This is a genomic window from Lactobacillus xujianguonis, from assembly GCF_004009905.1.
GTDB classification, from domain to species: Bacteria; Bacillota; Bacilli; order Lactobacillales; family Lactobacillaceae; genus Lactobacillus; species Lactobacillus xujianguonis.
Genome location: NZ_ML136871.1, coordinates 115344 through 162686, shown reverse-complemented (window position 1 = coordinate 162686; position 47343 = coordinate 115344). Strand labels below are relative to the sequence as shown.

Sequence of the window (47343 nt, the reverse complement as noted above, 5' to 3'; positions counted from 1 at the left end):
CCTTAGACCGTAAGAAATTACAAGCCGCAGCTAGAGATAGTTTGAGAACCCGTCACGAAATCCATACCGGTATTCAACACGGAGTCTTAACAGCAGCAGTAGTTGGTGGCAGCTATTTAAGTAAATTCAATCGGATGTTAAACCACATAAATTATTAAGAAATTAAGGTCAGACTAATGGTTTTTGAGTAACCGCAAAAACTTTGACACTTACTACCGCAAAAGCATTGACAATTACTATGTTGTCTTTTTTTTTTTTTTATATAATAAAGGTGTTAACGGAATGAGTACATTTGTATATTTCAAGTTTCAAAGAAAGGTGAATAAATTTGGTTTCAAAAAATAATATTAAACTTAAAAATGAAAAAGCTGCTGAAAGAGGAGAACAGCACTTTGGATTTCGTAAGTTAACAACCGGTGCGATTGCATCTGTTTTGTTGGGCACCGCTTTGTATATGGGTACAACAGTATCCAATGCTAAAGCAGCAACTACCGATTCTGATGATGGCAATGGTAAAACTGAAGTTATTGAGCATGAGCAACCTAATGTTGTGAGTGAGTCAAAGAAAACTAATGAGCTTGTCCTTAAAAAAGCAGATTCAGCAGCGAAAGAAGATGCTCAATCTAGTTTAGCGGACAACAAAGACAGTGTTGCAAAAACTGCAACAGCTGATTCTGATGGTAGTAATAGTAAGACTGAAAGTATAGACTCTAAACAGCCTAATGTTGCGAGTGACGCAAAAACAAAAGATGAGCTTGTCCTTAAAAAGGTAGATTCAAAAGAGGCTGATCAGACTAAAGCTAGTTTATCAGACAGTAAATTGGCGGTTGCGAATGATGCAACTACTAACTCAGGAAGCAGTGATACTTCAGCAGCAGACTCCGCAAATCCATTTCCACCTGATAATACCCAATCTAGTACTTTCCATGGTGAACATAATGAAGCTACGGGTGAGACGACATGGAATGAAAACAGTCATACTTTTAACAAGGTTAAAACACCAGTTGTTCCAGGATACTTTGCAAATAAAGAATGGGCTGGAGGGTTAACAGCTACGCCAGATCATCCACAAGTTCAAGAGACGGTTTATTTTAACCCGTTAGGTTATATTGTTCCAGTTGATGAAAATGGCAAGCAAATTGATGCTGATGGTACTAAGAACGTTACGCTGGGAAAGTATGGTGAAAATGGAACTTGGATTCATGGCCAAGGCTACGACACAGTGACTGTACCTAAAGATAGTGTTCAATACAAGAATGACCCAGATAATGCAACTAAAGCAGCAGCTACTAATGTGCCAATATTAGCTGGCTGGACTGTAGCAACAACTGGGCAAGCTGCAGGCGTTAACGTTGATCCTAGTGATCCAAACAAGAGTACGGTAACCCCTGTAAACCCAGGTGAGAATACGCTAGTTAAGTATGTTAGAGATAAAGCAAGTGCTCAAGTAAACTTCATTGATGATACAGACCCATCAAACAAGTTACCAAGTGTTGCTTTAAACGGTAAGGTAGGAGAGGACATCAACTTCGCTCCAGCCAAAGCAGCGTTAACTAACTACGAAAACAATGGTTACGAGTTAGTAAGTGACGGTATTCCAACAACTGCAACTCCATTCGATGATGTCAAGGATGAAGCAGGTCATATAAGTCAAGTCTTCGATGTCCACTTGAAGCATGGAACTACGACAGTAGATGGAAATGATCCAAAGCACCCAACTGATGGAACACCAATTAATCCAAATGGAAATCCAAATGGACCAAAATATACTGGAGACGAAACTAACGTCGAAGCTGATCATACCTTTACAGTAAACTACACTGGATCAGACAATAATCCAAAAGACAATGTAGAAAAAACACATTGGACAAGAAGCGTTACTGTTGACAAGGTAACAGGTAAAGAATTATCATCAACGCCTTGGGTAACAAAAGATAGTTACACTCCAGTAAATACGCCAGTAGTAACTGGCTATGTAGCAGATAAGAAGCAAGCAACAATTGAGCAAGCTGCTGGCTACAATGGCAAGGTAGAACCAAAGGACTACACGGAAACAGTCACTTACAGTAAGGTAGGTAACTTCGTACCAGTAGATCCATCAGGAAAGACCATACCAGGAACCACGCCACAACCATATAAGAATGATCCAGATGATCCAACCAAGGTAACGCCAAATGAAGACACACCAGTTGTGCCAGGTTACCACACGGATACACCGAAGTTGACACCAAAGGATCCAACCAAGGATACACCGGTTGTTTATAGCCATGACACCCCAGGTAGACCATCTCCAAATAATCCATCTACAAGTGTACCAACTACTCCAGCAGAACAAACCCCAGTACCGGGAAGTGAGCCAACTCCAGCTCCTGAGGAAACTCCGAATAAACCGGAAACTAAAAATCCAGGAGTACATAAGGTTACTAGAACTAAACATGGATATGTAACTAAATATAGAACTGTTTTAGATACTAAAGATATCTACGGAACTCGAGCAAAAGAATTACCATCAAGAGTAGATAAAGCTAGTGAGCATGAATTGCCACAAACGGGTGAAAATGATACTAATGCAGCTTCTCTACTTGGATTAGCAGCAGTTTCAATGGCAGGATTATTTGGAATTGGTTTAAGAAAGAAGCGTAAGGAATAATTCACAGTAGTGCACTTGTAAGTGAGAATATGTCCTAGGAAGGGGTAGTGATAATGTTTAAATATATATTGCTCATTGGCGCTGTGGGCTACATTGCTTTACTTATATCTACAATGTGGCAAATAAAAAATCACGGTAAAGCTAGTGTCTCTTTCATCAGGATTATAGGCAATTACTTAGTAATTGGCATGATACTTGTAGGTGCAGGTGGATGGATTGTTGACTCTGTTAGTGGACATGGATCTAAAAATACTGCGAAGAGTAATCAAGCTGAAGTTGTTTCGACAATATCGAATAAAAGTAATTCGAAATTGAAGACTAATAAAAATGTTTCGCATAATAAGAAGTCAAAATTCAATTTAACTGATAGTAGTCTCCAGCAAACTACCAAATCAGACAAAACTCAAGATAATTTAGTAGAAAGTGTCAAAAGTGAGCAAAGTAAAGTATCTGATGGTAAACAAAATACTTCAGTTAAAGATGACTTGAATAATAGTGAGCAAGCAAAAGTATCTAGTTCTAGAGAAGCCGTAACTACTTCAGTTAAAGATAACTTGAATAATAGTGAGCAGGCAAATGTATCTGGTTCTAGAGAAGCCGTAAATACTTCAACAAGTAGGAGTTCGACTAGAGCTTACTCGCCAAGCAATTCAGCTACTGAACGGTATTTGATTGGCAGGCACGTTAGTTCTCATGTTGAGAAGTATCAATCTCCGACAGAATCAACGGAAACGGTAGAAGTTCCAAATTCTCAGGAGTCACAATCTAGTCAACAATAATGATAGATCTTTGAAAAATAATTCTTAAACCAAAATAAGAACGATGATTTTCATTTTGAGAATCATCGTTTTTTACGCTTACAAATTAACTAGTAGATTTTGCTAAATGGGTTGCTTTTCGGTACAATTTAAATTAATCAGATTTTAAGTTAAATGGGGCAGATATATGTTACAAAATGATGCAGAATTCAATCAACTAGGTCAAAAGTTATTTATGCAAGGTGTTTTGCAAGACTTTGAGAAAAAGCATGGCGCAATAAAGGGCCGGATGATGGTGACCGAGGGAAAAATTCCACCAGAATTGTTAGTTAAACTGCAACCGGAGTTAGTTAAGAATCCTAAATGGATTGTGGTTGAGGGAAGCTTTGATTTTTCTAACTACACAATTGGAATGGTTGTTGGCTTGAATCCAGTTAAAGCCTTAAGTGAAGGTTGGTTAAAGCCACAGATGACCACAGCTGGTCCTAAGCCAAGTAAAGAATGGCAAGAATTCTTTATGGAAAAAGTTCTCAAAGCAATTGATGATAAGGGACATCTTGACTTGCCAATGTACACTTGGATTTCTGATAAAAGCGATTTGACCAAAACCGGTAAAGATTTATAAAACGTTAAAACGGGAGGATTCCTCGCACATAAAGTGAAAGGAACCTTCCCGTTTTTAGATATATTTGTCAACTGCACGGTTAAAATCATGTAAAGAGCGATTAAATTTTCGTCGTTGTGATGAAGTGAGTTGGGTATTCGTCAGTAATTTGACGTTATTCAATAAATTAGCGATTGTCTTTTGGTAATGCTTAGTATCAACCTTTTTGCTTAAACTAGTAATGAAATTTTGACCTGAAAAATCATAATGAAGTGCAATTTTCTTTAAGTGCTTATTGAGGGTTTTCAATAAAACTACTATTTCTACTCTTTGTGAATTATCATCTACAAAATTTAGTTGCTGGAGATTATTGATAGTATTTGGCTTGGCAGCTAACTTCTTGGGATGCTTAAAGCTTTTAAGAAAGTTTAATAAGCTGTTTAGCGGATGCCAGTGCTTTTTGACCGGAATATTCTTGTCTTTTATCTGCGGCGCTTTAAATGTAACAGGGTCAATATTAGGTAATTGTTCAAAAGTTAGTTCACCAAAGACTTTTAAGAAATCAGGATTATCTTTGAGACTAGGCTTGAGCTTCATGTTTTCATAAGTAAACGGAATTAGATTAGTCTCAGAATCACTATCTTGATACAGGCGCTCTTTACGATAGGCCCCAGCTAACATATCCGCTGCCTGAATACCATAATTAGTTTTACTGTCAGCGGTCTGGTAGGTGATTTCAAATTGCAAATTAGGAACAGTAATTTCTCGAATCATTTTTTGGAGAAACTTTTCGTTTAAGCCGCGACAAGGATCAATGTTATTTTGCGAAGTGCGATCAATCACAACATCAACAAGCATTTTAGGTGCAGCGGTTTGCTCTTTAAGTTTCTCTAGAATTTGCTTAATAGGCAGAATGTAAGAAACTAATTCTAGCGTCAGATACATGTTCTTTTTCCATTCACCGAATTGACTGTAGTCGTAGGCGTTTCTTTCGCAAATCAACGCGTTAGTCATGAATTGCCCAGCAATTTTTAATGCCTTTTGATTAACTCTGTCTGAAACTAGATTACTTTTTTTCTCTTTTAGGCCAGAAGAGGGATAGAGTTGTTTTTGATAGAGATGGTTAAAAGGAGCTAATTTACTGTTCTCGATCACATAGAAAGCAGTAATAAATCTGTGAGCTCGCATTTTTTCTTCGTATTGCTGATACGAAATACTTTCATCAATGTAAATAATGAAATGGCGTAAATCTTGTAACAGTAATGGTTGTTGGTAATTTGTCTCAAGATAATAAGCTGTGTTTTTCATTACAATCCCTCATTTCTAAACATCTGTTTGGATATTAATAATATACCAAACAAGTGTTTAAAATGGAAGCATAAATTTGAAAAATGTTTTTGAGATAAGACTATAATAAAACTGAGAAGATTATCAGAATGGGAGTATTGATATGAAAACACAAAAGAAAAATACCAATTCAATTGGTGTCATTGGAGCAACTGCCATTGGCGTTGGTGGAATGATGGGTGCTGGACTTTATACGTTACTGGGTTTAGCTGCTAAAAGTGCTGGTGTCTGGCTACCATTATCGTTTTTAATTGGAGGATTAGTTGCGGCTTTCTCAGTTTATTCATATTCAAAATTAGGGATGAAATATCCCGATCGTGGAGGCGCTGCGAAATTTTTGTTAAAAGGATTTGGTGATGGTCTATTAGCTGGAGGATTAAACGTCTTTCAGTACTTAGGCTGGGTAGTCGCGATGGCTTTATATGCAACGGGTTTTTCAGAATACGTTTGTCAATTTGCTCATCAGAATAGCAATAGCTGGTTCGGTAAAGCAGTTAGTGTTGCAATCGTTATTGTGGTTGTTTTTATTAATATTTTAGGTTCTAAGCAAGTTGCACGTGCGCAAACAACTATCATTACTTTTGAACTAATTATTTTGATAGCTTTTATTGCGATTGGTTTGACTGAGGCACATGTTCCTACAATTAATAGTAGTAATGCTGGTAGTGGAATCGTTGGTATTTTATCTGCTGCTGGATTATTGTATGTAACTTATGAAGGCTTTGGAGTAGTTACCAATGCAGCGGGGAATATGAAGAATCCCAAGAAACAATTACCTTTAGCTTTATTTTTGTCTTTAGGAATTGTCATGATGATTTATATCATTGCTAGTTTTGTCGTAATTAGTACAATTGGTGTAAAAGCAGCAGTTGCTAACCAAGGACATGTTTTAGCAGCAGCTGGGCAAGCTGTCTTTGGTCAAATAGGGATGATCTTAATTGGAATTGCTGCCTTAGTTGCGACTGCTTCAGCCGTTAACTCTACCATGTTTGGTGATGAAAACTTGGGTTTAAGAATTGCTAAAGTTGATGAAATACCGCCTAAATTTGGCTCAATGACTCATTTTGGTGGCACTTGGGGCTTATTCTTTACTAGTTTTTTAGTTTGCCTCTTTGTCATTATTTTCCCATTATCATCAGTCGGAGAAATGGCCAGTCTATCATTTTTGCTAGTTTATGCCATGGTAAACGTAGGACACTTGCGTTTAGTTAAAGAAACTTGTGCCAAAAAGAGTATTTTGATTATCGCAGTGATTCTTAATCTGGCATTGTTTGCCTTGTTATTTGCACAAACAATTATGAATGGTGAAACCTTAACTTGGATTGCTGTGATTTTCCCCCTAGTGATTAGTTTTGTCATTGAATTCGTTTGGCGGAAGAAAAACAAACAGAATCTGAATTGGTTAGGAAAATGATATTAGAAGTGGAGTGAAAGCCCCACTTTTTTTGGTGAATCAAATGGAATTAGAAGAATTAAAAGTTAAATTTGGACAAAAAGTTAATCTACTGCAAGCCAAACAATTAGCTTCTTATATGCGTAATCAATTTTCTTTTTATGGGTTACATACTCCAGAAAGGCGATTGATATATCATGATTTTTTACTCGCGGAAAAGAAAAGCAAGCAGATAAATTGGCAATTATTGAATGAAGCTTGGCAAGAGCCGGAGCGGGAAATGCAATACTTTGTTTGTGATTATTTAATTGCCATGAAAAAGTACTTTACTTTTGAAGAAATGGCTCGAATTGAATCTTTTGTGCGTACTAAGCAGTGGTGGGATACAATTGATAGTTTGATTAAGCCAATTGGCGATTTAGGATTAAGAGATAAACGCGTTGATGGTCTCATGCTTAAATGGTCAGTGGATCCTGATATTTGGGTAAGAAGAGTAGCAATTGAGCATCAGTTATTGCGTAAAGAAAAGATGAATACAGATCTTTTAAAGAAAATCCTCAAGAATAATTTAAATAGTCAAGAGTTTTTCATTAATAAGGCTATCGGTTGGGCATTAAGAGATTATTCTAAAACAAATCCTGATTGGGTAAGGGATTTTATTGCAGAAAATTGTGATGAAATGGCTAAGCTGTCGATTACTGAAGGATCGAAGTATTTGTAAGCATAAATGATGTCCCAAAAATAGAAAATAGGTATAATTCTCTAAAAAGAAACTGTTGAGATAGAAGAGGTATTACATGAAATGTAGCATAAGTAAAAAGCAGGCTATCCTGACGGCAATCGTTTTAATGACCATTAGCTCGATCTATTTCTATCGCAGGGATAAGGAAAGAGGTAAATTTTCGAAATAAGAAAAAGCAAGACGAAAAACGTCTTGCTTTTTACATAATTTAAATTATTTGCTATTAGCTAAGTTGATCATTGAGAGAAATCATTTCAAGCAAACTTTGGGCAGTAGAAGAACCTTCATTGCCAGCCTTTAAACCTGCTCGTTGCAGAGCTTGATCAATATTTTCGGTAGTTAAGATACCAAATGTAACTGGAATTTTTGCTTGCAGGTTAATTTGCATAATGGCACTAGTAATATTTTGAATAATCATGGCATAATGATCAGTTTCACCCTTAATAACGGCACCCAAAGTCATAATACCTGCATACTGATTACTATTGACCAGTTTTTGAGTAGTAAAGCCAATTTCAAAAGCTCCCGGCACCCAAACAACATCAATTTCATCGTCGTGAATTCCAAATTGGTGGAGAGTTTCTTTAGCACCACGCACTAGGTTCTTAGTGACGATTTCATTAAATTTGGCGACGACAATCGCAATCTTGCCGTGAGTATTAGTAAAGTTTCCGGTGAATTCAGTCATTATTCAGCCTCCTTGAGTTCTAGTAGATGATGGAATCTCTTTTTCTTAGTTTGTAGGTAGAAGAGATCAATGTCATTAGGTTGGATTTCTAAAGGGATGCGCTTATTAATTTTGATGCCGTCATCATTTAATTGGTCAATTTTATCAGGATTATTGGTTAAGAGATTAATGCTTTTTATTTTTAGATCCTTAAAAATTTGTGCAGCAACATCATAGTCACGTTCGTCAGGTGCAAAGCCAAGTAGTTCATTAGCTTCATAAGTATCATGTCCTTGATCTTGCAAAGCGTAAGCGCGTAATTTATTGGTTAAGCCAATTCCACGACCTTCTTGATTTAGATAAATAATTAAACCAGAACCATGTTTTTCAATTTCTTGCATTGCTTTGTGAAGTTGAGGCCCGCAATCACAACGTTTAGAACCAAAAGTGTCTCCAGTTAAACATTTAGAATGCACACGAGTTAAAACGGGGTGTGAAGGATCAATTTTACCTTTAATCAAAGCCACATTACCGTGCCCGTAGCTTTTGATCTTGAAATTACCGTATTCAGTTGGGAGATTTACAAATTCTGAGCGACTACTCGCTTCTCTGTTAATGTATTCTTGAAGTTCGGCAATGGTTAAGAATGGTAAATGATATTCTTTAGCTACTTCTTTTAATTGTGGGCGCCGAGCCATATGACCGTCGCTCTTCATGACCTCACAAATATAAGCTACTTTTGGTTCTCCAGCTAAGTGAGCTAAGGCAATTGAGGCCTCGGTATGACCATTTCTTTGTTTAATTTCATCATCTAAAGCAACAAGTGGGAAGCAGTGTCCAGGTCTGAAGAAATCTTCTGGTTTACTGTTAGGGTCAGTGATTGCCTTAATCGTTGCTGCACGATCATATGCGGAGATTCCGGTAGTGGTAGTCTTATAATCAACACTGATCGTAAAGGCGGTACCGTATGGGTCAGTATTATCTTGTTCCATTTGATGCAAATTTAATTTTTGCGCAATTTCTTTACTTACAGGTGTACAAAGTAATCCGCGAGCATGCTTAGTCATAAAGTTGACATTTTCTGGTGTTACTTTTGAGCCTAAACCGATCATGTCACCCTCGGATTCACGATCTTCATCATCGGCAACGATGACTAAACCACCATTTTTCATCCATTCGATTGCATTTTGAATTTTCTTAACATCCATTTTTAAACTCTCTTTTCTAAATTCTTAGCAACGTACTTGCCTAAAATATCGGTTTCAATGTTGACTTTTGAGCCAACTTTTAGTTGGACAAGATTGGTTTCGTCCTGAGTGTGGGGGATTAAGCCAACGGAAAAATTGTTTTCCTTAGTGTCCATGACTGTTAATGACACACCGTTAATTGCGATGCTGCCTTGAGGGACGATTTGCTTTTCTAGTCGAGTAGGAAAGTTAAACCAAATTTCGATGGCATTTTCATTTTGATTTACTGTCTTAACTTGAGCAATATCATCGATATGCCCGGTAACAATGTGTCCTTCCAACCGTTGACCAACTTGTAAAGATCTTTCAACGTTAAGTTGATCACCAACTTTTAAATCTTTAAAGATCGTCTTTTTATAAGTTTGAGGCATCATTGTGACTGTGAAAGTATCATTAGTAAAACTTTCGGCGGTCAAACAAGTCCCATTAATGGCAATTGAGTCGCCAATTTTCAGATCTTTAATAAAATCAAGCGCACACTTGACTGTTAAAGTAATTGTTTCTTTATCTTGGTTAATTTGAGCGATGTGTGCATCCCCACGTACTAAACCACTAAACATTAATTTCACCTGCAATTCGTAAATTATCTGCTAGTTGCTCAATTTGAACATTCTTTAAAGTGACGGGATGATTGGCTAGTAATCCTAAGTCACCATTTTTTCCTAATAAGTTTGGACTTAAGTATTCAATTAAGTAATTAGCTAAGTGCTCATTAACAAAGGTCTTGGCGACAGTTGGACCGCCTTCAACATAAACGGATTGAATACCTTCTTGGGTTAAAGTTCCCATAACTTCGGCTAGTTGATTAGTTCTCATTGGAAAGATTCTGACATTCTTTGGCGTTGACATTTTAATTAATTCAGGAGATTGAGTAAAAATCCAAGTGGGAGCTTGTTGATCTGTCAACAGCTTTAGTTCTTGCTGGTTAAAAAGACGGCCACGGCGATCGAGAATTATTCTGATGGGTGGGTAATCAGTTTTAACACTTGTTAGTAAAGAAGGGTTATCAACCAGTGCAGTATTCGAGCCGATCAAGATAGCCTGATAATCGGCTCGCTCTTGATGGACACGGTCATAAACAGTTTGATTAGTAATTGCTGTGCAGGTTTGAGACTGACAATTGACCCGATAATCCAAACTCACAGCTTGCTTAACTGTGATCCAGGGACGGTTATTTTGATAAAAGAAGCTATAAAACTGATTTAGTTCTTCAGCTTCTTTTTCTAAAATTCCCGTGTTAACTTCAATTCCATGTGCTCGCAACTTAGCAATCCCTTTGCCGGTAACGAGCTTATGTGGATCCACTTGAGCAATAACAACGCGTTTGAGCTTACTTTGAATAATTAAATCAGAGCAGGGAGGCTGTTTTCCGTAGTGGTTACATGGTTCAAGTGTGACGTAAAGGGTTGAATTAAATAATTGTTCTGGAGTTAATTTAGAAATGGCATCACGCTCCGCATGGCTTTTACCATAGTGGATGTGGTGACCGGTCGCCAGGATGTGATCGTCTTTGACGACTACAGCGCCAACCATAGGATTTTTCCAAGTTTGGTAGCGACCTTTTTTAGCTTCTTGCAAAGCTAAATTCATGTAATATTGGTCTTTTTCCATTTAAAATCACTTCCTAACAGAACAAAAAAGAACCTCGAAGAGTTTACTTCGAGGTTCAGCATTATTATCCAAGTTAAAAATAATTTAAAGTACGCCAAATAAGCGTAGATTAAAATTATTCTTCTTCCATCTAGACTGTAACTATCGGTACCCAAAAGGGTTCCACCGCTTACGCGGGTTGCGGACTTTACCGCCGGTCGGGAATTTCACCCTGCCTCGAAGAACATTTATTTAATTCTCTTCCAGAATAAAACCGTTTCCAATTTTTGTCAAATTTATTTTTTAAATTTTGTTAATGAAAAGTGATATAAATTTGAATATAACAGTACTTTAGCCTAATAAAGAATATTTTTAATACTAGTAAAATTCTATTGCTAGAATTTAGAGTGATATTTATCAGTTTTTAAATCTTTTAACCGGTAATCCTTTAAAAATGAAGCACTAAATTGTTGTGGTAGTTTATATTTCTGTCCAAACATATCAATCATGGCGTGAAAATTTTGATAATTGCGCAAGGTGAAATTAGTCAAATTAGCTTCAATCAATTTTTTAGTTTTCTCATAGGAAGGTAAATCAGGCCAACCTAAACAAGAAAATAATTTTCTTGAATATTGATCAACTACGAATTCACCCTTGCGTAAGCCATACATCAGAATCACATCTGCAGTTTCTGGCCCGATACCTTTGATTGCTAAAATTTCTTGACGCAAGTTTTGTTTATTCTGCTGTTGGGCTAATTCAAGATCATAGTTAAAGCGATCTTTAAAATATTGGGCCAAATTCTTAATTGTTTGTGCTTTACGAGTGTATGAGCCGGCTGAGCTAATTACTTGTTGCAGTTCTTCATCACTCATCTGCAAGATATTCGCAGGTAAAAAGTCGGTTGCGTGGTATAGAGACACGAGTACCTTATCAACATTTTTCCAATTAGTATTTTGGATTAAAACCGTTGACCAAATTACTTGCCAATCAGAACGTCCAGGCCACCAGCCGTTTGGATCTAAATGATCATACATGATGTCATAAAGTTGATTTAAAGTGATTTTTTTCATTTAAAAATTCCTTTTCTTATCTTCAATAATTGTATTTTATAATAAAAAAGGGTGATTACATGAAAATTGGATTTATTGGTACTGGTGTAATGGGTACCGGAATAATAAATAATTTGTTGAAAAACAACTATGACGCGACAGTTTATAACCGTACAAAAGCTCATGCTCAAACTGTAATAGATAATGGCGCTAAATGGGCAGATAATCCAGCTGCATTAACTAAGCAGGTAGATGTGTTATTCACGATGGTCGGCTTTCCGCAAGACGTAGAAAATATCTACTTTGGCAAAAATGGCATTTTTGAAACTGCTCATTCTGGACAATACCTAATTGATATGACTACAAGTAAACCTAGTTTAGCGCAAAAGATTGGTCAAGCAGGTGAAGAAAAGGGAGTTCACATTCTTGATGCACCTGTTTCTGGTGGTGATATTGGTGCTAAAAACGGTACCTTAACAGTTATGATTGGTGGTCACAAGGAAGATCTTGACTACTTACAAGATATTTTTATGGTCTTCTCAAGTAAATTAAATTTCTTTGGCCCATATGGTAGCGGACAGCATGCTAAAATGGCTAACCAGATTATGATTGCTGGTACAATGACAGGGATGACGGAAATGCTAGTTTATGCAAAGGCGGCAGGACTAAATTTAGAACAAGTTTGTCAGACTTTGCAGTCAGGTGCTGCCGAAAACTTTAGTCTAGGATCATATGGTCCACGTATTTTAAAAGGTGATTATACTCCTGGCTTTTTTGCAAAACACTTTTTAAAAGATTTGCGCATTGCACTTGAAGAAGCCGATAAAATGGAACTTGACCTACCAGCAACAAAAGAAGCTAAAAAGTTGTATGAAGTATTAGTTGATGATCGAAAGCTAGGAAATGATGGTACGCAAGCTCTAATTAAGTTGTGGTGGAAATAATGCCATTTAAAACACCATTAGCTGATCAAATGCGGCCAAAAACATTAACAGAAGTAGTTGGTCAGCAAGATTTATTAGGTGAAGGGATGCCGCTACGCCGTATTATCGATCAGAAGGTAGCAATCTCCCTCATTCTTTGGGGACCACCAGGTACAGGGAAATCAAGCTTAGCACAAATTATTGCTAATAAATTTGATTATCCTTTGGCTAAGTTTAATGCTTCCATCGATAATAAGGCTAAGTTAGAGCAATTTATTAAAACCTACCCTTATCAACCTTTTGTCTTATTAATTGATGAAATTCACCGAATGACTAAGAACTTGCAGGATTTTCTTTTACCATATTTAGAAAATGGTCATATTCTATTAGTTGGCGCAACTACAGAAAATCCGATTATGTCGCTTGTTCCAGCAGTTAGATCACGGTGTCAAATTTTTGAATTTAAAGCTTTAGAAGATGCCGATATTGAACTAGTTTTAAAAAGGGCTACAGATAAAATCTTTAAATTATCATCCAATCAGGTTGAAGATAAGAGCTTAGCTATGATTGCAAGTGCCGCTGATGGCGATTTAAGAGTAGCCTTAAATATTTTAGAAACAGTCCATGCCATTAATCCACATGAAATTTCAGTTAACGATGTTAAAAGCTTTATCAGAGGCCAACATTTTAGTTATGATAAAAAAGCCACTAAACATTATGATTATTTAGCGGCTTACTCAGATTCGATGGCTGGGTCAGATACAGATGCAGCTTTGTATTATTTAGCAGTTTTACTCAAAAATGGCGACTTGCCTTCAGTGGTTCGTCGGCTAAGAGAGATTCCATATACTTACATTGGCTTAGCTAATCCACAACAGGTAACGCAGATTGTGGTTGCAGCTAATCAAGCAGAAAAAATTGGCATGCCTAAAGCAAAATACCCTTTAATGTTTGCAACCATGTTGATGTGTATTTCACCTAAGTCAGGTGTATTTGATGAAATCTGGGAAAGATTGGATCACGATACGGAGCATCCTAGTCAACATCCGATGCCGCGCGGTTTACGAGATATGCATTATCGTCACTCAGAGGAAATCACTGGCGGTGGTTTGATAGATAATCCATTTACATCACCACATCAGATTGCTAGTCAGAATTACATGCCACAGGGGTTGACTGGGAAGCAATATTATTTTCCCAAGGATAATGCCAATGAGCGCAAATTATTTGAACAATATTTGAAATTACATCGTTACATATACGGTGAGGATTATCAGAAGTAGAGGTAGATAATGACAGCATTAACAGAGAAAATGTTTACGATTTTTGATCGTGATGAGTTTTCATTTAAGAAATTAAAAGAAAAGTATTCAGAAGAAGAATTAGCTCAGATTAAGGCGAATTTTAAAGATGTTTGGCAAATTTGGAAGCAAGTAAATTTGAATGTTGCTGAAAAATTGCCTGAAGCATACAATAAACTGTTAAAAGATCTTCCTGATTGGGCAAAGAAGATTAACAGCGACCACTGGTACTTATGGGATAAGAATGAAATGGAGTTTGCCGACCATTTATCACTGGCCACTTATTTAGCTGATCAAGAAAAGCAAGAAAACTTTGATCAAGAAGCCTTAAAGAGTAGTTTTTTATTAGGTAAGTTTGCTTTTCGTGAACAGGATAAAGTAGATGATATGGAAGAATTTATCATTAGCACCATCGACAATTTATTGCCGTTATATCGTGAATTGTTAAATAAATAAAATTATGTTAAGTAAATTACAATAAATAAAAAGCTTGACCTTTTATTACTAAAGGCCAAGCTTTTTTGTTCTAATTAAAGTTTTTATTTCAAACTTGAATATTTACTCTTATCCTTGTGTGAATGAGCGGTGATCGTTGGGATAATTGCTGCAAAGAGGATACCAAAGACAACGCCAATAATTAAGGCTTCTACTGGGTTAAAAGTACTTTGAGTTAAAGGAGCAGCAATAAAACCAACTACCATCATATAGATGACGCTCCAAATAATTGTAATGATATAACGACCCATGATTATTCCTTCTTTCAATACAGGATTTTATCAAAATTAAAGCAGTTTTTCAAACTTAGAATTACTGATTTGGTATACTTTATTTAGCATAGAAAGGGTGGCAGAAATGAAAATTGCAACCATACAAAATTTAAGCTCGTTTACTTTGCTAGAAAGTCCAACTAAAATTAGAGATCTTTTATCTGCTGCCAAGAATAAAGGCTATGAGGCAGTTGCTTTAACTGATATTAATGTAACTTATGGTCTAGTGAATTTCTTTGAACTTGCTAAAGAAATAGGGATCAAGCCATTACTAGGGATGCAGATTAGACTAAATGGTTTAATTGACAGTACTAAAAAGTATGACTTAATTACTATTGCCAAAGATAATGACGGATATCGCAATTTATTACGGTTATCAAGCGCAATTAATTTGTTAACTGACAATGGTCAGAATAAAAAAGTTTTAACTTTAACAGAATTGAAAAAATACTTAGAGAGGTTAGTTATTATTGTCCCGGCTAATCTTCATAGTGAGTTATTAATGCTGTCTGAGCAAAATGAAGCATTGGGTAGTGAATATTTACGCGATTTAAAGGGGTTAATTCCTACTAATAGCTCATTATTTTTAGGTGTTTATGCTACTAAGCCGCAAGAAAATTACGTAAATTATGTCCAGGCCTTAGCAAAACAATTTAATTTGCCGTTGGTAGCAACTGAAGATAATCAGTACCTTGAACCACAGGATCATTTTTTACGTAAAACTCTTTTGGCAATTAAAGAAGGAAAAAAGCTGCAAGATTTGCTTCCTTTAGCAAGGCAAAAAGGATCGCACTATCTTGTACCGGTGCAAGAGTTAATTAGTCGATATCACGATTTTTACTTGGATGAAGCAGTTAATAATACTTGGAAAATCGCTGAGATGTGCCAAGCTGAAGTGGTTTTTCAAAAGCCAGTTTTGCCCGAATATCATCAAAATAAGTTTCCGACGGCCAAAGAATATTTGCATTATTTAGCCCAAACAGGTCTTAAAGCTCGATTTGCAAATGGCATAATTCCTGCTTCTTATCAGAAGAGATTGGACTATGAATTGCAAGTTATCAATCAGATGGGGTTTGATAACTATTTCTTAATCGTTTGGGATGTAATTAATTACTGTCATCGCGTTAAGATTACTACCGGCCCTGGGAGAGGATCGGCTTGTGGGTCATTAGTTTCATATGCGTTGAAGATTACTGAAGTTGATCCGCTAGAATACAACTTGTTGTTTGAAAGATTCTTAAATCCTGCTCGTCACGAAATGCCGGATATCGACTTAGATATTCCAGATAATCGGCGAGATGACGTTATCAAGTACATGTTTGAAAAGTACGGCATGGATCATGCGGCCCAAATTTTGACTTTTGGTACTTTAGCAGCTAAGCAGGCCTTGAGAGATACAGGTAAGGTATTTGGGTTAACTTTAGTCGAAGTAAATAAATGGGCAAATGCAATTCCTTATGCTAAAGGTAAAATCACCTTAAATGAAGCCTATGAACAATCAAGAGAATTACGTTTATTAGTTAATGCCACTAAAGAAAACACCTTGCTTTTTCAAACTGCCCGTGCCTTAGAAGGATTACCACGGCATTATTCTATTCATGCTGCAGGACTGGTAATTAGCGATGAATCAATTGCAGGAATTTCTGGTTTACAAGCCGGTCAATTAGGAATTCCAGTAACCCAACAAACAAAGAAATATGTTGAAGCGTTAGGGTTATTAAAGATTGACTTTTTGGGACTAAGAAATTTAACCATTTTAGGCAATACTTTAGCTTTAATTCGTAGTCAAGGAATAGAAATTGATCCGAATAAAATTCCTTTAAATGATGCTAAAACATTAGCTCTTTTTCGAGCTGGTCAAACTGATGCTGTTTTTCAGTTTGAGTCAGAAGGTATTAGAAGAGTTCTACGACAATTAAAGCCTGATAATTTTGAAGATTTAGTAGCGGTAAATGCCCTTTATCGTCCCGGTCCAATGCAGAATATTTCGACCTTTATTGCACGTAAACATGGTCAAGAAGCGGTCAGGTATCCAGATCCAAGTTTAAAGAGAATTTTGGCACCGACTTATGGAATTTTGGTTTATCAAGAGCAAGTTATGCAAACAGCGCAAATTTTGGCAGGCTTTTCATTAGGAGAAGCCGACCTTTTGCGGCGTGCGATGTCAAAGAAGAATCAAGCAATCATTGATCAAGAGCGAGAGAAGTTTATCGCAGGAACGGTTAAGAATGGTCATAGTAAAGCGGTAGGAGAGAAGGTCTACAATTATATTGAGCAGTTTGCTAATTATGGTTTTAATCGTTCCCATGCTGTTGCTTATACAAAAATTGCTTTTTGGTTAGCCTATTTAAAGGTTCATTTTCCAGCTGCCTTTTATACTGCCTTATTGAATTCAACTGGTGCTAGCAAGTTGAAAGCTCAAACTTACATTATGCAAGCACAGGAAGCTGGGATTAATATTTTAACGCCAGATATAAATCAGAGTCAGATTGATTTCACTTTAAAAAATAGGCAAATCTTAGTAGGCTTAAAAGCGATTAAGGGCTTAAGAGTTGATTTCGTGCGGCAGATTGTAAGTCTAAAGAGACCGTTTAAATCTTTGAGCGATTTTTTGCGAAAAACTGATCCTAAATTTTTGCAGGTAGATGCGATTAAAAGTTTAATCATGGCGGGATGTTTTGATCAGCTTAATCATAACCGGAATGAATTATTGCAAAATTGTCAGGATTTAATTGAAAATGTTCAGTTAACCGGACAAAACTTGTCATTGTCTGAAAGTTTAGGTGGAGTACCGATGAAAGAGGTGGCTGCCCCAACAAAAAATGAAAAAGCAGCAATGGAAGAAAAGGTCTTAGGTTTTGCTACGACCACGACGCCATTAATTGCTGTGCAGAAGTATGCACGTAAATTTGACGCTAAACCATTGAATCAATTTGAAATTAATGACTCAGGCATCAGCGTTGGTAAATTAATGAAGTTAAAACAAATTAACACTAAAAAGGGCCAAACAATGGCTTTTACTAGTTTTGCTGATTCAAGTAGTCAACAAGAAATTACTATTTTTCCTGGTATTTATGAAAAAATTCATTCCATCTTAAAAGAAGGAGATATTTATCTACTTGGAATCCGCGTCCAAAATGAGCGCTATGATCCAAATAAAAAGCAATATTTATTGACAAACATCCGAAAAGTCAATTTCAAAGAATAATTTAAGGATTAGTTTGTGATTAGGTCAACAATGAAAGCGCTAATATTCAAAAAGGCGATAAATTAAGCAAAATAAAGCATTTTTTATGAGATTTTTGCACGAAAAAATGTTAATATTTACTTGATGTGAGAAATTACACAAATTATCATGATGAGGTGAATTCATGAAACGGATTGGTATTTTAACCAGTGGCGGCGACGCTCCTGGTATGAATGCAGCAATTAGAGCTGTCACAAAAACTGCGATCTCTAATGGTCTAGAAGTTTTTGGTATTCGTTATGGTTTTGCCGGTTTGGTTGCAGGCGACTTCGTTGCCCTTACAGCAGAAGACGTTGACCATAAGATCAGTCAAGGTGGTACATTCTTGTACTCAGCTCGTTATCCAGAATTTGCACAAGAAGAAGTGCAAAAGAAGGGTGCAGAGCAATTAAGAAGCCACGGTATTGATGCTGTTATCGTTATTGGCGGTGATGGATCTTACCACGGTGCTTTAGCTTTGACTCGCTTGGGGATCAACTCAATCGGTTTACCAGGAACTATCGATAACGATATTCCATATACGGATTACACTATCGGCTTTAGTTCTGCTTGTCGTACCGCAATGGATGCAATTGACAAGATTCGTGATACTGCTGCTTCTCACCACCGCGTGTTCATTGTTAATGTAATGGGCCGTGAGTGTGGTGATATTGCTATGCGTGTTGGTGTTGCTACCGGTGCAGATGCAATTGTTATTCCTGAACGTCCATATGACATTAAGGAAATTGCAGAAACACTTAAGCGTCACTTTGCGGATGGTAAAGATAATGGTATCATTGTACTTGCTGAAGGTGTTATGAGCGCTGATAAGTTTAAGGATGAATTACTTAAATACGGCGACTTTGATGCCCGTGCAAATGTCCTTGCGCATATGCAACGTGGTGGCTCACCAACGGTTACAGATAGAGTTAATGCTACTAAGATGGGTAATTATGCTGTTAAGTTACTTCTTGATGGTAAGGGCGGTTTAGCTGTCGGCATTGAGAATAGTAAACTTGCTACCCACGACATTCTTGATCTGTTCGATGGTAAGCACCAAGGTGACTATGCATTGTTGGATATTAATAAAGAAATGAATAAGTAATACTTATTTAGATTTTTTTGAGAGGATTTTTTTATAATGAAGAAAACTAAGATTGTTAGTACTTTAGGGCCAGCTTCAAACGATATTGAAACTATTACTGCTTTGGCAAAAGCTGGTGCAAACGTATTCCGTTTCAACTTCTCACACGGTGACCACCCAGAACACCTTGCTCGTATGAAGATGGTTCGTCAAGTGGAAAAGGATACTGGTATGCTTCTTGGTATCGACCTTGATACTAAGGGTGCAGAAATCAGAACCACTGAACAAGAAGGTGGCAAGTTCACTATTAACACTGGTGACGAAATCCGTGTATCAATGGACGCTACTAAGAAGGGTAACAAGGACATGATCCACGTTACCTACGATGGTTTGTACGATGATACCCACGTTGGTGGTCACGTATTAATCGATGATGGTTTAGTTGACCTTTTGATCAAGGAAAAGGACGACTCAAAGAGAGAACTTGTTTGTGAAGCTCAAAACACTGGTGTTATCGGCTCAAAGAAGGGTGTTAACGCTCCAGGTGTTGAAATTCGCCTCCCAGGTATCACTGAAAAGGATACTGACGACATTAAGTTTGGTTTGAAGTTTGGTATTAACTTCATTACTGCTTCATTTGCTCGTAAAGCTCAAGATATCTTAGACATCCGTAAGCTTTGTGAAGAAGCAGGTGCTGACTACGTAAAGATCTTCCCTAAGATTGAATCTCAAGAAGGTATCGACAACGCTGACGAAATTTTACAAGTTTCTGATGGTTTAATGGTTGCTCGTGGTGACATGGGTGTTGAAATTCCATTCATGGAAGTTCCATTTGTACAAAAGGACTTAATCAGAAGAGCTAACGCACTTGGTAAGCCAGTTATTACTGCTACTCAAATGCTTGACTCAATGCAAGAAAACCCACGTCCAACTCGTGCCGAAGTTTCTGACGTTGCTAACGCAGTTCTTGATGGTACTGACGCAACTATGCTTTCAGGTGAATCAGCAAACGGTTTGTACCCAGTTAAGGCTGTTAAGGCTATGGCTGAAATCGATGAACGTACTGAAAAGCAAATGCTTAAGCGTAACACTTTAGCACTTCAAAGATTTGAAGCTTACAAGGGTTCAAACGTAACTGAAGCTATCGGTGAATCAGTTGTACGTACTGCTCAAGAATTAGGCGTTAAGACTATTATTGCAGCTACTAAGTCAGGTTACACTGCACGTATGATTTCTAAGTACCGTCCAAACGCTGACATCGTTGCTATGACTTTTGATGAAAAGATCCAACACTCATTGGGTATTGTTTGGGGTGTAACTCCAGTCTTAACTGAAAAGCCTAAGTCAACTGATGACATGTTTGAAAAGGCTGCTGAAGTAGCTAAGGAAAAGGGCCTTGTTAAGGATGGCGACCTTGTAATCATCGTTGCTGGTGTTCCAGTTGGTGAATCAGGTACTACTAACGTTATGAAGTTACAAATTATCGGTAACAAGCTTGCACAAGGCTTAGGCGTTGGTAACGGCTCAGTTGTTGGTAAGGCTGTTGTAGCTAACTCAGCAGAAGAAGCTAACAGCAAGGTTAAGGAAGGCGACATCTTAGTTTCTAAGGTAACCGACTCTGACTACATGCCAGCAATCAAGAAGGCTTCAGGCTTAGTTGTTGAAGCTTCAGGTTTGACTTCACACGCTGCAGTTGTAGGTTTGTCATTAGGTATCCCAGTTGTTGTTGGTACTACTGATGCAACTGAAAAGATCTCTGATGGTACTACTATCACTGTTGACGCTCGTCGTGGTGCTATTTACCAAGGCGAAATGTCAAATCTTTAATTCAAAGATTTAACTTAATATAAAAAGATAAAATAGTCAGCTGACGAGCTGGCTATTTTATTTTGCTCAAATTTTGCGTATACTGGTAAACAGAGATATGTAAAGTAGGAGAATATTATGCTTGGAACAATTCAAACTGGTAAAATTATTGATCAAAATGAGAATGCTTATTATGTTCAAATTGATGGCTTAACTTATGAACTTAAGCGCCATGAAGCAACCCAAGAAGAAACCCCTCATCTTGGAGATGAAATTACTGGTTTTATTTATGATAATCAACAACATCAACGAGAGATGACACAATTCTTACCGTTTGCCCAATCAGATCAATATGGTTGGGGTAAGGTGACTGCTGTTAGAATTGGCTTAGGTGTTTTTGTTGATATTGGGCTGCCTGATAAAGATGTTGTAATTTCGATGGATGACTTGCCATTTGATAAAAATCGCTGGCCTCGAAAAGATGACCGCTTATTAGTACGGCTTGAAACTGATGAAAAAGATCGTATCTGGGCTAAATTGGCTGATGAAAACATTTTTGAACAGTTATCAGCTCATTTCCCTAATAATATGAAAAATAAAAATGTTTTTGCTACCGTTTATGCAAGTCGTGATATTGGTTGTTTTGTCTTAACCACTGATTATTACCTAGGATTTGTTCACGAGTCGCAAATGGCTCGTCCTTTACGTTTAGGTGAACAATTCAAGGGGAGAGTTATCGGCATTAGTCAGTATGGACGTTTAAACTTAAGTAGTTTACCACGTGCCTTTGAGGAAATTGATGATGATGCTCAAATGATTTTAATGAGCTTAAGACGTAAAGCATCAAAAACTTTGCCTTTTTATGATAAATCTGACGCGCAAGAGATTAAGGCATACTTTGGTATTTCTAAATCTGCTTTTAAACGCGCATTAGGTCATTTGTTGAAAGCTAAAATTATCACAGAAGATAAGGATGCTGGTACTATTACTCTAATTAGCGATCCGGAAGATGAAAGCAATGAGTAAATTAGATAGTCAAATAGAAGATTACCTTCGTTTTAGTCAAGTTGAACGGGGTTTGAGCAATAATACAATTACTGCCTATCGTCAAGATTTGACGGAATTTTTAGATTTCTTAAATGAAGAAGACTTCAATACTTGGCCTACAGAGGCCACTGATATTGACGCGTTTTTAGCGAGACAAAAAGATTTAAATAAGGCTACTAGCTCAATTAGCCGGATGATTTCTAGTCTACGCAAGTTCTATCAGTGGCTAGCTCGGCAGAATATTCAAAAGCTTAATCCCATGATTGAGATTGATCCACCGAAAAAAGAAAAAAGACTGCCTGTAGCTTTGACTCAAGATGAAGTTGAACGCTTGTTAACTCAACCAGACACTAGTAAAAAGTTAGGTTTAAGAGATCGTGCGATTCTTGAAACGCTTTATGCAACTGGTATGCGGGTGAGTGAGTTGATTAATTTAACACAGAGTAATCTGCACAGTGATTTACGGTTGGTCAAAGTCTTAGGTAAGGGTTCTAAAGAGCGCTTGATCCCGATTAGTCCAATCGCTCTAGACTGGATTAATAAGTACGAACAAGAAGTACGAGATCCGTTGGTCTTAGAGAAGAATAAATATGTTGAATATATATTCTTAAATAGTCGTGGTAATATTCTGACTAGACAAGCAATTTGGCAAATAATTAAGCGCTATTGTCAGCTAGCAGGGATCAATAAAGATGTGACTCCACACACCTTACGACATACTTTTGCGACGCATTTGTTGGAAAATGGGGCAGACTTACGGGTAGTACAAGAAATTTTAGGTCACTCAGATATCAGTACTACCCAAATTTACACTAACTTAACGCAAAAGCACATTTTGCAGGTTTATAATGAAACACATCCGCGAGTTTAGGTGGTTTAGTAATAATGTTAATTCAATATAAAAAAGACTATGAAAAAACAGCAATGGGGCTATTATCTTACTTGCCAGATTTTAAAAATTTAGCAAACTTAAAAGATGAGATGCACCTTAATCAAGAGGACAATAGCTTTCAATTGTATCTATTTCGTGATAGTGATGCCAATATTATTGGGGTAATTGGAACGCAAAAAGAAAATCACTTTATTATTATTCGCTACTTATCTTTAGCACCAGGATATCGCGAAAAGAAATATCAAAGACAGATTTTAGAAGAATTAATTCAAAATAATCCACAGTACAAAATCTCAGCGGTGCCTGAGTACACTTATATACTAAAATTATTAAAAAGATAATCATGACTAGTAATAATTTAACTTTAGAATTACCCAATTTTGAAGGTCCCTTAGACCTATTACTCCATTTGATTCGTTCACAAAAAATAGACATTTATGATATTCCGATTTCGCAGATCACTAGCCAGTATTTAGATTATTTGACTAAAATGCAAAAATTGAATTTGCAAATTGCTGGAGAATACTTTGTAATGTCTTCAACTCTTTTACGGATCAAGTCACAATATTTGTTACCAAAGAACGATTTTGTTGAGGATTCTGTGCAAGAAGATCCAAGAGAGGAATTAGTTGAACAATTAGTGCAGTATTCTGTTTTTAAAAGAGTATCATCGTATTTTAAAGAACGAAATGAAGAAGTACCAATTACAATTGCAAAAGAACCCAGTGCTTCTACAAAAAAAGTACATCCTTTACCAATGGGAAAAATTTCAGCCGAAGAATTAGCTGATACATTTTCGTTAATTTTAAAAAAATTAAAACTCAAGCATCCCGAAGCGATGGCAATAAAAGCTAAAGAACGCCCATTATCGGAAATGAGCAGCTTTTTACGTACAGAAATTAAAAAGCAGAAAAAAATAAGCTTCTTTGCGTGTGCGACCAAGTTAAATAATTTGTCTGATGTGATCGGCTTGTTTTTGGCAATGCTGGAATTATGTAAAAAACACGAAATTAGTATTAAACAGAAGCGGAGCTTTGGCGATCTTGAATTAGAAGGAGTAGTAGCCCATGGCAAATAAAATGGCAGAATTAGAAGCTTTGCTGTATGTTGCAGGTGATGATGGAATTGAAGAACAAAATTTGTTAGATTTATTAAGAATAAGTCTAGTCGAATTGCAAACATTAGTTACTAAATCCAAAAATAAATATCAACAAGACAGCTCCGGACTGCAATTAATCAAAATTAATCAGACTTACAAGCTTACTACATCACCCAAAGTAAGTAAAACAATTGAAAAATACTTTGCCAAGGACTTAACCAAAACCTTAAGTCAATCAGCATTGGAAATTTTATCAATTATTGCTTATCGCCAACCGATTACTAGAGTGGAAATTGATGAAATTCGAGGTGTCAATTCATCAGGTGCGTTGCAAACTTTGATTTGGCGAGGGTTGGTTAAAGCAAAGGGTAAAAAAGAAGCACCTGGTAATCCTAATTTGTATGTGACAACGGATTACTTTTTACAATATTTTGACTTTAATAGTTTAGCCGATTTACCTTTAATTGAAGATTTTGAAAACGAAAGTATGGATATTGAAGATCAGGAAGGAAATGAATAATGGCTCTAGAAAGATTACAAAAGGTCATTGCTGAAGCCGGAATTGCTTCACGAAGAAAAGCTGAGAAGATGATTACTGCTGGCCGTGTGCGAGTGGATGGCAAAGTAGTGACACAATTGGGGACCAAAGTTGATACTTTTAGTAACGTAACGGTTGATGGTCAACCAATTGAACGCGAAAGCTTACATACATATGTATTCTATAAACCACGTGGTGTTGTTTCTACTGCCAAGGATGAAAAAGGTAGAAAGACAGTAGTGGATTTCTTTGAAGATTTGCCATATCGGTTATATCCAATTGGTCGATTAGACTATGATACTTCAGGCTTATTATTGATGACCAATGATGGAAAATTAGCTAATTTATTGATGCACCCTAAGAATGAAGTACCAAAGGTGTATGTTGCCAAAATTAAGGGTAAATTATCACCGGAGGAAATCACCACTTTGAAAAAAGGGGTAAAATTCGATGGCCATAAAAGTTCACCAGCAAAAGTAAAAATTTTAAAGACTAATCCTAAAAAAGATACCCAGATTGTTCAATTAACGATTCATGAAGGACATTATCATCAAGTTAAGCGAATGTTTAAGGCAGTGGGGCATCTAGTTGAAAAATTATCACGTGAACGTTATGCCTTTTTGACACTTGATGGCTTAGTTTCTGGGAAATATCGTGAATTAACACGCGAAGAAGTTGACAAGTTAAAGCATATTGATTAAAATTACTGCTGTAAACGTTAACAAAGTTTATTGTCTTCAGGGCAGGGTGAAAGTCCCGACCGGCGGTAAAGTCCGCGACCCACGAAAGTGGTCGAATCCTTAAATAGGTACCGATAGTATAGTCTAGATGGAAGAAGACAGACTTACGAAAAATGATACTTACTTTTTGAGGTCTGTTGCTGAAGCAATAGACCTTTTGTTATAGATTGGAGAAGTAAGTATTATGCAAAGAACAAAAAGTAATACAGGTAATTTAGCTAATATTATTGCTTATGCCTTAATTGGGGCAATAGCTTTTGTAGTAATGAAGTTTGAGTTTCCGATTATGCCTGGGGTAGGCTTTTTAAAGTTTGACTTTTCAGACGTAGTCATTACTATTGGAACTTTTATTTTTGGTGCAGGTCCAGGCATTTTCATTGCTTTTATTAGAATGCTCATCAGTTTGATTTTCAGTGGTTTTGCCTTACCAAGTATTGTAGGTCAGGTTGCAGCATTTGTTGCCAGTTTGTCATTTGCCTTGCCATTTTATTATGTGTCAAGAGGTATTGATGAATCTAAGCGTAAAACTTTAAAAGGACACTTATTGCCAATCCTTGGCTTGATAATTGGTATCTTGGCTATGACTTTAGTTTTATCTGTGACTAATGCCTTTATCTTGACACCAGTTTATGCCATTACTTCAGTTCCAAATGTTCCTAGTTTAAATGGTTATGGTGCCATATATAACTTTACAGTTAAAGTATATTTAGGCCAATTATTACATTTACCATCCATGGGTGCCTATATCTTTGGAATTATTGTTCCCTTTAACTTATTAAAGGGTGCAATTAATGCAGTTGTTGTTTACATTCTGTTTGAGGCTGTTTTAAAGAGTATTAAGCCATTTGTAAGACGCAAATTTAACCTTTAATTTAAAACAAAAAAGTTATTGTAGAAAAAGTCAATGTTGATAAAAAACATTGACTTTTTTATTCATTCGTAATTGATCTATGCTAAAATTTACTTTAGTCAAGAATGGGAGGGATTCTGCATGGATAATAATCCAAAGGGGCCGTATAAACACTATGAACGACCTGAAAAACCCAGAAGTACGCAAAGGCCACCATCTCATGGACATTGGGGTATTGTAATAGCTATTTTAATCATCATTTTAGTTGTTTTAATTCCAGTAGTTCATCATCTTGCAGTGGCTAATAATAGTGACCAGGTTAAGGAAGTAGAAACAGTTAAGCACAAGTCTTCTTCTAAAACTAAATCATCAGTCAGCTCTAAAAAGCAAAGCTCAAAGAAAAAGTCTAGCAGCAAAACGACTTCTAATAAAAAAGCAAGTCAAGCCAGCTCTAGTTCTAGTTCAGAAGAAACAACTTATGTTGTAAAAACTGGTGATACTTTATCTGGTATTGCACAACAGCATAACATGACAGTTGATGAATTAGCTAAATTGAATGGCTTAACATCTTCTTCAAATGTTGATGCTGGACAAACACTTAAATTAAAGTAGAAAGGATATAGAAGCCGAAGGTTTCTAAACTAGTTGAATGCAAGTAGCAATTGATGGACCTGCATCTGCAGGAAAAAGTACAGTCGCTAAAATTATTGCGCAGAAATTGTCATTTGTGTATATTGATACCGGTGCGATGTACCGTGCTTGTACAGTTATTGCACGTAATCATCATCTTGATTATGGCGATGAAGAAGGTATCTTGAAGGCAATCGATGAAGATGGAATTGAATTACGCAGCGAAGATGGAAAACAGAAGGTCTATTCTGCTGGAAAAGATATTTCTTTAGAAATCAGAACTCCAGAAATTTCAGCTAACGTCTCACAAGTTTCTGCATTACCAAGGGTTCGTGAAAAGATGGTCAGCCTGCAACGAAAAATGGCAGGTGAAATGAACGTTATTATGGACGGACGTGATATTGGTACTACAGTATTACCAAATGCGGAAGTCAAAATCTTTTTGGTAGCTTCACCACGTTCAAGAGCTGAAAGACGGCTGTTAGATTTTAAAGAACGTGGGATTGAAACAAATCAAACAGTTGAAGAAATTGAAGCTGATATTGCTGCAAGAGATTATAAAGATTCCCATCGAAAGGTTTCACCTTTGAAAAAGGCTGCGGACGCTACGGAAATCGACACTACACACTTATCAATTGATCAAGTTGTAGAGCAAATTTTAGCCGAAATCAAAAAAAGTGAAAAAAAGTTTTAAAAAAGCGCACAAAATAGTAGAAAAAATTTCAACTTTCCTTTAAAATGGGACATGATATTGGGAGGTACATATGTCAGAAAACAGTAATCAATTTTTAGACGCATTAAAGCAAATGCAAGGAGTTGAGGTCGGAGATATTGTCGATGTCGAAGTATTAGACGTTGAAGACGGCCAAATTGATGTCGGTGTTGAAAACGCTGGTGTCGAAGGTGTTATTACTCATCGTGAATACACTTCAGATCGTAACGCAGACTTACGTGAATTAGTTAAGCCTGGTGACAAGTTTAAGGCCTTAGTATTAAGAAGAGCCGGTGGCGATAAGGAAAATGGTGAATTCTTCTTCTCAGTTACCCGCTTGAAGGAAAGAGAAGCTTACGACAAGTTACAAAAAGACTTCGAAGAAGGCAATCCAATTGAAGGTACTGTAACTTCATCAGTACGTGGTGGTTTGCTTGTTGATGTTGGTACTCGTGGTTTCTTGCCAGCTTCATTAATTTCAAATCGTTATGTTTCAGATCTTAAGCCATACATTGGTAAGACTATGAAACTTAAGATCACCGAAATTGATCCTAACAAGAATCGTTTGATTCTTTCACACAAGGATTTAGTTGAAGAAGAACGTGAAGAAGCCTTTGACAAGGTTGCATCACAATTAGTTGTTGGTGATGTAATTGAAGGTAAAGTTTCTCGTTTAACTAACTTCGGTGCCTTTATTGATGTTGGTGGTGTGGATGGTTTAGTTCACATCTCAGAAATTTCTTACAAGCATATTGATAAGCCAAGTGATGTTTTAAAGGCTGGTCAAGATGTTAAAGTTAAGGTCATTGGCATTGACAATGACAGACATCGTATCTCCTTGTCAATCAAGCAAACTGAACCTTCACCATTTGAACAAGCAACTGCTAACTTAAATGAAGGTGATGTTTTTGACGGTGAAGTTAAGTCATTAACTAACTTTGGTGCTTTTGTTGAAGTTGCTGATGGTATTCAAGGTTTGGTACACGTTTCAGAAATCTCAAACAAGCACGTTGACAAGCCAAGTGATGTTTTGAAGGTTGGCCAAACTGTTAAGGTTAAGGTTTTGAACATTGACCCTAGTGAAAGAAGAATTTCACTTTCAATCAAGGCTGCAGACTCAAACGCTTCTTCAAATGAAGGCTCTCGTCCACGTCGTTCACGTAACGATAACTCAGTAAACAAGAAGTACATGGGTAACGATGATAACGGCTTTGCATTAGGTGATATTATCGGTGACCAATTAAAAGACCGTAAATAATCGTAAAAAACTAAAGCCGACTTATGTCGGCTTTTTTTATTGGAAGAAAGAGGTGGAAAAATGGTTTTACCAGTAGTAGCAATCGTAGGACGCCCCAATGTTGGAAAATCAACTTTATTTAATCGGATTATTAATCAAAGATTAGCTATTGTTGAAGATCAACCCGGTGTTACCCGTGATCGGAACTATGCTCCAGCTGAATGGATGGGACATAAATTTGACTTAATTGATACTGGTGGGATTACATGGGAAGATGGCAAGATAGAAGAAGAAATTCGTGCTCAAGCTGAAATTGCCATTGAAGAAGCAGATGTCCTCGTCATGTTAACCAGTGTTGTAAATGGGGTAACAGATCTCGATGAAAGAATTGCACGTTTATTGTACAGTTCGAAAAAACCAGTAATTTTAGCTGTTAATAAGGCAGATAATCCTGAACAACGTGCCAATGTTTACGATTTTTATAGCTTAGGACTTGGCGATCCGATTCCAGTTTCTGGTAGTCACGGAACAGGAATTGGTGATTTATTAGATGACATTATTAGCAAGTTCCCACAAAAAGATGATCGGGCTGATGATGACACAATCTCATTTAGTGTGATTGGTCGTCCGAATGTGGGAAAGTCATCAATAGTTAATAAATTATTAGGTGAAGATCGAGTAATTGTCGCTAACGAAGAAGGAACGACTCGAGATGCAATTGACACCCCATTTACAGATCAAGATGGCGACAAGTTTAGATTAATTGATACTGCGGGAATTAGAAGACGTGGCAAAGTCTACGAAAAGACCGAGAAGTATTCTGTAATGCGCGCAATGAGTGCTATTGAGCGTTCAGATGTGGTTTGCTTAGTGCTTGATGCAAGTACAGGCATTAGAGAACAAGACAAGCACGTGGCCGGATATGCGCATGAAGCAGGGAGAGGCTTAATCATTTTAGTCAACAAATGGGATCTTCCTAAAAAGAATAGTGGCAGCGCGAAAGATTTTGAAAACGTTATTCGTCAAGAATTCCAATATTTGGATTATGCTCCAATTCTATTTGTTTCTGCCAAAACAGGGCAAAGATTAGATCAAATTCCAAAGATGGTTAAGCAAGTCTACGAAAATCAAAACCAGCGTATTCAATCTAGTGTCTTAAATGAGTTGCTTTTAGAGGCAAGTAAACTAGTGCCAACGCCTTTAGTTAAGGGTAAACGTTTGCGCGTTTATTACATGACGCAAGTTGCTACTAACCCCCCGACATTTGTTGTCTTTGTCAACGATCCAGAACTAATGCATTTTTCTTATCAACGATTCCTGATTAACCAATTAAGAGAAAATTTTGATTTTACAGGGACACCAATTAAAATTATTGCAAGAAAAAGAAAATAAATCCTAAGAGAGCTTGTTGTAATAAGACTTTTGTGATATTTTAGTTTCTAGGATACAATGATTATAAAGATCATTATTCCTTGTTCTTTTTAAAAGGAATATTAATTTGAACTTATAGTTCAATTGTAGGAGGTGAAATTATACTATGGCAAACAAAGCTGAATTAGTTTCTGAAGTTGCTACTAAAACTGACTTAACTAAGAAGGAAGTTGCTACTGCTGTTGATGCTCTTTTTGGTTCAATCCAAGAAGATCTTGCAAAGGGTAACAAAGTTCAATTAATTGGTTTTGGTACTTTTGAAGTTCGTCATCGTGCTGCTCGTAAGGGCCGTAACCCACAAACTGGTGATGAAATCGAAATTCCAGCAAGTGAAGTACCTGCATTTAAGCCAGGTAAGGCACTTAAGGATGCTGTTAAGTAATTTAACGGTTGAAGGGAAGCATTGATCTTGGACCAATGCTTCTTTTTTATGTACAATTATTCTTAACACATTGAAATGAGGGAGATTTACTTGACATACTCTGAACAATTATTAGATGCGATTCAAAATCATGATTTTTCGCAAGATAAGATCTTATTAAAAAAAGCGTTGGATAATGATAGTCCAGAAATTTTATCATCTCTAGCTGAAAATTTAACAGGTTATGGTTTTACTAATTTGGCCAAGGAAGTTTATCGTGACTTAATTGCAAAATTTCCTCAAGAAGATCTTTTTAAGGTCTATTTGGCGGAAATTCTTTTAAATGATGGTAATGACGATGATGGACTGAGCTTGTTATTTGACGTTGCTAAAACATCCCCAGCATACTTAGATGCTTTACTAGTGGAAGCTGACTATTATCAGACAAATGGCTTTATTGAAACTGCTAGACAGAAACTAATTGAAGCTTCCAAAATTGCTCCTCAAGAAGATGCGATTAAGTTTGGTTTAGCTGAACTTGATTATCTTGATGGGCAATATGAAGAGGCTTTAACGCTTTATCAAGATTTGATTGAACGTCAAAAGACTTTTGGTGAAGTTAATCTAATTCAACGTCTTTTTCAAACTGAAGCTAAGTTAGGTCAATATGAGGAAGCCAGTCAAGTAATTAAAGAGCATACAGGTGATATTTTAGATATTGATAGTAAATATCAAGCAGGACTCGTAATGCTGGCAGTCGGAGACTATAAAAAAGCAATTACTTATCTGGATGAAGTAATTGATCAAAGTCCAGATTATGTTAATGCTTATCCATTATTAGCTCAAGCATATGAACATGAACACGACAATGAACAAGTCTTGCGTTCAGCTCAAGCAGGTTTAGCTTATAATGAGCTAGATGAAACCTTGTACTCAATGGGAGCTAGAGCAGCAGCTAATTTGAATGAATTGGATACTGCAGAAGATCTTTTAGTTAAAGGGTTGAAAACTGCACCTGATAATGGTGATTTGCGTTTACAACTGTCTAATCTTTACCTTCATGAGGGTAAGAATGATGAAAACATTAAGTTGTGGCAAGACTTAGAAGATGAAGATGTTGAGCCACAAGCTCATTGGAATCTGGCGGTTTCATATGCTAGATTGGATCAGCGTGAACAAGCTAAGAGTGAATTCTTATTGGCTTATCCGGAATTTCAAAATAATGTTGATTTCTTACGGCAAATGATTCTTTTCTTTAACAGTGAACCTAACAGTAGTGATGTTATGCAGCAGTTACTAGAGCGATACTTAAAATTGGTTCCTGAAGATGAGGAAATGCAAGATCTTTATAATCAATTATAATAAAAAGGCCTTACGCCAATTGCGTAGGCCTTTTTTAATTATTTTCGGAACAAAATATGATGCGGTCGATTGTAGGTAAACCCTTCTCCTAAAGCTTCGTGAACTTCAATAATAGTTACAAAGGCTTTCGGATCTTCTTGACGAATTAATTGCTTGATCATTGGGATTTCTCTTGGGGAAACTACTACATAAATCACGCGTTTTGGATCTTGTTGATAACCACCTAGGGCATTTAAGTAGGTAAAACCACGTTCAAGTTTTAAATCAATCATTCGTCCAATCTCTTGGTATTTATCTGAGATGATTAGTAATCCACGAGCACTATAAGCCCCTTGTTGGACAGTATCCATTACACGGGAAAGGATGAAAGAAGCCAAAAGAGTGTACATCATATGCTTGATATCAAGATAACTCAATGAGATAAACAAAACTACAGCGTCACAGAAGAGTAAAACTTTACCTGATGAAATTCCAAGCTTTAGTTGGCAGATACGGGCAATAATATCAGTTCCGCCGGAAGTACCATTAAATCTAAATACTAGGCCTAAGCCAAAGCCTGATAAGGTTCCAGCTAAAGCAGCAGAAAGGAAGAGGTCGTGCTCTAAGTTGAGTTGAGTTATAATTGGTATTAGCCGCCATAACCATAAGAAAAAGGACAAGCTAACTGTGCCCCAAATGGTGTAGGCTAGGAGTCTTTTTCCCATAAAGCGGTAACCTAAGATGATTAGGGGAATATTGAGAATTAAAGTTGAAAGCCCCATATTGATCCCCCAAAAGTGACGTAAAAGCAGGGTAATCCCACTGATTCCACCGTCTGCTAATTTGTTGGGAACAGAAATCATATCCAAACTAAGTGCATAAATTGCGCAACCAAGGGCAATCATAAAAATCTCTAGTAATGTATGGTGATTAATTATTTTTTTCATCGTAATTCCCCTCCTTCTACTTAAAATTAACACACATTTAAATCGAGTTGAAACATTTATTTATGAAAATCACAAAATTACCTAATGTATTTTTGGCTGCGATGCCAGTATTAAAAACGTTGGAAGCTGGAGGCTTTGAAGCTTATTTTGTCGGTGGTTCTGTCAGAGATGTTTTGTTGGGCCGCCACATTCATGATGTGGATATTGCCACTAGTGCTTACCCTGAAGAAGTAAAAGAACTATTTGAAAAATCAATTGATACCGGAATTAAACATGGCACAGTCACTGTTCTTTATCAAGGTGAAAGTTATGAGATTACCACATTTAGAACTGAGTCAGGCTATCAGGACTTTCGCCGACCAGACCATGTCACTTTCGTGCAAAATTTAGATGAAGATCTTAAGCGACGTGATTTTACCATTAATGCCTTGGCGATGAATACTGATGGCGAAATCATTGATTTGTTTGTTGGGCTAGCAGATTTAAAGCATAAACTGATTAAGGCTGTCGGTGATCCAGAACAACGTTTCCATGAAGATGCGTTAAGAATGATGCGGGCAGTTAGATTTATGAGTCAGTTAAAATTTTCTTTGGAAGAAAAGACTGAACAAGCCATTGCTGATCACCATCAATTATTGAAGAAAATTTCAGTTGAGCGAATTAGGGATGAATTCGTAAAGATGGGTTTAGGAGCTGACGCTCGTGCTGCTTTTCAGATCTTCTTAGATACACAATTGAGTGAAGAAGTACCTGATTTTGCTGGGAAAAAAGAACAATTAGCTGTTTTTCCGAAGTTACAGTTTAGTCCCACCATGGAAACTAGTCTTTGGTCCATAATTATTATCTTATTAGGAATGCAAGATAATCAAATTGGAAAATTCATGCGCGACTGGAAGAATTCAAATGCAATGACTGAAGAAGTTGAACGAATTGTTAATTTCTTCGATATTATGTCTAGTCACACACCAACTGATTATGAATTGTTTGAAGTAGGTAAGAAGACATTACTAAATACAATTGATGTGGCTCATATTTTGGGTCAACCTGTTGATTCAAACGCTTTAGTAGATCGTTATTTGGCTTTGCCGATTAAAAATAATTCTGAGTTAGCAATCGATGGCCGCTTTTTAATTAAAAAGGGAATTAAACCTGGACCACAGCTTGGAGAACTGTTAACTAAAATTAAAAAAGCGGTGATTAATGGTGACTTGGATAATACTGAAGAAGCGATTGCTGAATTTTTAGAAAAGCAATAACAAACAAAAAGAAGTGTCTGGAAAGTTTCCAAACACTTCTTTTTTAAACGTATAACAAAACGGAGAAGTACATTAGAATCGAACCTAGCATTACAAATAAGTGCCAGATAACATGAATGAATGGGACATTACGCATGGTAAATAAGATTGCACCGACGGTATAGGCAATGCCACCACTGACTAGCAACCAAAAGCCTACTGGACTCAAGCGGACATATAAATAGCTGCCTGAAAGGATTACTAACCAGCCCATTACAACATACAAAATCGTGTCTAACACCACATGTTTGCCACGATTGAAAATATAATAGATTATTCCAAAAACGGTTACACCCCAAATGAGGCCAAATAAAGTCCAACCCCAAGCTCCACCGATTGCGACTAATGAATAAGGGGTGTACGAACCCGCAATTAGTAAGAAAATTGAAGAGTGGTCAAATATTTGAAAAACATTTCTAGCTCGGGTAAAAATCAAGCTATGATAAAGGGTAGAGAACAAATATAATAAGACTAAACAGGAACCGTAAATTGTGAAAGTGACAACTCTTAAGGCACTTCCCGTACTTGCCGCCTTTACAATTAAGATTACTAATCCAGCAACTGCTAATCCAAACCCGATTCCATGGGTAATCGCACTGAAAATGTTATCGAGTATGTGATAACTTTTTGGTCTTTCTTTTGGCTCTTGCCATAATTCTTTTAATTTCAAAACACAACAAATCCAATCAATCTTTTTTCTTAAGTAATTTTTTTGATATACTAGCTATATGTTACTTGCTCATATTTTATCATAAAATAATTTGAGCAACTTAGAATAGGGGTCGAATACATTGGCAAAAATTAAAATTATGACTGACTCTTCTGTTCAATTGACAGAAGAAGAAATAAAAAAATACGATATTACAGTTGTACCTTTGTCAGTAATAATTGATGGAAAAACATACGTTGACGGTGTAGATATTACAAGACGCAACTTTATTGAAAGAATGGATGAGGGTCACGAAGTACCTAAAACTAGTCAACCACCAATTGGGCGTTTTGTTGATGCCATTAAAAAACTAACTGCTGATGGTAGCGAGGTATTGGGGATCTTCTTGGCTAAGTCTTTAAGTGGGACAATCGATGCTGCTAAACAAGCTGCAGAAATGGTGCCAAATGCTAAGGTGGTTTGTCACGATTCTGGCTATACTGATCGTAGTGAAGGCTATGAAGTTATTGCTGCTGCTAAAGATGCTGCTGCAGGAAAAAGTATTGATGAGATTTTAGCCCATTTGCAAAAAATGGAAGAAAATATGTATCTTGAGATGATGATCCCCGACTTAACTAACATTGTTAAAGGTGGACGTCTTGGTAAACTTGCTAGTCGAGTAGTTAGCATGCTTAATATCCGAATTTTCTTACAAATGAAGCAAGGTAAAGTATTAGTTCCTAAAAAAGGACGCGGTAAGAAATTTACCGAGAAGTTTAATGACATGTTGGTTAAGCAACTGAAAGAATTAGGAGACCAAGTCAAAGAAGTCGGTATTTCTTATGTCGATACACTAGATGATATGGAAGAATTAGCTGCTCGCTTTAAAGAAGTAAATCCTAATTTAAAGATTTTAATTCAAGAAACAAGTCCAATTATTATTACCCATGCCGGTCATGGTGCATATGCAGTAATGTTTTATACGGAGTAAAAATGGCTTATAGAGAAAGTTTTTATCGATATTTAATGACGCAAAGAGATCCAGATTCTAGTAATGAAATTGCTCAATTTGCCAATAATGCTCAGAATGATTCTACCTTTCCTAAGCAAGAACAAGATTATGAAAAATTGTCAGACTACTTAGAATTGAATGCTAGTTATTTACCGAGTATGACGGTGTTTGACGAAGCTTATCAAATGTATAAAGAAAAAATGTCTTATTAATTTAAAGTCCATGCTTAATTGCTGGACTTTTTTCATTGAAAGAAGGTGCGATTAACTTGGAGATCTTTATTTCGACAATTATTTTATTGGTTGCTGCCGCATTGGCGATCTCATTACAAAATCAATTTTTTAAAACAGTTTCAGTTAATTATATTTCGTTAATTTTGGGGCTGATTCTAGCAATCATTCCGATCACTGATCAGTATGTTGAACACTTTAATTCTGAAGTTTTTATGATCATGATTGTCGCTCCACTCTTGTTTTTTGAAGGGCAACAAACAAGTTTACATAATGTACTGCGCAGCTGGAAGGCAATTGTCGATCTAACGGTAATTATGATTACTTTAGCTACTGTGATCGCGGGATTTAGTTTAAAATTTCTACTTGCGTTTTCTTTGCCATTAAGTTTTATTCTAGCGGCCATTTCCACACCAACAGATGCTACTGCAATGGCTTCGGTAACTCATGGCTTAAAATTGCCAAAGCGTGTAGCGTATTTTTTAAAAAATGAGTCTTTATTTAATGACGCCTCAGGAATTATTTTGCTTAATATGGCTACAAGCTGGTATATTTCGAAGAATTTAAATTTGGGTAATACCTTAAGTAGTTTCTTAATTTCAGCTCTTGGAGGGATTATCTTTGGCTTTATTAGTGGTACCATTACGGTTTTTATTAGGCAAAAAATTATTCGGGTCAATTTCAACTACACCAGTAACGGTAATGTCGCTATTCAACTTTTTTATTTGTTAACACCCATTGTTTTCTATTTTTTAGCCGAAGAATTAAAAGTTTCCGGAATTATCGCTGTTGTAGTTATGGGCTTAATTTATAATGCAGAAGCACAACGGAGTCAACTAATTAACGCTAAAATTATTTATGATAGTAAAATTATTACTAACTGGTTGACAGATATTTTAAATGGAATTGTCTTCATTATTTTAGGCATTATTATTGTGCGCACAGTTAAAGAAGATATCCCTAATATTCAAACCTTAGAAGCGCTGGCTGCGGGTGTAATTCTGTATTTAGTTAACGTCTTAGTGCGCTATGTTTATACAGCATACTTGGGAAAGAAACGTGTCCATATTAATCGTAAAGAAGCATGGATCTTTGCTTTTGGCGGAGTTCACGGTGCGGTTACTTTTGCTTTAGCGTATACTTTGGCTGAGGCAAGCATTAATCCAGCTGATTTTCATTTGATTTTAGTGAGCGAAACAGTTTTAATTTTACTTAGCATGATTGTGCCAACCATTTTATTTAAATTTATGTTAACTCCAGCTAAAGCTGATCGAGATCAAGAGACTGAAATAAAACGAATTCGCAGTGAAATGGTGGCATATGCTTTAAAACAATTGGACCAGATTTACTTGCCTAAGCGTTTGCGTAAGCAGTTAAATTTTGACTTACATGCTCAAATTAACGAAACTTCAATGAGAGATTTTTTGCGGGAAATGAAATATACCGTTAAACAAAGAAATCTTTCACCAGATGAGTTAGAATTCAGAGATGAAGTATATCGTTATGCGTTCAGACAAGAGCGAAATTATCTTGGTCAAATTGCGCAGCAAGAAAATGAATATCGCGCCGTATTTAGAAAATTATATCGTGAAATCTTGACTGCTGAAATTCTGTTCTTAAATGCAGATAATAGAGATTAAGGAAGGATGGTTTTTATGGCAAATATTCAATGGTATCCAGGTCATATGAATAAGGCTCGGAATCAACTTGAAGACAAAATGGGATTTTTAGATGTGATTGTTGAAGTCTTGGATGCAAGAATTCCACAAGCTTCAAGAAATCCGATGATTGAAGAATTAGTAGGTGATAAGCCGCACTTAATTATTTTGAACAAGGCGGATTTGGCTGATCCAGTCTTAACTAAAATGTGGCAGAAAAAGTTACAAGAGCCAGGTAAGTTTGTCATGGCTTTAGATTCTCTGCATAACACTAACATGCAAGTGTTAATTCGAATGATTAAAAAAGCCGCTTCTGCCAAGACGAAGAAATTTGAAGCAAAAGGAGCTTCAAATCCGACAATTAGAATTGCTCTTGCTGGCATCCCTAATTGCGGGAAGTCGACAATTATTAATCGACTAGTGGGCAGAAATGTTGCTGAAGTAGGCAATAAACCAGGTGTAACTAAAGGACAAACCTGGCTTAAAACTAAGACTAATATTCAAATTTTGGATACTCCAGGAATATTATGGCCAAAATTTGAGGATCAAGAAGTTGGCTTTAAATTAGCTGCTTTTGGTGCTATTAAAGATACAATTTTTCACGCTGACGATGTGGCTTTATTTGTATTAAAGAATTTACGAAAATACTATTTGAGTAATCTTGTTAAATTTGCGCGTTCTTCAAAAGAAGAAGTCGAAAATATTTCTGATACTGATTTATTATTGGCCATGACTAATGTCTATGGGATGCGCGACGATTATGATCGTTTTTCTTTGTACATGCTACAACGCTTGCGTAAAGGTAAAATTGGAAGGATTACGCTTGATCGACTATGACAATCAAAGAAATCAAAGAATTATTTAAACAAGGTGCTGTTTCTGCTGAGCAATTAGAGCTATTGAAACAAGATCCGCGGACAGGTGTCCAAAAATTACTGGCGTCTTATTATAAAAAGCAGGAAAAGTTAGCTAAAAAACGGGCTGAATTTGAACATCGCTTTGCTTATGAGCGTAAATTTTGGGCTAAGGATGAATTAGTAGCTGGTGTTGATGAAGTTGGTAGAGGCCCATTAGCAGGCCCCGTAGTTACGGCAGCAGTTATTATTGATGAAAATTTTGACTTAATTGATGTGAATGATTCAAAGAAATTGTCACCGCAGCGTCGGTTAGAACTATATCCGGAAATTTTAGCTCAAGCAGTTAGTGTAGGAGTTGGCGTACAAAGCGCAGCTGTAATTGACAAGATCAATATTTATGAGGCTGACCGAGTAGCAATGGCTCAAGCTGTTCAAGCTTTAGACCGTAAGCCAGATTGTTTATTAGTTGATGCAATGGATGTGCCGATCAAGATTCCTCAAGTTAAGTTAATTAAAGGGGATGCCAAGTCTAATTCAATTGCTGCGGCTTCAATCGTGGCTAAAGTATTTCGAGATAAACTAATGGATGATTATGCTAAAGTTTATCCGCAGTACGATTTTCCTAAAAACGCCGGATATGGTACTAAAGAACATATTGCTGCCTTAAAGAAATATGGACCGACCCCAATTCATCGCAAGACTTTTGCCCCTGTGAGTGAATTTTTTTAAATAAAATCCAAAAAATTTTTACGAAATCTCCATTTTTTGCGTATTTAACAAATGGAGGTTTTTAAATGAACAAAACAGATTTTTTACTTAAATTAAAATTGCAAAAGGGTATTGGTTACGTTAAGCTCTTGCAAATTGCAAGTCAGCTTGATGTAGAAGAGGTTGATAGTGCTGCTGTACAAAAGTTGGATTTACCTTTTAATTTAGCGGCCGCCGCCTTTAAGGCATTAAATGATGAGCAAGCTGATCAGACAGTGGCACGAATTAAAAAGCAATGTCAGGTAATTAGCTTCTTTAATCAGGAATATCCAGATAGATTACGTGAAATTTATCAACCACCGCTGATTTTATTTGCACGAGGCAATGTTTCTTTGTTAAAGAGCAAGATTGTAACGATTGTTGGTGCACGCTTAGCTAGTCATTATAGTCAAGAGGTGATTGACCGCTTAATGCCAAATTTGGTGGCAAGTAACTTAACCATCGCCAGCGGCTTAGCTAAAGGAGTCGATGGTTTTGCTCATCGTGCGTGTTTAAAAAATAATGGGCAGACAATTGCAGTTGTCGGTAACGGTTTAAATCACTATTATCCAAGTCAAAACCATGGACTGCAAGATCAAATAGTTGACAAAGGACTCATTATTAGTGAATACTTACCTGATACTCCGCCACGTCCATTTCGTTTCCCTCAACGCAATCGTATATTAGCGGGAATTAGTGATAGTGTGATTGTGACGGAAGCTAAAGAAAAATCAGGTTCCCTAATTACAGCTAATTTAGCTTTACAGGAAAATCGTAATGTTTATGCTGTTCCTGGTCCAATAACGAGTCCATTATCTGAGGGTCCTAACCGGCTAATTGAAGTGGGAGCAACACCAATTGTTGATTTTAAGCTTGAAACTGAAAATATTTTTTAGAAGAAAAATAAGTGTGTGGCACACAATGTGACACACACTTATTATATAAATTTTGAAAAATTATCTGTAATTAACTTAGTGTTTTCATGCTTTGACTCACTAATTAAATAACCATAAGTATTAAGAGTGGTTGTGATATTTGAGTGACCCATACGGTCTCTAATTTCATAAATACTAGCACCCCAATGAAGTAATAATGCTACATGAGCATGTCTTAGCATATGATTGGAAAAAGCATCAGTAGGAATATTTAACATTTTCATCATGCGAATAAGTTCATGATCAACGCTGTTCCTAGCAGGTGGTAATTTACGTTGAGAGACGCCAAATACATAATCAGTATGATTGACCTTAAGCTCTTTTAAAATGTCTAGAAGTTGAGAATTTACAGTAATAGTACGATATGAAGAAGGAGTTTTAGTAGGACCTAGATGATGTGAATCACTTTCATATTCATGATGTATATCGATTGTGGAAGTATCATAATGTAAGTTATGCCATTTCAGAGCCAGGCATTCTCCAATACGCATACCCGTTAAGATCATAGTTAAAATTACATAATCCGATATATTTCCTTTGAGATTAGTTGCATCTGCTTTTTGAGTAATTCTGCGTCTTGATTTTGCTAATTTAATTAGTCGCTCAATATCATCCACAGAGAGCATACGGACTTTATCTAAACGAGTTCGTTTAGTTGTACCTGTGATCGTGATTCGTTGAGTGAAATCACGATTAATTATACCATCATCAATTGCATTGTAGATAGCAGCATGATATTTTTTACGGAACATTTAGCATATCGTTGACCCATCCAATTCATAAACTGCTGCCAATCATCGTGAGTTATATCTTTCAATTTTGTTTGATGCCAATATTTTTTCAAAGGCATTAGTGCTGTATGATAGGTTTTCTTAGTACTTGGGCGCAATTTAGGTTCTTTAAACGTCTTATAAAAATGCCAATAGTAGTCAACTAAAACAGGATTAGATTTAACATCATAGCCTTTAACTAATTTAGCCTTAGTTTCAGCATACCAAGCACTTGCTTCCGATTTAGTTTTAAAACCGCCTTTGGATTTAGAGTGTCGTTTTTGAGTTTTATCGCGCCAATACAGACGTGCATACCAAACTTTACCACGTTTATAAATTGCCATTTTAATTTACCCCATATTTTTGCTAAAATAGGGTAGACGAAAGGCACCGATGCCAGTCGGTGCCTTTCGTCTATACTATTTAATTACATTTCAATATTAATTAGTGTTGTCCCACTTACCGTGCCAGCGGTAGGTGGGATTTTTTGTGTTTAAGTTAGTCGTCTTCTTCAGCTAAAATTTCAGAATCATCAGCACTCATAGTGCTTTCGATACCACCTAATTTGAATGTCTTAGTTGCTAACTTTTTAGATGGAAGATATGCATCATGATATGCTCTTACTACTATTTTTTGATGTTTATGTAGCTTTACAGGGACGTCATCATCAGAAAAAGCAAATTCAACATATTTATGTGGTCTCACATGACTAATACCATCATTACCTAATTCATCAAAATAATCAGTGGGCGCATCAGGAATAGGACCTTCAGGATCTAGATCGTGCCATGCATTTTTAGTTACTTGAAACATTTTGAAATGCTGATTAAAAAAGTCTAAAGGTGAAACATTATGTTTACTTCTGTTAGTAAAAATACCAGTAACAATAATTCTTGAATACTCATAATTACCATCGATGTCTAACATACGATAACCATAGACTTTACGAATCCACATATGGCCTTTTTTATTTCCATAAATAATGGAATGCTTATCTACATATGTATATTTGGTTGTTTTAACTTTAGCTTGTGCCATTTGAACATTAGATGACATTCCCAATGCTGTAACAGCAAACAAAGTTAAAAACAAGGTTAAAACTTTTTTCTTCAATTTTCTTTGTTCCTCCACATCTATATCAGGTTTAACGGCTCTGTGGACGATTAAGCAGATGGACTAATACGATGTGCCATCTGTAAAATTGTCATTTGTCTATTAATTCCTTTAATAAAAGGCTTACACATTTCATCATTTCTAGGAGTAAAGGGAAGACAATTGTAATTATTTATTGAATATCCAGCCACTTCCATACTTACGTTAAAGAGAATTGAAATATCACTCGTATTCAAAGTTTGTAAATCTGTAATTTCTAGTGCTTTACAAATAAATGGTTGAGGTACTAATAATCTTTTTGCAAAATAATTTGCTTCAGTTTCTTGTATTTTGTATAAATCATCTGGCGCATTTTCTAATAAATGACCCAAATAAATATGCCCTAGTTCATGTGCAAGCGTAAATCTAATCCTATGTTCGTTACGATTTTCATTAAATGCAATTACATATCTATTCTGAGTAGGATCAAAGAAAGTAGATCCTTCTTCACTATCTAGCATCTCTGCAATTTCATCATTAGAACTTTCAGTTAATACTGCTAAATTAGAATACGTTTCTAATTTAATGTTTGGGACGTTTTGAATTATATCTATTGGACTTATTGGAAAACTCATATTAAAAAAATAGGGATGTGTTTCCAAAATAGAATATGCAGTTTGTTGAACTTTTTTATAATTGGGCTTATTTATTTGTATCATTTCCATAGGCGTCTCCAAATGCTGCTTTCATAATATCTAACAACTTCTTTTGATTACTCCGATTCAATTTCTTAGCATTTCTTTGAATAGTTCTAAACTCCGGTGTTTCATCATCCTTTACCGTTAAATCATTCACGTCCACATGGAGAGCATCTGCAACTTTTTGTAATGAGCCAGTAGATAGATTGCTAGTTCTCCATCTGTAAATGCTATTTTCACCAATACCAGCTTTAGTTGCTACTTCTTTTATGCTTAGTCCATGTTCTTGGGCTATTTCTTTTATATTTTCATAAACACTCATAATACCGTCCTACCAATGCTTTGAAGTAAAAAATAAAATAAATATCAAAAACGATAGCATTTGTGCTTTACAACTATCAAAAATGGTAGTATTATTTAAATTGTCCTGAAGGAACAGGACAGCATAAATACTATTAAAACAATAATAAACTGCCTAGTTAAGAAATAATAACTTTATTCGCTTAGCCTTATTTCTTATACCTAGATAGTATCACTTTTGATAGTTACGTGCAACTTATTTTATCAATAGAGGTGAAATCATGTCTGAAAAAACAATTCAAACAATCAAGACCTTAGGGAAAATGCGGAATGAGGACTTGAAAGAAATTGGAAGAAAATCAGGTGTTGGCGAAAATGCCATTTATCGTTGGGAAAAGCATGAACCAAAGATCTCAACTTTAAAGAAAGTTGCCGATTACTTGGGAGTAGACTACAAAATCTTGCTTCCATAGAAAGGAGAAGTAACCATGACAAACGCAATTCAACTTTTTCAATTTGAGCAAAGCAATGTAAGAGCTTTGGAAATTGAAAATGAACCATGGTTTGTTGGTAAAGATGTCGCTGAAATTTTGGGCTATAAGAATTTATCAGCAACTTTGAGCCAGCATGTTGATAAAGAAGATCAAAAAGCCTTGAGCTACAAGGCTTACCGCGATTCATGCATAAGCCTTTGGACGGATAAAAATGACTTCAGTAACAAAATGGTCATCAATGAATCTGGCGTGTACTCATTGATTTTTGACAGCAAGATGCCAAATGCTAAGAAATTTAAACATTGGGTAACTTCTAGAGTACTTCCACAAATCAGAAAGACAGGTTCTTACATCCCCGATGAAAAGAAAAAACGTCTTTCAATTATGGAAGAAAATTCAAAAGTAAAGAAAGCTACTCTGCTTTACAAAATCGCAATGGCATCTGATGAAAGTGATTTAAAGCAAAATCTGTTAGCTAAAGCCGCAACAACTATTACTGGTGAAATGACCTTACCTGTAATGCAAGAAAAATACTACACAGCAAATGAGGTTGGTGAAAGCTTAAACATAACCGGCTGGAGAGTAGGACATGTTGCTAAAGCATTGGGGCTGAAGGCTGAACAACCTGGCCAAAATGAATATGGCAAATGGGTTAACAGTAAATCAGCTAGTTCGGATAAAGAAGTTCCGCAATGGCTTTATACAAATAAAGCTATTGAACGAATTAAGCGAGATAACTTCTTAGTTAAGTAGGAGGCAACACATGACAGGACGAGATATTGAGTGGAATCGTAAGCCGGTAACGGATCAAGAAAGCCGCTCAGAAAAAATCGGTTTAACACTGTTAGCAGTAATTATGCTTTTAGGTTTTAGCCTAATTTGCTATGACTTCTGGTCAGCGGTAGCAGAGTTGTTATAGGAGGAAAAATGAAGCTCAGTAAAAAAGACAAGAGACAAGTTATGGGCAACAACTCCAGTCGTCACTTACTCAGCAGAACTTGCTAGGAAGGACAAAAATTGGAAACAAAATCAGCTAAAGAAATGATGAGAGAGCGTCAATACATCAGACTTCAAAAAGAACGTGAAGAGTTTGAAGGTGAAGATTGCTTAACTGTCATTGATGAAACTAACCACGTTTGCGGTATTGGTTATCAACAGGAGTATGACACTTACTTGGAATTCATCCTTAGGAAGTTAGAAGATGCTCCAGATGATGTTGTAAAGCGTGGAGATTTTACAAACATTGTTGACGCTTATCACTATTTCTTGAGTAATTGCGATGACGATGAGGAATTAAAAGATTTCTTAATTGATTATTACGATGGTGAGGATATGCGCTATGGAAGATAAAGATATGACAAACTTCCAAGTTTGGATTACTGAAACTCAAAAAGATATCCAAGACTGGACAAATTGGCTTAGCTACCATTCACGAGTTAAAGGTAAGACCTGGGATGGAGCAGTGAGATGGCTTAAGAAAAATAAGCCAGATAACCCAACCAATTTCCATGCATCAGGTTCTGAAACTTTTACTGCAGTGTTACAAGCAATGTTTACTGATGCTCAAAACGATATCTATCAAAAAGCATTAAGAAAGAAGGCTGATATCGATGATTAATGAAGATGATTTTAAAGCAATGATTCATGACGAGGCTGCAGAAAAGTTTTCCAGTAAGTGGGAAATGCTTCCTTCAGACGGAGACATTAGACAAGCTTATCAAGCGGTCATGAACACATCAGAATTCAAGCATTTCAAAGAATTAATGATTGAAGAAAATGAAAAAGTCATTACTCGCAACGTCCTCCACAGTCTTGAGGGAGTGAGACAGATCATTAAGAGAGCAGGTGAGGAATAATGCCTGCTTTCAGTTGGGATAATGCACCTAAGGAAAACTACCGCTGGCTTGTTTACGGTGTGCCGGGTGTAGGTAAGACCACACTTAGTAAGTACTTGAAAGGTAAAACTTACCTCTTGAGTTTGGACAATTCTTTTAGAAGAATTCCATTTTGGCAAGGTAACAACGATATTTGGGTGATTGATCCAAATAAGCCAATTGAGGATGTAAACAAATTTAGTGAAGTATTTGATCCAGATCAGTACGACAACTTAGTGATTGATAACATCAGCAATTTACAGAAATTGTTCTTTGTTGAAAAAGCTAGAGAAACTAAGACCGGATTAGACAACAAGATTTCCGATTACGGTGAATGGAGTACTTATATCACACGGTTCATTGCTTATGCGTTTAAGTGGGATGTCAATATTCTAGTAACAGCTTGGGAAACACAAAACAAGATCACTGATCCAAGTGGTCAAGAGTTTATGCAGTACGGTCCAGATATTAGACCTAATCCAAGAGATTACTTAATGGGTAACTGCGATTTAGTTGGAAGGATGATTCAAAAAACACAATCTGGAGAACGTGGAATTATCTTACAAGGTTCTATAGATATTTATGCTAAGAATCGTCTAGATGATAGAAGAGGATGCAAAGCTAAGGACTTATTCAAGATAGAGAAGTCCGACTTAGACAAAGCAGTTGATTCGATTAAAAGAGGTAAATCATGAGTTACTGGATTAGCTTAGTTGATGCTGAACCGCCACATGATGAAATTTGGGAAGGCGTTCATTGTTCCTGGAATTATTCAAACATAATGGATCATCTTCCATGTGGTTGGGCTAGAGATTGGCAAGGCAAGCAAGCGCGTGACATGATCAAACCTATTTGGGCAAGTATGGCTTTCCTTACTTCTGATCCAAAAGACTTCAGGAAGTTTGAAGTAGATCATGAAAAAGGATTAGGCACCGTTGAGGTATGCAACTCAATTTTGAAAGAGTGCTTTGACGGTTTTAGTAAGTGTCCTGAAGGAATTATCAGGATAGATTAAGAGGCTAAAAAAATGGAAAAGAAACAAATGCTAGACAAGATTGAAGCTGCCAAAAAGGATATTGAAGAAAATGGTGCAACGGACATTTTGATTATTACCAAAGCGCCAGATGGAGCTAGATTCTACTGCGCTGCTGATCCTCTTATTGCATTAGGATTGGCTGATGTAGCCAAAATGAAGACTAAGAACACCTATCAAGATCTCATGAAAGGCAATGAGATGAGTCAAATGTTTCATGATCTTTTTAACGATTCACAGGATTCTCTTGATGATTCAGATGAGGATTAAATGCTTCAACTATTTGATTATCAACAAAAGTTAGTCAATCAGGCAAGAATTGAGCTGGCTAAGGGACATAAAGGAGTACTCATTGTAAGTCCACCTGGTTCTGGAAAGTCAGTTGTAATCAGTGAAATAGCCCGTTTAACCACACGTAAAAATGGCAGAGTTTTATTTTTCGTCCATAGACAAGAATTAGTTAAACAAATTCAAGAATCTTTTGTTCAACAAAATGTTGATATGAGTCGTTGTACAGTTATGACCGTTGGTAAAGTCGCAAATAGATTAAGAATACTTCCTAAACCAAATCTATTAATTGTGGACGAATCTCAACACTCACGGGCCAAAACTTATCGTAAGATTTTTGATTACTACTCTGATGTTCCAAGACTTGGTTTTACTGGAAGCCCGTGGCGGCTATCCGGTAAAGGCTTCAAAGACATTTATTCCGCTATG

The 47343-nt window shown here is 36.4% G+C and carries 55 protein-coding genes, 1 pseudogene and 2 riboswitches (1 of these 58 cut by a window edge); of the genes and pseudogenes, 42 read left to right on the top strand and 14 right to left on the bottom strand.

The features are described 5' to 3' along the window. The 4 genes and pseudogenes from EJK17_RS00855 to EJK17_RS00840 form a co-directional block, all read left to right on the top strand. Positions 1-158, top strand: a pseudogene (locus tag EJK17_RS00855) (ISLre2 family transposase); the annotation flags it as partial. A 170-nt stretch (positions 159-328) separates the two neighbouring features. Continuing rightward, entirely contained in the window at positions 329-2650 is a 2322-nt protein-coding gene (locus tag EJK17_RS00850; RefSeq protein ID WP_103660716.1) for a mucin-binding protein, read from the top strand. A 53-nt stretch (positions 2651-2703) separates the two neighbouring features. Further along, the gene (locus EJK17_RS00845; protein WP_103660715.1) at positions 2704-3429 is read left to right on the top strand and encodes a hypothetical protein; all 726 of its coding nucleotides are present in this window, start codon (positions 2704-2706) and stop codon (positions 3427-3429) included. Positions 3430-3595: 166 nt separating this feature from the next. Next, positions 3596-4033 (top strand): hypothetical protein, encoded by a 438-nt coding sequence (locus EJK17_RS00840; protein ID WP_103661821.1) that lies wholly within the window; start codon positions 3596-3598, stop codon positions 4031-4033. A gap of 54 nt (positions 4034-4087) precedes the next feature. Here the strand turns inward: EJK17_RS00840 and EJK17_RS00835 are convergent, their stop codons facing one another. Further along, positions 4088-5320 (bottom strand): DUF3800 domain-containing protein, encoded by a 1233-nt coding sequence (locus tag EJK17_RS00835; protein WP_103661822.1) that lies wholly within the window; start codon positions 5318-5320, stop codon positions 4088-4090. Between the two features lie 142 nt (positions 5321-5462). Here EJK17_RS00835 and EJK17_RS00830 point away from each other — a divergent pair, with 142 nt between their 5' ends. After that, a complete protein-coding gene (locus tag EJK17_RS00830; RefSeq protein WP_103661823.1) occupies positions 5463-6773 on the top strand; it encodes an APC family permease in 1311 nt (436 codons plus the stop codon). A gap of 43 nt (positions 6774-6816) precedes the next feature. Then, complete coding sequence (locus EJK17_RS00825) at positions 6817-7473, top strand: DNA alkylation repair protein (protein WP_103661877.1); 657 nt, start codon at positions 6817-6819, stop codon at positions 7471-7473. A gap of 244 nt (positions 7474-7717) precedes the next feature. Here EJK17_RS00825 and ribH read toward each other — a convergent pair whose 3' ends face one another. From ribH to EJK17_RS00800, 5 genes are all read right to left on the bottom strand, one after another. Beyond that, a complete protein-coding gene (gene ribH / locus EJK17_RS00820; protein WP_103661824.1) occupies positions 7718-8182 on the bottom strand; it encodes a 6,7-dimethyl-8-ribityllumazine synthase in 465 nt (154 codons plus the stop codon). Further along, positions 8182-9369: a GTP cyclohydrolase II gene (ribA, locus tag EJK17_RS00815; RefSeq protein WP_103661825.1), complete on the bottom strand. Its 1188-nt coding sequence runs from the start codon at positions 9367-9369 to the stop codon at positions 8182-8184. The genes ribH and ribA overlap by 1 nt, the downstream gene beginning before the upstream one ends. Positions 9370-9371: 2 nt before the next feature. After that, positions 9372-9968, bottom strand: coding sequence for a riboflavin synthase (locus EJK17_RS00810; RefSeq protein ID WP_103661826.1), 597 nt, complete (start codon positions 9966-9968; stop codon positions 9372-9374). Then, a complete protein-coding gene (gene ribD / locus EJK17_RS00805) occupies positions 9961-11019 on the bottom strand; it encodes a bifunctional diaminohydroxyphosphoribosylaminopyrimidine deaminase/5-amino-6-(5-phosphoribosylamino)uracil reductase RibD (protein WP_103661827.1) in 1059 nt (352 codons plus the stop codon). The genes EJK17_RS00810 and ribD overlap by 8 nt, the downstream gene beginning before the upstream one ends. A 114-nt stretch (positions 11020-11133) precedes the next feature. Continuing rightward, a riboswitch (FMN riboswitch) is annotated at positions 11134-11247 on the bottom strand. 146 nt (positions 11248-11393) lie between these two features. Further along, a complete protein-coding gene (locus tag EJK17_RS00800) occupies positions 11394-12071 on the bottom strand; it encodes an endonuclease III domain-containing protein (protein ID WP_103661828.1) in 678 nt (225 codons plus the stop codon). A gap of 59 nt (positions 12072-12130) precedes the next feature. Between EJK17_RS00800 and EJK17_RS00795 the strand changes: the two genes are divergently transcribed. The 3 genes from EJK17_RS00795 to EJK17_RS00785 are packed head-to-tail and all read left to right on the top strand — an operon-like array spanning position 12131 to position 14730. Next, the gene (locus EJK17_RS00795) at positions 12131-12994 is read left to right on the top strand and encodes an NAD(P)-dependent oxidoreductase (RefSeq protein WP_103661829.1); all 864 of its coding nucleotides are present in this window, start codon (positions 12131-12133) and stop codon (positions 12992-12994) included. Beyond that, on the top strand, positions 12994-14256 hold the full coding sequence (locus tag EJK17_RS00790; RefSeq protein WP_103661830.1) for a replication-associated recombination protein A: 1263 nt from the start codon (positions 12994-12996) through the stop codon (positions 14254-14256). Before EJK17_RS00795 ends, EJK17_RS00790 begins: the two co-directional genes overlap by 1 nt. A gap of 9 nt (positions 14257-14265) precedes the next feature. After that, entirely contained in the window at positions 14266-14730 is a 465-nt protein-coding gene (locus EJK17_RS00785) for an HI_0552 family protein (RefSeq protein WP_127796131.1), read from the top strand. An 83-nt stretch (positions 14731-14813) separates the two neighbouring features. Here the strand turns inward: EJK17_RS00785 and EJK17_RS00780 are convergent, their stop codons facing one another. After that, on the bottom strand, positions 14814-15020 hold the full coding sequence (locus EJK17_RS00780) for a YjzD family protein (protein ID WP_103661832.1): 207 nt from the start codon (positions 15018-15020) through the stop codon (positions 14814-14816). 106 nt (positions 15021-15126) lie between these two features. Between EJK17_RS00780 and EJK17_RS00775 the strand changes: the two genes are divergently transcribed. The 16 genes from EJK17_RS00775 (at position 15127) to EJK17_RS00700 (ending at position 32056) form a co-directional block, all read left to right on the top strand. Beyond that, a complete protein-coding gene (locus tag EJK17_RS00775; RefSeq protein WP_103661833.1) occupies positions 15127-18249 on the top strand; it encodes a DNA polymerase III subunit alpha in 3123 nt (1040 codons plus the stop codon). A 163-nt stretch (positions 18250-18412) separates the two neighbouring features. After that, on the top strand, positions 18413-19372 hold the full coding sequence (pfkA, locus tag EJK17_RS00770; RefSeq protein ID WP_103661834.1) for a 6-phosphofructokinase: 960 nt from the start codon (positions 18413-18415) through the stop codon (positions 19370-19372). Positions 19373-19408: 36 nt separating this feature from the next. After that, the gene (gene pyk, locus EJK17_RS00765) at positions 19409-21178 is read left to right on the top strand and encodes a pyruvate kinase (protein ID WP_103661835.1); all 1770 of its coding nucleotides are present in this window, start codon (positions 19409-19411) and stop codon (positions 21176-21178) included. 117 nt (positions 21179-21295) lie between these two features. Continuing rightward, the gene (locus tag EJK17_RS00760) at positions 21296-22183 is read left to right on the top strand and encodes a CvfB family protein (protein ID WP_127796130.1); all 888 of its coding nucleotides are present in this window, start codon (positions 21296-21298) and stop codon (positions 22181-22183) included. Next, positions 22176-23075 carry a site-specific tyrosine recombinase XerD gene (xerD, locus tag EJK17_RS00755; RefSeq protein ID WP_103661837.1) on the top strand — a complete coding sequence of 300 codons (900 nt, stop codon included), beginning with the start codon at positions 22176-22178 and terminating at the stop codon, positions 23073-23075. Before EJK17_RS00760 ends, xerD begins: the two co-directional genes overlap by 8 nt. A gap of 14 nt (positions 23076-23089) precedes the next feature. Continuing rightward, on the top strand, positions 23090-23437 hold the full coding sequence (locus EJK17_RS00750) for a reductase (RefSeq protein ID WP_103661838.1): 348 nt from the start codon (positions 23090-23092) through the stop codon (positions 23435-23437). Between the two features lie 2 nt (positions 23438-23439). Continuing rightward, positions 23440-24174: a segregation and condensation protein A gene (locus EJK17_RS00745; RefSeq protein ID WP_103661839.1), complete on the top strand. Its 735-nt coding sequence runs from the start codon at positions 23440-23442 to the stop codon at positions 24172-24174. Beyond that, a complete protein-coding gene (gene scpB / locus EJK17_RS00740) occupies positions 24164-24715 on the top strand; it encodes an SMC-Scp complex subunit ScpB (protein WP_103661840.1) in 552 nt (183 codons plus the stop codon). The genes EJK17_RS00745 and scpB overlap by 11 nt, the downstream gene beginning before the upstream one ends. After that, positions 24715-25434 (top strand): pseudouridine synthase, encoded by a 720-nt coding sequence (locus EJK17_RS00735; RefSeq protein WP_103661841.1) that lies wholly within the window; start codon positions 24715-24717, stop codon positions 25432-25434. Before scpB ends, EJK17_RS00735 begins: the two co-directional genes overlap by 1 nt. 28 nt (positions 25435-25462) lie before the next feature. Then, positions 25463-25577: riboswitch (FMN riboswitch) on the top strand. Positions 25578-25657: 80 nt separating this feature from the next. Beyond that, positions 25658-26344 (top strand): ECF transporter S component, encoded by a 687-nt coding sequence (locus EJK17_RS00730; protein WP_103661842.1) that lies wholly within the window; start codon positions 25658-25660, stop codon positions 26342-26344. A 120-nt stretch (positions 26345-26464) separates the two neighbouring features. Then, entirely contained in the window at positions 26465-26935 is a 471-nt protein-coding gene (locus EJK17_RS00725; protein ID WP_103661843.1) for an SAG1386/EF1546 family surface-associated protein, read from the top strand. Positions 26936-26972: 37 nt separating this feature from the next. Continuing rightward, entirely contained in the window at positions 26973-27647 is a 675-nt protein-coding gene (cmk, locus tag EJK17_RS00720; protein WP_103661844.1) for a (d)CMP kinase, read from the top strand. A gap of 70 nt (positions 27648-27717) precedes the next feature. After that, entirely contained in the window at positions 27718-28923 is a 1206-nt protein-coding gene (gene rpsA / locus EJK17_RS00715; protein WP_103661845.1) for a 30S ribosomal protein S1, read from the top strand. 60 nt (positions 28924-28983) lie between these two features. Further along, complete coding sequence (gene der / locus EJK17_RS00710) at positions 28984-30294, top strand: ribosome biogenesis GTPase Der (RefSeq protein WP_127796129.1); 1311 nt, start codon at positions 28984-28986, stop codon at positions 30292-30294. Positions 30295-30439: 145 nt separating this feature from the next. Beyond that, entirely contained in the window at positions 30440-30715 is a 276-nt protein-coding gene (locus EJK17_RS00705; RefSeq protein ID WP_103661847.1) for an HU family DNA-binding protein, read from the top strand. A 90-nt stretch (positions 30716-30805) separates the two neighbouring features. Further along, positions 30806-32056, top strand: coding sequence for a tetratricopeptide repeat protein (locus EJK17_RS00700; protein WP_127796128.1), 1251 nt, complete (start codon positions 30806-30808; stop codon positions 32054-32056). A gap of 38 nt (positions 32057-32094) precedes the next feature. Here EJK17_RS00700 and EJK17_RS00695 read toward each other — a convergent pair whose 3' ends face one another. Next, positions 32095-32982 carry a YitT family protein gene (locus EJK17_RS00695; protein ID WP_127796127.1) on the bottom strand — a complete coding sequence of 296 codons (888 nt, stop codon included), beginning with the start codon at positions 32980-32982 and terminating at the stop codon, positions 32095-32097. Between the two features lie 62 nt (positions 32983-33044). Here EJK17_RS00695 and EJK17_RS00690 point away from each other — a divergent pair, with 62 nt between their 5' ends. Further along, positions 33045-34238 (top strand): CCA tRNA nucleotidyltransferase, encoded by a 1194-nt coding sequence (locus EJK17_RS00690; RefSeq protein WP_103661850.1) that lies wholly within the window; start codon positions 33045-33047, stop codon positions 34236-34238. A gap of 43 nt (positions 34239-34281) precedes the next feature. Here the strand turns inward: EJK17_RS00690 and trhA are convergent, their stop codons facing one another. After that, entirely contained in the window at positions 34282-34947 is a 666-nt protein-coding gene (trhA, locus tag EJK17_RS00685) for a PAQR family membrane homeostasis protein TrhA (RefSeq protein ID WP_103661851.1), read from the bottom strand. Positions 34948-35068: 121 nt separating this feature from the next. Between trhA and EJK17_RS00680 the strand changes: the two genes are divergently transcribed. The 6 genes from EJK17_RS00680 to dprA all read left to right on the top strand — a co-directional run bounded on the left by EJK17_RS00680 (position 35069) and on the right by dprA (position 40326). Next, positions 35069-35917, top strand: coding sequence for a DegV family protein (locus tag EJK17_RS00680; protein WP_103661852.1), 849 nt, complete (start codon positions 35069-35071; stop codon positions 35915-35917). Positions 35918-35919: 2 nt separating this feature from the next. Then, entirely contained in the window at positions 35920-36150 is a 231-nt protein-coding gene (locus EJK17_RS00675; RefSeq protein ID WP_103661853.1) for a YozE family protein, read from the top strand. Between the two features lie 56 nt (positions 36151-36206). After that, positions 36207-37808, top strand: a complete 1602-nt coding sequence (locus EJK17_RS00670) for a cation:proton antiporter (RefSeq protein ID WP_103661854.1) — start codon at positions 36207-36209, stop codon at positions 37806-37808. A gap of 15 nt (positions 37809-37823) precedes the next feature. Beyond that, complete coding sequence (ylqF, locus tag EJK17_RS00665) at positions 37824-38663, top strand: ribosome biogenesis GTPase YlqF (protein ID WP_103661855.1); 840 nt, start codon at positions 37824-37826, stop codon at positions 38661-38663. After that, the gene (locus EJK17_RS00660; RefSeq protein ID WP_103661856.1) at positions 38660-39412 is read left to right on the top strand and encodes a ribonuclease HII; all 753 of its coding nucleotides are present in this window, start codon (positions 38660-38662) and stop codon (positions 39410-39412) included. Before ylqF ends, EJK17_RS00660 begins: the two co-directional genes overlap by 4 nt. 65 nt (positions 39413-39477) lie before the next feature. Then, positions 39478-40326 (top strand): DNA-processing protein DprA, encoded by an 849-nt coding sequence (dprA, locus tag EJK17_RS00655; RefSeq protein ID WP_103661857.1) that lies wholly within the window; start codon positions 39478-39480, stop codon positions 40324-40326. A 41-nt stretch (positions 40327-40367) separates the two neighbouring features. Here the strand turns inward: dprA and EJK17_RS00650 are convergent, their stop codons facing one another. The 5 genes from EJK17_RS00650 to EJK17_RS00630 form a co-directional block, all read right to left on the bottom strand. Then, positions 40368-41117: a site-specific integrase gene (locus EJK17_RS00650; RefSeq protein ID WP_127796126.1), complete on the bottom strand. Its 750-nt coding sequence runs from the start codon at positions 41115-41117 to the stop codon at positions 40368-40370. Further along, entirely contained in the window at positions 41063-41479 is a 417-nt protein-coding gene (locus EJK17_RS00645) for an Arm DNA-binding domain-containing protein (RefSeq protein ID WP_127796125.1), read from the bottom strand. The genes EJK17_RS00650 and EJK17_RS00645 overlap by 55 nt, the downstream gene beginning before the upstream one ends. Positions 41480-41633: 154 nt before the next feature. Beyond that, positions 41634-42248, bottom strand: coding sequence for a hypothetical protein (locus EJK17_RS00640; protein WP_127796124.1), 615 nt, complete (start codon positions 42246-42248; stop codon positions 41634-41636). A 50-nt stretch (positions 42249-42298) separates the two neighbouring features. After that, the gene (locus EJK17_RS00635; protein ID WP_127796123.1) at positions 42299-42952 is read right to left on the bottom strand and encodes an ImmA/IrrE family metallo-endopeptidase; all 654 of its coding nucleotides are present in this window, start codon (positions 42950-42952) and stop codon (positions 42299-42301) included. Further along, complete coding sequence (locus EJK17_RS00630; RefSeq protein ID WP_127796122.1) at positions 42930-43247, bottom strand: helix-turn-helix domain-containing protein; 318 nt, start codon at positions 43245-43247, stop codon at positions 42930-42932. Before EJK17_RS00630 ends, EJK17_RS00635 begins: the two co-directional genes overlap by 23 nt. 259 nt (positions 43248-43506) lie before the next feature. On the opposite strand from EJK17_RS00630, the gene EJK17_RS00625 reads away from it, so the two are divergent. From EJK17_RS00625 to EJK17_RS00585, 10 genes are all read left to right on the top strand, one after another. Beyond that, on the top strand, positions 43507-43698 hold the full coding sequence (locus EJK17_RS00625) for a helix-turn-helix domain-containing protein (protein ID WP_127796121.1): 192 nt from the start codon (positions 43507-43509) through the stop codon (positions 43696-43698). 15 nt (positions 43699-43713) lie between these two features. Beyond that, entirely contained in the window at positions 43714-44472 is a 759-nt protein-coding gene (locus EJK17_RS00620; protein WP_127796120.1) for a BRO-N domain-containing protein, read from the top strand. 10 nt (positions 44473-44482) lie between these two features. After that, positions 44483-44638 (top strand): hypothetical protein, encoded by a 156-nt coding sequence (locus EJK17_RS11355; protein ID WP_168180692.1) that lies wholly within the window; start codon positions 44483-44485, stop codon positions 44636-44638. A 98-nt stretch (positions 44639-44736) separates the two neighbouring features. Next, the gene (locus EJK17_RS00615) at positions 44737-45069 is read left to right on the top strand and encodes a hypothetical protein (RefSeq protein WP_127796119.1); all 333 of its coding nucleotides are present in this window, start codon (positions 44737-44739) and stop codon (positions 45067-45069) included. Beyond that, positions 45059-45337, top strand: a complete 279-nt coding sequence (locus EJK17_RS00610) for a hypothetical protein (RefSeq protein WP_103661864.1) — start codon at positions 45059-45061, stop codon at positions 45335-45337. The genes EJK17_RS00615 and EJK17_RS00610 overlap by 11 nt, the downstream gene beginning before the upstream one ends. Next, a complete protein-coding gene (locus tag EJK17_RS00605) occupies positions 45330-45575 on the top strand; it encodes a hypothetical protein (RefSeq protein WP_103661865.1) in 246 nt (81 codons plus the stop codon). Before EJK17_RS00610 ends, EJK17_RS00605 begins: the two co-directional genes overlap by 8 nt. Next, positions 45575-46288 carry an AAA family ATPase gene (locus EJK17_RS00600; protein ID WP_127796118.1) on the top strand — a complete coding sequence of 238 codons (714 nt, stop codon included), beginning with the start codon at positions 45575-45577 and terminating at the stop codon, positions 46286-46288. Before EJK17_RS00605 ends, EJK17_RS00600 begins: the two co-directional genes overlap by 1 nt. Continuing rightward, on the top strand, positions 46285-46608 hold the full coding sequence (locus tag EJK17_RS00595) for a hypothetical protein (protein WP_127796117.1): 324 nt from the start codon (positions 46285-46287) through the stop codon (positions 46606-46608). Before EJK17_RS00600 ends, EJK17_RS00595 begins: the two co-directional genes overlap by 4 nt. Before the next feature lie 12 nt (positions 46609-46620). Continuing rightward, a complete protein-coding gene (locus tag EJK17_RS00590; RefSeq protein ID WP_127796116.1) occupies positions 46621-46896 on the top strand; it encodes a hypothetical protein in 276 nt (91 codons plus the stop codon). Then, a protein-coding gene (locus EJK17_RS00585; RefSeq protein WP_127796115.1) for a DEAD/DEAH box helicase crosses the window boundary here: on the top strand, positions 46897-47343 show its start. The gene runs 897 nt beyond the window's last position; only the first 447 of its 1344 coding nucleotides appear in the window; its start codon is at positions 46897-46899; its stop codon lies off the right edge, out of view.

Excerpts from the sequence above, each read along its gene's own strand:
- EJK17_RS00845 (WP_103660715.1), top strand. The coding sequence starts at position 2,704 with ATGTTTAAATATATATTGCTCATTGGCGCTGTGGGCTACATTGCTTTA.
- EJK17_RS00840 (WP_103661821.1), top strand. The coding sequence starts at position 3,596 with ATGTTACAAAATGATGCAGAATTCAATCAACTAGGTCAAAAGTTATTT.
- EJK17_RS00835 (WP_103661822.1), bottom strand. The coding sequence starts at position 5,320 with ATGAAAAACACAGCTTATTATCTTGAGACAAATTACCAACAACCATTA.
- EJK17_RS00830 (WP_103661823.1), top strand. The coding sequence starts at position 5,463 with ATGAAAACACAAAAGAAAAATACCAATTCAATTGGTGTCATTGGAGCA.
- EJK17_RS00825 (WP_103661877.1), top strand. The coding sequence starts at position 6,817 with ATGGAATTAGAAGAATTAAAAGTTAAATTTGGACAAAAAGTTAATCTA.
- ribH (WP_103661824.1), bottom strand. The coding sequence starts at position 8,182 with ATGACTGAATTCACCGGAAACTTTACTAATACTCACGGCAAGATTGCG.
- ribA (WP_103661825.1), bottom strand. The coding sequence starts at position 9,369 with ATGGATGTTAAGAAAATTCAAAATGCAATCGAATGGATGAAAAATGGT.
- EJK17_RS00810 (WP_103661826.1), bottom strand. The coding sequence starts at position 9,968 with ATGTTTAGTGGTTTAGTACGTGGGGATGCACACATCGCTCAAATTAAC.
- ribD (WP_103661827.1), bottom strand. The coding sequence starts at position 11,019 with ATGGAAAAAGACCAATATTACATGAATTTAGCTTTGCAAGAAGCTAAA.
- EJK17_RS00800 (WP_103661828.1), bottom strand. The coding sequence starts at position 12,071 with ATGAAAAAAATCACTTTAAATCAACTTTATGACATCATGTATGATCAT.
- EJK17_RS00795 (WP_103661829.1), top strand. The coding sequence starts at position 12,131 with ATGAAAATTGGATTTATTGGTACTGGTGTAATGGGTACCGGAATAATA.
- EJK17_RS00790 (WP_103661830.1), top strand. The coding sequence starts at position 12,994 with ATGCCATTTAAAACACCATTAGCTGATCAAATGCGGCCAAAAACATTA.
- EJK17_RS00785 (WP_127796131.1), top strand. The coding sequence starts at position 14,266 with ATGACAGCATTAACAGAGAAAATGTTTACGATTTTTGATCGTGATGAG.
- EJK17_RS00780 (WP_103661832.1), bottom strand. The coding sequence starts at position 15,020 with ATGGGTCGTTATATCATTACAATTATTTGGAGCGTCATCTATATGATG.
- EJK17_RS00775 (WP_103661833.1), top strand. The coding sequence starts at position 15,127 with ATGAAAATTGCAACCATACAAAATTTAAGCTCGTTTACTTTGCTAGAA.
- pfkA (WP_103661834.1), top strand. The coding sequence starts at position 18,413 with ATGAAACGGATTGGTATTTTAACCAGTGGCGGCGACGCTCCTGGTATG.
- pyk (WP_103661835.1), top strand. The coding sequence starts at position 19,409 with ATGAAGAAAACTAAGATTGTTAGTACTTTAGGGCCAGCTTCAAACGAT.
- EJK17_RS00760 (WP_127796130.1), top strand. The coding sequence starts at position 21,296 with ATGCTTGGAACAATTCAAACTGGTAAAATTATTGATCAAAATGAGAAT.
- xerD (WP_103661837.1), top strand. The coding sequence starts at position 22,176 with ATGAGTAAATTAGATAGTCAAATAGAAGATTACCTTCGTTTTAGTCAA.
- EJK17_RS00750 (WP_103661838.1), top strand. The coding sequence starts at position 23,090 with ATGTTAATTCAATATAAAAAAGACTATGAAAAAACAGCAATGGGGCTA.
- EJK17_RS00745 (WP_103661839.1), top strand. The coding sequence starts at position 23,440 with ATGACTAGTAATAATTTAACTTTAGAATTACCCAATTTTGAAGGTCCC.
- scpB (WP_103661840.1), top strand. The coding sequence starts at position 24,164 with ATGGCAAATAAAATGGCAGAATTAGAAGCTTTGCTGTATGTTGCAGGT.
- EJK17_RS00735 (WP_103661841.1), top strand. The coding sequence starts at position 24,715 with ATGGCTCTAGAAAGATTACAAAAGGTCATTGCTGAAGCCGGAATTGCT.
- EJK17_RS00730 (WP_103661842.1), top strand. The coding sequence starts at position 25,658 with ATGCAAAGAACAAAAAGTAATACAGGTAATTTAGCTAATATTATTGCT.
- EJK17_RS00725 (WP_103661843.1), top strand. The coding sequence starts at position 26,465 with ATGGATAATAATCCAAAGGGGCCGTATAAACACTATGAACGACCTGAA.
- cmk (WP_103661844.1), top strand. The coding sequence starts at position 26,973 with ATGCAAGTAGCAATTGATGGACCTGCATCTGCAGGAAAAAGTACAGTC.
- rpsA (WP_103661845.1), top strand. The coding sequence starts at position 27,718 with ATGTCAGAAAACAGTAATCAATTTTTAGACGCATTAAAGCAAATGCAA.
- der (WP_127796129.1), top strand. The coding sequence starts at position 28,984 with ATGGTTTTACCAGTAGTAGCAATCGTAGGACGCCCCAATGTTGGAAAA.
- EJK17_RS00705 (WP_103661847.1), top strand. The coding sequence starts at position 30,440 with ATGGCAAACAAAGCTGAATTAGTTTCTGAAGTTGCTACTAAAACTGAC.
- EJK17_RS00695 (WP_127796127.1), bottom strand. The coding sequence starts at position 32,982 with ATGAAAAAAATAATTAATCACCATACATTACTAGAGATTTTTATGATT.
- EJK17_RS00690 (WP_103661850.1), top strand. The coding sequence starts at position 33,045 with ATGAAAATCACAAAATTACCTAATGTATTTTTGGCTGCGATGCCAGTA.
- EJK17_RS00675 (WP_103661853.1), top strand. The coding sequence starts at position 35,920 with ATGGCTTATAGAGAAAGTTTTTATCGATATTTAATGACGCAAAGAGAT.
- ylqF (WP_103661855.1), top strand. The coding sequence starts at position 37,824 with ATGGCAAATATTCAATGGTATCCAGGTCATATGAATAAGGCTCGGAAT.
- EJK17_RS00660 (WP_103661856.1), top strand. The coding sequence starts at position 38,660 with ATGACAATCAAAGAAATCAAAGAATTATTTAAACAAGGTGCTGTTTCT.
- dprA (WP_103661857.1), top strand. The coding sequence starts at position 39,478 with ATGAACAAAACAGATTTTTTACTTAAATTAAAATTGCAAAAGGGTATT.
- EJK17_RS00650 (WP_127796126.1), bottom strand. The coding sequence starts at position 41,117 with ATGTTCCGTAAAAAATATCATGCTGCTATCTACAATGCAATTGATGAT.
- EJK17_RS00645 (WP_127796125.1), bottom strand. The coding sequence starts at position 41,479 with ATGGCAATTTATAAACGTGGTAAAGTTTGGTATGCACGTCTGTATTGG.
- EJK17_RS00635 (WP_127796123.1), bottom strand. The coding sequence starts at position 42,952 with ATGGAAATGATACAAATAAATAAGCCCAATTATAAAAAAGTTCAACAA.
- EJK17_RS00630 (WP_127796122.1), bottom strand. The coding sequence starts at position 43,247 with ATGAGTGTTTATGAAAATATAAAAGAAATAGCCCAAGAACATGGACTA.
- EJK17_RS00625 (WP_127796121.1), top strand. The coding sequence starts at position 43,507 with ATGTCTGAAAAAACAATTCAAACAATCAAGACCTTAGGGAAAATGCGG.
- EJK17_RS00620 (WP_127796120.1), top strand. The coding sequence starts at position 43,714 with ATGACAAACGCAATTCAACTTTTTCAATTTGAGCAAAGCAATGTAAGA.
- EJK17_RS11355 (WP_168180692.1), top strand. The coding sequence starts at position 44,483 with ATGACAGGACGAGATATTGAGTGGAATCGTAAGCCGGTAACGGATCAA.
- EJK17_RS00610 (WP_103661864.1), top strand. The coding sequence starts at position 45,059 with ATGGAAGATAAAGATATGACAAACTTCCAAGTTTGGATTACTGAAACT.
- EJK17_RS00605 (WP_103661865.1), top strand. The coding sequence starts at position 45,330 with ATGATTAATGAAGATGATTTTAAAGCAATGATTCATGACGAGGCTGCA.
- EJK17_RS00600 (WP_127796118.1), top strand. The coding sequence starts at position 45,575 with ATGCCTGCTTTCAGTTGGGATAATGCACCTAAGGAAAACTACCGCTGG.
- EJK17_RS00595 (WP_127796117.1), top strand. The coding sequence starts at position 46,285 with ATGAGTTACTGGATTAGCTTAGTTGATGCTGAACCGCCACATGATGAA.
- EJK17_RS00590 (WP_127796116.1), top strand. The coding sequence starts at position 46,621 with ATGGAAAAGAAACAAATGCTAGACAAGATTGAAGCTGCCAAAAAGGAT.